Origin of the sequence: Jatrophihabitans endophyticus, from assembly GCF_900129455.1 — a bacterium.
In the GTDB taxonomy this organism is placed as follows: Bacteria; Actinomycetota; Actinomycetes; order Mycobacteriales; family Jatrophihabitantaceae; genus Jatrophihabitans; species Jatrophihabitans endophyticus.
On record NZ_FQVU01000001.1, the window covers coordinates 1029646 to 1086813 of the forward strand.

Sequence of the window (57168 nt, forward strand, 5' to 3'; positions counted from 1 at the left end):
ATCGCCGAGCTGATGGCGCTCGAGCCCCTCACGCCGCAGCCGGACCACCCCGTCGCGCTCGACGACCCGCGTGGCGCGGTCGACGTCGAGCACGTGCGCTTCGCCTACCCGGCCACCGTGATCGCCGCCGGCGACGCACTGCACGACCTCGACCTCGCGGTGGCACCCGGCGAGACGGTCGCGCTCGTCGGCGAGACCGGCGCCGGGAAGTCCACGGTGCTCAAGCTGCTCGCCCGCTTCTACGACCCGGACGCCGGCCGGGTCGCGATCGACGGTCACGACCTGCGCACGCTCGATCTCGACGGCTTCCGCAGCCGGCTCGGCTACGTGCCGCAGGAGGCGTTCCTGTTCACCGGCAGCGTCCGCGACAACATCGCCTACGGCCGGCCCGAGGCCTCCGACGCCGCCGTCGAGGCCGCGGCCCGCGCCGTCGGCGCGCACCACGTGATCGCCGGTCTGCCGGCCGGCTACCTGACCGAGCTGGGCGAGCGGGGCGGCTCGCTGTCCTCCGGGCAGCGGCAGCTCATCGCCCTGGCCAGGGCGCAGCTCGCCGACCCGGCGCTGCTGCTGCTCGACGAGGCGACGTCCAACCTGGACCTCGCCACCGAGGCCCGCGTCACCGAGGCGATGCACTCGGTCGCGGCCGACCGCACCACCATCGTCATCGCCCACCGGCTGCAGACCGCGCGGGGTGCCGACCGCATCGCCATGCTGGTCGCCGGCCGGGTCGCCGAGCTCGGCACGCACGACGAGCTGCTCGCCCGTGACGGCGACTACGCCCGCATGTGGCGTGCGTTCGAGACGGTGGACGCCACTCGCGTTCGTCGGGCAGACGATCGCGATCGAGAGCCGTCCGCGGGTGCGCCGCCGGGGTAACGCCTGACCATGACCGAGGTAGCCGCCCACGGCCCGCCGTCAGGTCGGCACCGCACCACGTTCCGCCCGAGCCCGCTCCCGCCCCGCGGGGGCGGGCTCAGTCCTCGTCGGCCAGCCAGCGGTCGATGAGGAAGCGCGAGATCGAGAAGTGCGGCGGGATGCCGCGCAGCCGCGCCCCGTCGCCCTCGAGCGGGGTGTGCAGGTCGTCGGTCCAGTCGGCGGCGCGGCGGACCTCGTCGCGGGTGAACCAGCCCGCCTCGGCCATCTCGACGGGGTCGAGCGTGAGGTCGGCGGCGCCGACGAGCCGTGCCTCGAAGCCGAGCATGAGCGACGCGGGGAACGGCCACGGCTGGCTCGCGACGTAACGCACGTCGGTGACGCGGACGCCGACCTCCTCGAACACCTCGCGCGCGACGGCCTGCTCCAGCGACTCCCCCGGCTCCACGAAACCGGCGAGGGTGGAGAAGCGACCCGCGCCCCACTGGTGGCCGCGGCCGAGCAGGGCGAGCTCGCGCCCGGGCGAGTCGTCGGTGATCAGCATGATCACGGCCGGGTCGGTGCGGGGGAAGTGGTGGCTGCCGTCGACGGTGCAGATCCGGACCCAGCCCGACTGCTGCTCGTCGGTCGCCGCACCGCAGCGCGGGCAGTGACCGTGCCGCTGGTGCCACTGCTCCAGCCCGATCGCGGTGGCCAGCAGCGCGCCCTCGAGATCCGTGCTCACCGCGCCGATGTCGCGCAGCGTCTGCCAGCCGTCCGCGTCGGCGGGCGCCGGCGCGGTCACCGCGAAGTACGGGACGTCGGCGACGACGCCGAGGAACCGGCGCGGACCGTCGGGCGCCGCGCCCGGATCGCGGAACTCGGCGCGACCGTCGCGTCCCACCGGAGTGGCCGAGCGGGGGCTGACGACGACGACCCGCGACCGCGACCATGCCGCGGCGAGCCAGTCGTCGTCGGTGCGCCGGTGCGCGGCGCGGTCGAAGGCCGAGCGGGCCAGCGGCGGCGCCTCGGGGGTGTCCCCGGGACCGGTCAAGACTCCCGCTCGATGTCGCCGAGCGCGGCGAGCGGTCCCGAGATCGACTCCGCGTCCCCCACCACCACCGACGTGAAGTGCGCCGGGGTGAAGAACTCGGCCGCGGCGGCGCTCACCTCGTCGACGGTGACCCGCTGCAGCCGCGCCGCGTGCTCCTTGATCCAGTCGAGCCCGAGCCCGAACGCCGAGAGCGCCGACAGCGTGGACGCGAGCCCCGCCTGCGTCGCGGTCGACAGGGCGAGCGTGCCGACCGCGTACTGCCGCACCGACTCGACCTCGGCCGCGGTCACCGGCACGGTGGCGATGCGCCCGAGCTCGTACCAGGTCTCGAGCATGGCCGGCGCGGTGACCTCGGTGGCGACCTCGGCCTCGAGGGTCAGCGTGGCGCCGAGCGTGTGCTGCTCCAGGCGGCTGTGCGGGCCGTAGGTGTAGCCCTTGTCCTCACGGATGTTCTCGGTCCAGCGTGACGAGAAGTAGCCACCGAAGACCAGGTTGGCCAGCTGCAGGGCGGCGAAGCGGGGGTCGTCGCGGGTGACCCCGGCGCGTCCCATCCGCAGCGACGTCTGCACCGAGCCGGGCCGGTCGACGACGAGCAGCGGACCGCCGGGCGGCGTCGGGAGCGCCCGGACCCGGGTGGACGGCGCGTCGCCCGTCCAGTCGGCCAGGACCTCCTGCGCGAAACCGACCATTCGGTCGGGTGTGACGTCGCCGACGAGCACGAGCGCGGCGCCGCCCGGACGGACGAACGACCGGTGCAGCGAGCGGAGCTGGGCGGGCGTGACGGCGGCGACGTCGTCGGGCTGCGGCAGGTCGACGGCGTACGGGTGGTCGCCCCACATCCGCCACGACAGCGCCTCGGCGGCCACCACGCCCGCGCGGGCGCGAGCCATGGTCAGGCGTTCGACGAGGCGCGCCCGCTCGGTGTCGACCTCGGCCGTGTCGAACGCGGGCGCCTGCACCACCGACGCGACGACCTCGAGCAGCGGGCGCAGATTGGTGGCGAGCGCGTTGCCGCCCACCACGAGGCGGTCGGCGTCGACCGAGACCGAGACGTCGGCACCGAGGCCCTGCAGCGCCTCGGCCAGGCCGATGCGGTCGAGCTCGCCGGCCCCGGTGAGCAGGGTGTCGGACAGCAGGGTGGCCCGGGCCGGGTGACCGGCGCGCGCCGAGAGGAACGGCAGCCGCAGCCGGAGCTCGACGAGGGGCACGCCCGGCTTGCGGACGGCCACCACCCGCAGCCCGTTGGGCAGCGTTGCCTCGGCACTGCGCAGCGCGCGGGCGGCGCGCGGCTTGGTCAGCGCCGGGACGGTCGTGGGGGCGGTCACTTGGCACCTCCGGCCACGAGTTCCAGTACGGCTCGCCGTTGCGGCGTGAGTTCGCGCGCGGCGGCGCGGACGTCGTCGACGGTCACCGCGCCCAGCCGGCCGGGCAGCTCGGCAATCAGTTCGGCGCGCCCGTGCACGAGCTCGAACTTCGCGAACTCGAGGGTGCGCGAGATGACGGCGTCCATGTCGCGCAGCAGGACGCTCACCAGTCGCGTCCGCACGCGGTCGAGCTCGCCGGGCTCCAGACCGTCGTCGGCGATGCGGGCGAGCTCCTCGTCGAGGCCGCGCAGGATGGCGTCGAGCGCGCCGGCGTCGGCGTAGTGCGCGCTGATCGTCACCGTCGTGGGGTCGCGCTCGTCGAAGGGGTCGCCGAACTCGCCCACGTAGGCCGAGATGTCGGTGACGAGGTGGTCGCGCTGGACGAGGCGGCGGCGCAGCCGCGAGGCGTCGCCGTCGCTGAGCACCTCGCACAGCAGCAGCGTGGCGAGCAGTCCGTCGAGGTCGCCGACGGGGTCGGCGAGGCGGTAGCCGATCGCGACCGCAGGGATCGGCGCGTGCGCGTCGTGGTGGGTCTCGCGCCGCTCGGCCGACAGCGGCGGCTCGGCGAAGCTCGGCCGCGTGGGCGCCGGGCGCGCGGCGATCGCGGCGAAGTGGCGCTCGACCAGGCCGAGCGTGGCGTCGACGTCGAGGTCGCCGGCAACGGCGAGCACCGCGTTGGCCGGCGCGTAGTAGCGGTCGAAGAAGTCGGCGGCGTCGTCGACGGTCGCGCTCTCGAGATCCTCGAAACCGCCGTAGCCGTCGTGCGAGTTGGCGAACGTGTCGAACAGGACCGCAGGCAGGTGGATCCACGGGAAGCCGCCGTAGGGGCGGTTCATCACGTTGACCCGGATCTCGTTCTTGACGACCTCGAGCTGGTTGGCGAGGTTCTCGGCGGTGATGCGCGGGCTGCGCATGCGATCGGCCTCGAGGAACAGGCCGCGTTCGAGCGCGTTGGACGGCAGCGCCTCGAAGTAGTTCGTGTAGTCGAAGTGCGTGCTGCCGTTGAACGTGCCGCCGCTGGACTGCACGTAGCGGAAGTGCTCGAGCTTCTCGAGGTTCGCCGAGCCCTGGAACATCAGGTGCTCGAACAGGTGCGCGAAGCCGGTGCGCCCCTCGGGCTCCGAGCGGATGCCGACGTCGTAGAGGACGGCCACCCCGACCACGGGGGCGCTGCGGTCGGGCGCGACGACGACGCGCAGGCCGTTGTCGAGCGTGTGGTGCGTGAGATCGAACGTCGGCGACGGCAGTTTCCTCGGACGCGGCACGTGGTTCACCCTACGGACCGGCGAGCGCGCTGCGAATGCCGGTGTGGACGAAGTCGTCGCCCTTGTAGAGCAGCCGCTCGCCGGTCTCGACGGCCAGGGCGTAGGAGAAACAGTCGCCGAAGTTCAACTGGGCGCGATGCCCGGAGCCCTTGCCGAATTCGCGATACGCCTGCCGGGCGACGCGCGCCTGGGACGGCGTCACGGTGACGACCCCGGTCTTCGTCCGCTGCAGCAATTCGTCGAGTTGGGCGGACAGGACCGGATCGCGTCGGCTGTCGATGACGATGGCCGCTTCGAGGTAGCCCGCGGCGGACAGCGTGGAGGTCTGCGTACGCAACGCGACGAGCAGTTCCGAGGCGTCGGGTTCGGACGTCAGGACCGCAACGAGCGCGGAGGGGTCGACGATCATGCGGGCAGCCCCGTCTCGGGGTCGTACAGATCCTCGGCCGTGAACGGTGGCTCGGTGGAATCGCGCCACCGTCGCTGCATGTCACGGACCAGGGAGTCGAGTTCGGCGTCGCGCTGCTGCTCGGACTCGTGGTCGGAGAGCTCGTCGAGGTAGCGCCGCAGCGCGACCTCGACGACGCTCGTCTGCGACCGGCCGGTACGTCGCGCGGCCTCGCGAACGAGCTCGTGAACCGTCTCGTTCTTGATGTTCAGGCTCATGGTGGAACGGTACCGCGGTGTTCTACCGTTCCACCCGTCGCTCAGGCGTCCACCCGGATCGAGGAGATCACGCCGTCGACCTTCGACCACAGCTGCTTGGCGAGGTCCGGGATCGAGGCGTACCAGAGCGTGTACCGCGAGCCGACGGCGATGACGAGCAGCCAGCGCTTCTCGGTCCGCACCTTCGTACCCCGGCTCTGCGCGTACGTCCGACTCAGCGTCACCGTGTCGGTGGTCAGGTAGGCACGGTGCCCGTCGACGGTCAGGTACTTCGCGCCGTCGAGGTGCACGCTCGGTGACGTCCCGTACGACCCCGACTCGATCATGTCGGCGCGGACGTCGCTCGAGATGGCCGGCGGCGAGGTCGCGCTGCCGAGGTAGGCCGTCGCGCCGGTGTCGAGCGACCATCCCGTGGCGGCCTCGACGGTCTTGACCATCGTCGTCGGGAACGTCGGGTTGACGCTGAACCGCATGCCGGTCGTGATGCAGCGGAACGACAACGCCGCATTGGGGAACGAGACGTCCGGGCAGGTGAGGTCGACCGACGCCCCGCTCGGGCCGGACGTCGGCGCCGACGTCGGCGGGGCGGATGTCGACGAACCGGGGGTCGACGGCGTCGACGCACCCGACGAGGACGGGAAGTCGGTGGGCGCGGTGCTCCCACCGACCGTCCCCTGCCCGTCGACGACCGCCCCGCAGCCGGCCAGCAGCAGGCCGGTCAGCACCACGGCCCCGACGATCGGGACGAACCGCACGCGCGTCATCGTCGTCCTCCAGCCGGGGTCGCGTCAGCCGCGCAGGGCGTCGCGACCGGTGGCGGCGAGGCCCGACCAGAGCAACGCCGCGGCCTCGGCACCCTTGTGCAGCATCGGCAGCGACACCTTCTCGTTGGGGGCGTGGATCTGGTCGTCGGGCAGGCCCACACCGAGGAAGACCAGCGGTGCGCCGAGCGCCTGCTGCAGCGCCGCCTCGGGGCCGCTGCCGCCCTCGCGGGTCGGCAGCACCTCCGCACCGTCGAAGGCGGCCGAGATCGCGTCCGTGAGCGCGCCGTAGGCCGGGGTGTCGAGCGGGACGAGGCAGGGCCGCACGCCGGCGCCCTCCCACGCGACCCGGGCCTCGATGCCGTCGGCCGTGTGCTCGGCGACGAAGCGCTCGAACCCGGCGGCGACGCGGGCCGGGTCCTGGTCGGCGACGAGGCGGAAGCTGACCTTCGCGAAGGCGTCACTCGGGACGATCGTCTTGTGGCCGTCGCCCTGGTAGCCGCCGCCGATGCCGTTGACCTCCGCGGTGGGGCGCGCGCCGAGCCGTTCGAGGGTGCTGAAGCCGGCCTCGCCGTGCGTGGCACGCGACTGCGCGACCCGCAGGAACGCCTCGTCGCCGCCGGGCACCTTGGCGAACAGGGCCCGCTCGGTGTCGGTCAGCTCGACGACGTCGTCGTAGAACCCGGGCACCTGCACGCGACCCTCGTCGTCGTGCAGGGCGGCGACGAGCCGGCCGATCTCGGTGGCGGGGTTGGGGACGGCGCCGCCGAACTGGCCCGAGTGCAGATCGAGGTCGGGGCCGTGGAGCGTGACGGTGGCGGCGACGAGGCCGCGCATGCCGGTGACCGCGCTGGGGACGTCCGGCGCGATCATGCCGGTGTCGGTGACGACGCACACGTCGCACGCGAGCTTGTCGGCGTGGGAGGCGAGCAGCTCCTCGAAGTGCGGCGAGCCGGACTCCTCCTCCCCCTCGATGATGAACCTCAAGGTGACCTTCGGGCTCGTACGCCCGGTCGCGGCCAGGTGGGCACGGACGCCGAGCAGGTGGAAGAGCAGCTGGCCCTTGTCGTCGGACGCGCCGCGGGCGCGCAGGACGTCGCCGTCGACCGTCGGGTCGAAGGGGTCGGTGTGCCAGAGCTCCAGCGGGTCGACCGGCTGGACGTCGTGGTGGCCGTACACGAGCACGACCGGTGCGTCCGGGTCGTCGCTGCGCCACTCGGCGTAGACGGCCGGCAGCCAGGGGCCGTCGTCGAGCAGCTCGACGGTCGGGAACCCCGTCCGGCGCGCGGCCTCGGCGAACCACTCGGCGCTACGACGGACGTCGGCGTGCCGGTCGGGCTGGGCGCTGATGCCCGGGATGCGCAGCCAGGCGTCGAGGTCGGCGTGGAGTTCGTCACGGTGCGCGAGGACGTACTCGCGCTCGCCGCTTCGCTGGGTGCTCGTCACGGTTCGACCCTAACCGTCCCCACCAGCGGGGCGGCGGTCTAGCACCGGCGACGGCGGGGTACGGCGTACTGGTGAGTTCCGACGATTCCGCGCCCGACCCGAACCGGTGGCGGGCGCTCGCCGTCTGCCTGGTCGGCGGCTTCATGGTGCTGCTCGACGTCTCGATCGTGAACGTCGCGCTGCCCTCCATCCGCACCGGCCTCGGTGCCGACCAGAGCGAGCTGCAGTGGGTGCTGTCCGGGTACGCGCTGACCTTCGGGCTGCTGCTGGTCCCGGCGGGCCGCGTGGGCGACCTGCGCGGTCGACGGACCGTCTTCGTCATCGCGCTGGGCCTGTTCACGCTGGCCAGCGCGGTGTGCGGCGCCGCCCCGAACGCGCTGGTCCTCGTGTTCGCGCGGCTCGCACAGGGGCTCGCCGGCGGCACGCTCACCCCGCAGATCAGCGCGCTCATCCAGGAGCTGTTCCAGGGCAAGGAGCGGGCGAAGGCGTTCGGCCTGTTCGGCAGCGTGGTGGGGATCTCGACGGCGATCGGACCGTTGCTCGGCGGTGCGCTCATCGAGCTGTTCGGCACCGAGCACGGCTGGCGGGCCGTGTTCTTCGTCAACATCCCGGTGGGCCTGGTCGCCATGCCGATCGCCTGGCGCATCCTGCCCCGGCCGTCGGCGGACCGGGAGCGGCGTCGCCACGACCTCGACCTCGTCGGCGTCGTCCTGCTCGGCCTCGGCGCGGTCGTGCTGCTGCTGCCCTTCGTGCAGGAGCAGACCTGGAAGGGGCAGACGAAGTGGCTGCTGGTCCCCGCCGCGGCCCTGCTGCTCGCCGCGTTCGTGCTGTGGGACCTGCGCTACAAGAAGCGCGGCAAGGAGCCGCTCGTCGACCTCGAACTGTTCAAGCTGCGCTCGTACAGCGTGGGCGTGGGGTTGATCTCGCTGTACTTCGCCGGGTTCACGCCGCTGTTCTTCGTCTTCACCCTGTACCTGCAGACGGGGCAGCAGTACTCGGCGCTGCTCGCCGGTCTCGCGATCGTCCCGTTCGCCGCTGGGTCGGGCGTCGCCGCGGCCATCGGCGGCCGCTGGGTGAACCGGCTGGGTCGCAAGGTCGTCGTGCTGGGCCTCGTGCTCGTCGTCGCCGGCTTCGTCGGCGCGTTCTACGCCTCCCGCCTCTACCCCGACGACGGGACCGGCCTCGCGACGCTCGCGCCGTTGCTGGTCGCCGGCTTCGGCAACGGCTTCGTCATCTCCCCGAACCAGACCTTGACGCTGGCCGACGTCCCGGTGCGGTACGCGGGAACGGCGGGTGGCCTGCTGCAGACCGGACAGCGCATCGGCTCGGCGGTGGGCATCGCCGCCGCCGGCTCGACGTTCTTCGCCCACCTGGTGAGCAGCCGGGGCGACTACGCGGCGTCGTTCCGGATCGGGCTGCTGGTGGCGCTGCTGTTCGTCGTCGCCGCGCTGCTGGTGGCGTTGGCCGATCTGGTCACGGGTCGCCGGACGGAGCACACCCAGCACACCCACCACGGCGAGCATCGCCTCGCCGACGCCGACGACGACGCCTACCGGCCCGTCGAGATCGAGGCGCTCGGCAGCTGAGACCGCTCAGTCCGGCGCGGGCTGCCCGTCGTTCCACCGCGGCCCGGTGGCGCGCAGGGCGAAGAACATCTCGAGCCGCGTCTGCGGATCGTCGATACGGTCGCCGAAGATGTCGCGCAGCCGCTTGAGCCGGTAGCGCACCGTCTGGGGATGGACGCCGAGCACCTCGGCCATCGCCGGCGCGGACGGGTTCTGTGTGCTGATCCAGTGCAGCAGGGTCATGCCGAGGATGCGCCGGCTGTTGCGCGGCTCGGCGAACAGCGGCGCGAGGGTGGACCCGACGACGATCTCGGCGAGCAGCGGCTCGGCGTGCACCCACAGCGTGCCGACGTGGTCACGGCAGTCGAGCACCGGCGCGTCGGCGATGAGCCCGGTACGGGCGAGCTCCAACGTCCGACGGGCCCAGCGCAGTGAGCTCGCGGCGTCCAGTAGCGGGACATCACAGCCGATCGCGACGCGGTGGTCGGCGAACAGGATCGCGATCTCGTCGCGCATCGCGTCGGTGAGCGGTGCGGGCAGCAGCACCACGGGGTCGTCGGCGTGCAGCGTGCCGAGCGCGCTCGGGTGCAGCATCCGCACCGACGGCAGCTCCACCCCGGGCGTCGGGCTGATGGCGACGAGCGCCACGCTCTCGGGCACCACCCACCCGCCGGCCGCCGCGTGCGCGGCCAGCTCGCCGTGCGGTGCGGCCCGGCCGGCGAGCACCAGTTCGAGGACCCGGCCGCGCCACTGGTGCGCGGCGTCGGTGAGCTGGGCCTGTGCCTCGAGGTAACCCTGGCTGGACTGCTCGGCGAGCGAGTCGATGAAGGCGAACAGCTCCTCGCCGAGATCGCCGAGGATTCCCGCCGGCAACCCGCGCCGTGCGGCCAGCGCGTGCAGCCGTTTCCACGCCATGCCGGCGCCGATGTGATACGCCGAGCGCAGTGCCTCGGGGCTGCGGCCCTCGTAGGCCATCCCCCGACCGAGCCGGTGCAGCGTCTCGTCGAGCTGGGCGCGCGAGGCGTGGGGGTCGGCGACGTGGTCGACGAAGTAGCGCACGGCCTGCGTGATCACGAGCCGCGTGCTCGTGAGGTTGACCGAGTCGGGGCCGGGGCCGTACTCGGCGATGCGGTGGTGGACCTCGTCGGTGATCTCGGCGGTGAGCTCGTCGAGCACCGGGCGCATGTAGTGCGCGAGTTCGCGCGGAACGGCGCGGCGGCGGGGGGAGCGACGGCGCGGCGGCCACTCGGGTGCCGCCGCGTCCTCCGGCGCCGTCACGGACGGCACGGGGTGGCGCGGTGGTGCATGGCTGACACGCTAACCCGTACTGGCGAGTTCGGCTGGACGAGGCCCGAAATCCGTTTCGCGTAAGGGAAGCAGGTGTCAGCACGGACAATTCGTGCACCTGCTGGGTGACGCGGTGTCGCGGTTATCCGAGGCCACCACGGTGGGCGCGGCAGTGCGCCGACCCGGTGACAGGACCGGGCCGGCGCACTCCCCTCCCTACTCCACGAAACGGCCGTTGCTCAGCTGGAAGGCAACGGTGTTGTTCGGGCCCGGCACCACGGAGTTGATCAGCGCGGTGGTCAGCCCGCAGTTGGCGAACTTGCCGATGGTGTACGTGCCGGCGAGCGTGCCGCCCTCGGTGAGGTCGAAGACCTGGCCGTTCGGCGTCGCGACCGGAATGGAGACCGGCGCCACCGTCTGGCAGCTGTTGCCCTGGAACGTCGGCAACCCCGCGGCCTTCACGTTGGTCAGCCGGATGTAGTACTTCGCGGTCGCGGAGAGCCGGATCGGCGGCTCCTGCGAGATCTGCCCCTGCAGCCGGCCGACCTGGACGAAGTTCACCGTGGCGCTCACCGGCACGAAGCCCAGGATCTTGAAGGTCGACTTCGTCGGCGGCAGCGGCAGGTCGGCGGTGAACGTGCCGTCGCCGGAGTCGCTGATGTAGGTCTTGCTCACCGTCGGGCCGAGCGTGATCGTCGAGTTCGGCTTCTTGATCAGCGACGACCCGTTCGCGTCGTAGTCGATCTCGAACGACCCGGGCGGCGCGTCGGACGCGATCGCCGGCGCGGCCGCGGCGAACACGCCGCCGGTGACGGCGAGGGCGGCGACGCCGCTCAGGGCTACCTTGCGCAGGGTTCGGTTCATGGTCTTCCTCTCGGACGGCGGCGGGACTGATCGAAGGCTGCACCGAAGGCTAGGGACGCAGCCCGCACCGTCGACCGGTCGCGAGACCCTCGCTGGAATGACGGCGAAAACCGGTGCAGCAGGTACGAAACCGCCGTCGCCGGCCCGTCGCCCGGTACGAACGGGGACGGGCCGACGACGTATCGGTCTCGCTACTCCACGAAGCGGCCGTTGCTGAGCTGGAAGGTCAGCGTGTTGTCGGGGCCGGGCACGACCGAGTTGATGAGGCCGGTGGTCAACCCGCAGTTCGCGAACGGCCCGATGGTGTACGTGCCCGACAGCGTGCCGCCGGTCGTGAGGTCGAACTGCTGGCCGTTCGGCGTGGCGACCGGGATGGTGACCGGCGTGACGGTCTGGCAGGTGTTTCCCTGGAAGGTCGGCAGCCCGGCAGCCTTCACGTCGGTGAGGCGGATCGTGTAGCGCGCGGTCGCCGTCAGCCGGATCGGCGGCTCCTGCGAGATCTGCCCCTGCAGCCGGCCGACCTGGATGAAATTCACCGTGGCGCTCACGGGCACGAACCCGAGGAGCTTGAACGTCGACTTGGTCGGCGGCAGCGGCAGGTCGGCGGTGAAGGTCGCGTCGCCGGAGTCGCTGATGTAGGTCTTGCTCACCGTGGGGCCGAGCGTGATCGTCGAGTTCGGCTTCTTGATCAGCGACGACCCGTTCGCGTCGTAGTCGATCTCGAACGACCCGGGCGGCGCGTCGGACGCGACGGCCGGCGCGGCCGCCGCGAGCACGCCCCCCAGCGCGGCGGTGGCGGCGACGAGGCCGGTGGCGATACGGCGGCTGGAACGGGTCATGGTGTCGACCTTCCGGTGGGTTGTGGGATGACGAACGGTCAGGTGATGGCGACGGGGTTGTCGGCGGCGACGTCCGCGGCGAGAGTCCACGTCGCGCTCCACGACATCCGATCACCCTGCTTCCAGACCGATGGCGAGATGCAGTAGGTGGTGGTGCCGCTGCCGTGGACGTTCCACAGCCCGAGCGAGCCGGGATTCGACGCTGGGACCGCAAGTTGCTTGCTGCTGTTGGTGTACGCCCCCTGCAGCGCGCCCGGAGCGGTCGTCGCGGTTCCCGACGAGGTGAACGAACCCGACGGCGCGGCGAAGTCCCACGCGCAGGTCGGGCCGGCGTTAGTCATCAGGTGCGCCCGAACGTTGCCGATCGTGAAGCTGGAGACGCCGCTGGTCGAGTCGGTGACGTCGATGAACCACACACCGAACCCGGTGATCGTGAACTTCAGTCCGGCGGGCCCCGTGCAATTGGTGAAGGCCGAGCGCGGCGCGTCGACGGTGCCGATCCTGCCGGCGTTCGAGCCCACCACGACCGTTCCCCGCAGCGTCACCGAAGTGCACGACACCACTTGATTCGTCGTTGTGTCCCTGAAGACGAAAGTCCCTGACGTCAACGTGACCGGCACGCCCGCCCCCGCGGCGGCATTCCCCGCCGTCACCGTGTACGGCGCGCCGTGCGCGGCCGCCGGCGCGGCGACCGGCACGGCGGTCGATGCCAGCCCGAGCGCCGCCAACACGACCCTGGTGCTCCTCCGCTTCATGTGCGTTCCTCCCGATCGACGGGGCGTCCATCGCCGACGGCGACCCCGCGCGGGTGGCGCGGGGCCGCCGTGACGATCAGCGACCCGTCAGTTGATGGCGACGGGGTTGTTGGCCGCGACGTCGGCCACGATCTTGTAGGTGGCCGAGAACGACGCCGGGTCACCCTGAGCGAGGACCGAGGCCGCCACGCAGTAGGTGGTCGTACCCGAGCCGTGCACGTTCCAGAGCCCGAGGCTGCCGGCGGTCACCGCCGGAACGGCGAGGTTCTGCGACGAGTTGGTGTAGTTGCCTGCCACCGTGCCGGGGTTCACAGTCGACGTGCCCGACGAGACGAAGGACCCGGTGTTGCTGCCGACATCGAAGGCGCAGGTCGGGCCCGCGGTGCTGACCACGTGCGCCCGGATGTTGGTCACCGTGCCGGTCGAGACGCCGCTCGTCGAGTCGGTGATGTTGATGTTCCACGTGCCGTACCCGGTGACCGCGAACTTGAGCCCGGCCGGGCCCGTGCAGTTGCTGAACGACGCACCCGTGCCGTTGACGGTGGCGACCGGCGTGCCGTTCGAGCTGCCGGTGGTGATCGAGCCCTTCAGCGACGACGCCGTGCAGTTCAAGGTCACCCCGGTCTTGGTGTCCTTGAATGCCACGGCGCCCGACGTGCCCGTGACCGCGACCGCGGTGCCCGAACCCGCCGACCCTGCGGTGACGGTGAACGGCGCCGGGTGGGCGAGCGCAGTGGTCGCGGTGAGCAGGCCGGCGGCGGCGACCGTGCCGCCGAGCAGCAGCGTCCGTGTGAGCAGAGACCTCATCGGGGGTCCTTTCCCTCGGGAGAATGGCTGACGCCGACGAACGCTAGGAGCGGTCGGCCGACCTGGGAATGCCTGCGAAGGGCCTATTCGCGACCATCGCCACTTGTTGCGCGTACGGAACGATTCACGCCGACGAGTTCGTGCGCAGCGCACGAGAACCCGCGCTCGACGATCATCGCGTCCCACCCGTCACGAGGCGCGCGAGCGCCGGCGACATCGACTCAACCGCGTTGCGGCGTACGGCTGGCGGCAACCCACGCACCGCCCGCCGCAGCCGATCCCGCTGAGCGGCGGTCAACGGGAGATCGGCTGACGCGGCGTGCCGTAACGAAGTGCGCTGCGCCGGCTGCGTGGCCGGCTGCATCCGCTTGACCGGGTAGGCCGGGCAGTCGAGCGGACGGTAGGGGTTGTCGCACTGGTAGAAAGCGGTCGCCAGCCGCAGCGTCACCGGATTGCGCGAGCCGGAGGCCAACGCGGTCATCAACGGGTCCAGCGATCGCGCGCCGTCGCGACACCCGGTGAACGCGGGGATGGCCAGGTTGGCAGCCAGCCGGCCGGTGCGGTTCGCGCCGTCCTGCGTCGCGTTCAGCGGTTGGAATCCACCCGGACGACCGACCAGCGAGTCCGGGTCCGCGTCGTTGGCGAAGAAACCGGTCGGGTCTGCGCCCGCCAGCCGTGCCGGCGTGGCGGTATGGCAGCGATCTCCTACCCGCAGCGGGACCCCGTCGACGGCCACGTCGCTGATGCGGACGTCCACCACACCGGAGAGCGTGACCGTCTGGACGAAGGCGAGATCGGCCGCGGGCGCAGGCACCGGATAGCCCTCGATCCTCGTGCCTGCGGGCAATAGGGACGACTCCGCCACGAGACGCAACGTCAACGGCGCGACGGTGCCACCCCGACCCTTCGGCTGGGTGAGGTGGACGGTGGCCGTGACGGGCACCGAGCCGAAGGCCAGCAGCCGCACCCGGGTCGGCGGGAATGTGCCGTAACGCAGTGGCGCGCCGCGTGGGGACGAGACCCAGACCTGACCGGTCGCCCCCGTCCAGGTGACGGAACCGAGGTCGTCCGCCGACGTCGCGGGGGGATGTTCGATGTCGTCCTTGGGGCAGGTGGACGTGTCGATGGGATCCGGGCAGCAGGTCTGAATCGTCAGACCACCCCCGAGGGGGAGCACGAGGCACGCCTTGATGTGCGCGAACATCACCGCGTCGCGCACGGCCACGGTCACCTTCGATCGCGCGGTCGTGGCCGCGGCGCTGCCCACCCGCCCCACGTAGGGCTGCTTCACGTCGTTCGGCGCGGCGGACTCGTACACCGGCAACGGCGGGATGCCGTAGCGGGCACCGGCAGCAGGCGCCGCGACCGTGTCGGCCGGCGCGGCGGCCGCGATCCTGCTGGCAGGTGCACCGCCGGCCAAGCCGTCGGGACGGGCGTCCGCGCTGACCGCGACGCCGCACGCCGCGAGCAGGACGACCGCGCCGACGGCGCGGCGGCCGAGGCGGCGCCTCATCGACTCGCCGCCCCGGCCGAGGCATTGCCGCCGCTGTTGCCGGTGCGCGCTGCGCTCGCCGCCTGCCGCTCCCACAGCGGGAGCGCGGCGCGCAGCGCAAGCATCAGTTCGAGGCGCGCGGTGCGCTCGTGCAGGGCGTCGCCGAACATCTTCTCCAGCTGCGTGCACTGGTAGCGCAGGGTCTGACGGTGCTTGTCGAGCACACCGGGCTCCTCGGCGTTGAGTGTTCCGAATTCCAGCCAGGCCGAGAGCAGCCTGCCGTACTTGACCCGCTTCGCCGGCGAGAGCGGCAGCAGCGGCGTGAGACGTGAGGACGCCAGCGCGCGAGCGGCCTCGCGCCCGGAGTCGAGCAGCAGCTCGATCAGCAGGTCGTCGCACGTCACCACGTGATCGCAGGCGCGCTCGCGGGCGTCGTGGCGCAATCGCAGCCGGTGCGCCAGCCGAGCCGCGGAGCCGACCTCGGCGAGCGGCACCGTCGGGCTCACCGCGAAGAGCGGGTCGCCGTGCCCCGCGGCCGCGCGGGCGCGCAGCATCGTGACGTCGAGCGGGCCGGGCACGATCGCCACGTGCCGCTCGGCGAGCGGCGCGGCCAGCGCACCCGCGCCGAACAACGTGGCCACCCGGTCGTCGCCACCGCAGATCTCGATCACCGTCACGGTGGCCGGCAGCGGCCAGGCGGCGCGACCAGCGGCGTCGGCGAGCTGGCGACGGCTGTAGCCGTCACGGTGCACCAGCATGGCCAGCAGCTCGGCCCGCGCCTGCGCGTGGTCGACGAGGGCTTCCCGCTCCTGCGCGTACCCCTCGGCCGAGAGTCGGGCGAGCTCGTCGATGAAGCCGAAGACCGACGACGACAGCGAGGCCATCACGTCACGGGGCACGCCCTGCTCGTGCTCCCACGTCAACAGCCGCTGCATCACGACCTGTGAGGCGATGCGGTACGCACTCTGCAACGTGTCGTGGCTGCGCCCGGCCCGGGCCTCGTGCCGGCCGAGGCGGCGGAAGGTCTCGACCCCCTGCGTCGGCAGCGGCGTGCCCGAGGCGATCGAGCGCATGAACATGCCGAGCGACTGCCGCACCGCCTGTTGGGTCTCGGCGGAGATGACGCCGGTCGGGTCGCTCGCGTACTCGCCGATCTCGGCCCGGACCCGCGCGGCGATGTCGCGCGCGATGTCGGGCAGCGCCTCGGCCGCGGTCTCGAGCCACAGCCGTGGGAGCACCGGCCCGTCGTCGTTGACGGCACAACGAATCGCGGTCGTGGTGACACCTCCCCGTCCGGGTGAGCCGGGATTACTCACCGAGATCACAAGGATTGAGGTTGTATCACGACTGCGGTGCCGCTGACCACCAACTCTTGTGCGATGCGAAATGTCTGGGTAACGTTCCGCCGCGCCCGGCCGGATGCGACCCAGGTCACTTTTCGGTCGGGCGATCGTCGGTGCGCACGGCCGGTTCGCACCCGTTCGCCAGGGGGAGGTGTGCGTGGGCGTCGAGGTCCGGGTCGAGGCGCTGTCCAAGTCGTTCGGGCGCCAGAACATCTGGCACAACGTCAGCCTCACGCTGCCCGCCGGCGAGATCAGCGCGCTGCTGGGGCCGTCGGGCACGGGCAAGTCGGTGTTCCTCAAGAGCCTGATCGGGCTGATCCGGCCCGAGGGCGGCCGCTGCCTGGTCGACGGCGTCGACACCGTCTCGGCCGACGAGAAGACGCTGCTGCGCACCCGCCGCCAGTTCGGGGTGCTCTTCCAGGACGGCGCGCTCTTCGGCTCGCTACCCGTCTACGACAACGTCGCCTTCCCGCTGCGCGAGCACACCCGCAAGACCGAGGCCGAGATCCGCTCCATCGTCATGGAGAAGCTCGCGATGGTCGGGCTCGTCGGCACCGAGCGCAAGCTGCCGGGCGAGATCTCCGGCGGCATGCGCAAGCGTGCCGGCCTCGCCCGCGCGCTCGTCCTCGATCCCGAGATCATCCTGTGCGACGAGCCCGACAGCGGGCTCGACCCCGTGCGCACCGCGCTGCTGGGCCAGCTGCTGATGGATCTCAACGCACAGACCGACGCCACGATCCTCGTCGTCACCCACAACATCAGCCTGGCCCGCACGCTGCCGGACAACCTCGGCATGCTCTTCCGGCGCGAGCTCGTGATGTTCGGCCCCCGCGAGGTGCTGCTGACCAGCGACGAGCCGGTGATCGGGCAGTTCCTCAACGGCCGGCGCACCGGCCCCATCGGCATGGCCGAGGAGAAGGACCAGGCCCTGCTCGACGCCGAGCGTCACCTCGACCCGGGCGAGGACGAGGTGCGTGGACTCGTACCCCAGCTCGAACCCACCCCGGGGCTGCCCGAGCGGCGCGGGCTCGCCCGCCACCGGCACCGGCTCGGCGAGGGCTGGCACACGCTGCCGGAGCATACCCGGGCCGCCGTCACCGCCGCGCACGAGGCCGAACAGGCGCAGCGTCGCACGGCGGCCGCCTCGTGACCGACACGCTGCTCGCCGGGGAACAGCACCGGCCCGACGACCCCGACGCGGTCCCACCCATCCCCTGGCCCGTGCAGCACGGCCGGGTGGCGCGTGGCTTCATCCTCGTCGGCTCGGCGTTCGCGCTCGGCCTCGACGTCCTGCGGTTGACGTTCTCCCGTCGTTTCCAGTGGCGCGAGTTCGTCGAGCAGTTCTGGTTCGTCGCGAGCGTCTCGATCCTCCCGGCCGCCCTCGTCGCCATCCCGTTCGGTGCGGTCATCGCGCTGCAGCTCGGCACGCTCACCGTGCAGATCGGGGCGCAGTCGTTCACCGGCTCGGCCGCGGTGCTCGCCGTCGTCCAGCAGGCGAGCCCGATCGTCACCGCACTGCTCATCTCCGGCGCCGCCGGCACCGCGATCTGCGCCGACCTCGGCGCACGCACCATCCGCGAGGAGATCGACGCCATGGCGGTGCTCGGCATCTCGCCGGTGCAGCGCCTGGTCGTGCCGCGCGTCTGGGCCTCGGTGCTCGTCGCCGTCCTGCTCAACGGCATGGTCTCGGTCGTCGGCATCGTCGGCGGCTACGTCTTCAACGTGCTGGTGCAGGGCGGCACGCCCGGCGCCTACCTGGCGAGCTTCTCGGCCCTCGCGCAGCTGTCCGACCTGCTCGTCGGCGAGCTCAAGGCGGTCATCTTCGGCTTCCTCGCCGCCGTGGTGGCGTCCTACCGCGGGCTGCACCCACGGCCCGGCCCGAAGGGCGTGGGCGACGCGGTGAACGAGTCGGTCGTCATCACCTTCATCCTGCTGTTCCTGGTCAACCTCGTCATCACGACGGTGTACCTGCAGCTCGTCCCGCCGAAGGTCGGGTGACCCGGTGACCGACCAGCTCGCGCCGCCCGCGTCGGCCGCGCCGCCGCCACCACCGCCGACCGACCCCGCTCGGCCGCCCGCGCGAAGCGCCCCGGCCGTCGTCACCCGCCCGGTCGACAGCCTGGCCGGACTCGGCGCGCAGCTGCGGTTCCACGTGCGCGCGCTCGGATACGTGCCGCAGGCCCTCGTGCGCTACCCGCGCGAGGTCGTCCGGCTGCTCGGATCGGTCACCTTCGGCTCCGGCGCCCTCGCGGTCATCGGCGGGACGATCGGCGTGATGGTGACGCTGAGCCTGTTCACCGGCGCCGTCGTCGGCCTGCAGGGCTACACCGCCCTCGACGCGGTCGGCACCGCGCCGCTGACCGGCTTCCTCAGCGCCTACTTCAACACCCGCGAGATCGCGCCGCTGGTGGCCGCGCTGGCCCTCGCCGCCACGGTGGGGTGCGGGTTCACCGCGCAGCTCGGCTCGATGCGCATCTCCGAGGAGATCGACGCCCTCGAGGTCATGGCCGTGCGCAGCGTGCCCTTCCTCGTCACCTGCCGCGTCATCGCCGGCTTCGTCGCGGTCATCCCGCTCTACGTGATCGGCCTGCTGATCTCCTACCTCGGCAGTCGGGTCGTCACGGTGTACTTCTACGGCCAGTCCGCCGGCACGTACGACCACTACTTCTTCCTGTTCCTGCCCCCCGGCGACATCCTGCTGTCCTTCCTCAAGGTGCTCATCTTCTCGGTGCTCGTCGTGCTCGTGCACTGCTACTACGGCTTCACCGCCTCCGGTGGGCCCGCCGGCGTCGGCCAGGCGGTCGGCCGCGCGGTGCGGCTGTCCATCGTCAGCGTGAGCCTGCTCGACTTCTTCCTCTCGCTGGCCATCTGGGGTTCGACGACCACCGTGCGAGTGGCCGGATGAGCGTCCGCGCCCGCGACGCGCTCATCGGGCTCGTCTACCTGCTCGTCATCGTCGCGCTCGTACTGCTGTCGATCGCGTTCTTCCAACATCGCTTCACCGACTCGGTCGACGTGGCGGCGCGCACCAGCAGCATCGGCAGCTCGCTGCAGGACGGGTCGGACGTCAAGGTGCGCGGCGTGCTCGTCGGGCAGGTCAGCGACGTCACCACCGACGGCGACGGCGCGCGGATCGCGATGCAGCTCGACCCCGACAAGGCGCGCTCGCTGCCGGCCAACGTCACCGTGCAGCTGCTGCCGAAGACGCTGTTCGGCGAGCGCTACGTCAACCTGGCGCTGCCCGCCACGCCGCAGGGCCACCTGCGCGGCGGCGACACCGTGCGCCAGGACACCTCCCCCCACACCGTCGAGCTCGAACGGCTCTTCGCCGACCTGCTGCCGGTGCTGCGCGCCGTCCAGCCCGAGAAGCTGGCCGCGACGCTGGGTGAGGTCGCGGCGGCGCTGCGTGGGCGCGGCGCCGAGCTGGGCCAGACGCTGCAGGTGGTGGGCCACTACCTCGACGGCCTCGCGCCGCACGTCCCGCGCCTCGCCGAGGACCTCGACCGGCTCGCGTCCGTGGCCGACACCTACCGCACCGCGGCACCGGACATCCTGCGCGGGCTGGAGGCCATGACCACGACCAGCCGCACCCTCGTCGACCAGCGGCGCCACTACGGCGACCTGCTCGCCTCGCTCACCGCCACCGGACGCACCTACGGCGAGTTCGTCGGCACCAACCAGCAGCAGATCATCGGGCTCTCGCGCAACGGTCGCTCGCCTTTGCGCGTCACCGCGCACTACGCCAGCGAGTTCCCCTGCCTCAGCCGGGCGCTCACCGCCTTCGTGCCGAGGGCCGACAAGGCGTTCGGCGCCGGCAGCTCGCGTCCCGGGGCCAAGGTCACGCTGCGCGTCGTCCCGCCGAGCAAGGCCTACCGCGCCGGCGACGCGCCGCGCTACGGCGCCGACACCGGGCCGCGCTGCCCGTACACGCCGGCCACCTCGCTGGCGAGCACGGCCCTGGCCGACCTGCCCGGCGTGACCGGAGCCGACACCACCGCGCAGCGCGTGGACCCGAAGGTCGCCGGCATGGGCAGCGCGAACTCGCCCCAGGAGAACCGGCTCATCGCCGAGCTCGTGGCCCCGACGGCCGGCCTCGCCCCGGCGCAGTACCCCCGCTGGGCCAGCCTCGCCCTCGGCCCGGCGCTGCGCGGAACGCAGGTGACGCTGCGATGAAGAGCCTGACCGGACCGATCGTCAAGAGCCTGGTGTTCGTCGTCGTCACCGTGCTGGCCACGACGCTGCTCGCGCTCACCATCACCAACGGCGACACCGGGGGCGGCCGTACCTACCGTGCCGTCTTCAGTGACGTCACCTCGCTCAACACCGGCGACGACGTCCGGATGGCGGGGGTGCGCATCGGGCAGGTGCGTTCCATCTCGATCCGGAACCGGCGCGAGGCCGTCGTGTCGTTCTCGCTGCCCGCCGACCGGGCCCTCGCGCCCACCGTCACCGCGTCGATCCGCTACCGCAACCTGATCGGCCAGCGCTACGTCGCACTCGACCAGGGCGCCGGGTCGCTCACGCAACCCCTGACCGACGGCGCCACGATCCCGCTCGCGCGTACCCGCAACGCACTCGACCTCACCGTGCTGTTCAACGGCTTCCAGCCGCTGTTCCGCGCGTTGCAGCCGGCGCAGATCAACAAGCTGTCGGCCGAGATCATCGCGGTCTTTCAGGGCGAGGGGCCGACCATCGACAACCTGCTCGCGCAGGCCGGCGCTCTCACCAACACCATCGCCGACAAGGACGCCGTGATCGGCAAGGTGGTCACCAATCTCAACGCCGTGCTGGCCGCCGTCAACGGGCGGGGCGACCAGCTCAGCACGCTCATCGCGTCGCTGCGGCGCCTGGTGTCCGGGCTCAGCGCCGACCGCCGCTCCCTGGGCTCGGCCGTGACCGGCCTGTCGGGGCTGACGAGCGACGTCGCCGACCTCCTCGACCAGGGTCGCGCCCCGCTCAAGGCCTCGATCCGGTCACTCGGCGCGCTGTCGGCCAACCTCGCCGGGTCGTCGGGGGCGCTGAACTCATTCCTGGAGCGGCTGCCCACCAAGCTCGTCACCATCGGCCGAACGGCGTCCTACGGCTCGTGGCTGAACTTCTATTTGTGCTCGGTGGGCGGCCGCATCCCGGTCCCGGCCGGGTACGGCAACGTCGCCACCACGCAGTACCCGGCGCCGCCGGGCGTCTCCCCCTACCCGACGATCGTCAACACCGCGGTCAACGGTGGAGCGCCGAACCCCGCCGGTCTCGTCGGCGTCAACCCGAAGACCGCACGGTGCGGCGCATGAAGGCCTTCAGCGAGCGCAACCCGATCGCGGTGGCCGTCGTCGGCCTCACCGCGCTCGTCGCGGTCGTCGTCGCGGGCCTGAACGCCGACCACCTGCCCCTCGTCGGCAGCGGCGACACCTATGCCGCCAACTTCCGTGACGCCGGCGGGCTCAAGAGCGGCGACGACGTCCGGGTGGCCGGGGTCAAGGTCGGCGAGGTCGAGGACATCGACCTCGTCCGCCGCCACGTCCGCGTCGAGTTCACGGTCAAGGACGCCTGGCTCGGCGATCGCAGCACCGCGGCCATCCGCATCAAGACCCTGCTGGGCGAGGAGTACGTGGCCCTCGACCCGCAGGGCAGCCACGCGCTGGCCGAGGCCACGCCCATCCCGGTCGCCCGCACCACCACTCCCCTCGACGTCAGTGCCGCGCTGAGCGGGCTCGCCCGCACCACCGGCGGCATCGACACCGCGCAGCTGGCCCGCGGTTTCGACACGCTCTCGTCCGCCTTCCAGAACACGCCCCGCTCGGTGCACACGGCGCTGACCGGGCTGTCGCGGTTGTCGAAGACGATCGCCTCGCGCGACGAGCAGCTGCGCCGCCTCGCCGCCAACGCCAGCGAGGTCACCGGTTCGCTGGCCCGCAGCGACCGCAATATCGCCGCCCTCATCGGCGACGGCAGCCTGCTGCTGCAGGAGCTGCGGCAGCGCAGCCAGGCCATCAGCGGGCTGCTCACCGGCACCCGCGATCTCGCCCGGCAGCTGTCCGGGTTCGTCCGCGACAACCAGGCCGCCCTGGCTCCCGCGCTGGCGCAGCTGTCCAAGGTCACCACGATCCTGACCGGCAACAAGCGCAACCTCGACGCGGCGCTGCGGGCGATCGGCCCGTACTACTCGATGCTCACCGACGCGACGGGCAGCGGCCGATGGGTGGACGTCTACCTGTGCGGGCTGTTCACGAAGTCCGGCGCACCCATCCTGGACGCCAACGCCAAGCGCAACTGCCGGCCCGGGACGGGGAGCTGACATGACCGTCGAACCCGCTCCGCCGGCCACCGGTGCCCGCCGCACGCTCGGGCTCGTGCTCGTCGCCGCCGTCGTGCTCGGCGTGCTCGCCGGCACCTGGTGGTGGCGCACGCACCGCGACGGCCTCGAGTTCCGCGCCCGTTTCACGTCGTCGGTCGGCGTCTACCCCGGTTCGGACGTTCGCGTCCTCGGCGTGCCCGTCGGCACCGTCGAGTCCGTCACCCCGCACGGCCGGTACGTGACCGTCGCGATGGAGCTCGACCCCGACCGCGTCGTACGGGCCGACACCTACGCGGTCATCATCTCGCCCAACCTCGTCAGCGACCGGTACGTGCAGCTCACCGGGGCCTACGACGGCGGCCCACGGCTGCGCGACGGCGCCACCATCCCGCTCGCCCGCACGCGCACCCCGGTGGAGCTCGACGAGCTCGCCCGCAACCTGACGAGCCTGACCGACGCGCTGGGCCCGAAAGGCGCCAACGCCACCGGCTCGCTGGCGCGGCTGCTCGACGTGGGGGCGGCGAACCTGGGCGGCAACGGAGCGACGTTGAACGGCACGATCCGCCGGCTGAGCGAGTCCGGCCGCACCCTCGGCGCCGCCCGCACCGACATCTTCGCCAGCATCGACCGGCTCGCCCGCTTCACCACGACGCTGAAGGATCACGACGCCCAGCTCGGCAGCGCCAACCGCAATCTCGCCGCGGTGAGCCAGACGCTCTCCGACGACCGCGAGACCTTCGGGCAGGCGCTGCGCGAGCTCGGCACCGCGCTCGCGCTCGTCCAGGACTTCGTGCGCGACAACCGGGCGGCCCTGCGCGAGAACGTCGGCCGGCTGCGCACCGTCGCGGGCTCGCTCGCCGCGCAGCGCAGCTCGCTGGCCAAGGCGCTGCGCACCGCGCCGGTGCTGCTGCAGAACTTCCTCAACGCCTACGACCCGAGGACGAACACGCTGCGCGGGCGCGCCGACCTCAACGAGCTGACCGTGTGGGCATCGGGCGGGACGAGCGCGAACACCGCGGCCACGTCGTCGCTGACCGGTTCCGGCGCGGCCGACGCGGGTGGCTCCGGCGGCACGACCCCGCCCGCCGGGCTGCTGCCGCCGAACACGTCGGGGGGATCGCGATGAGCGGCCGGCGCCGGGGAACCGCCGCGCTCGGCGGCGTGGCCCTGCTCGTCACGCTGAGCGGCTGCGGTCTCGGTAACGGTCTCTACGACGCGCCGCTGCCCGGCGGGGCCGACGTCGGCGACCACCCGTACACGGTGACCGTCCAGCTCGCCGACGCCCGCGACCTCGTCCCGCAGGCCGGCGTGCGCGTCAACGACGTGCCGGTCGGACGGGTCAGCTCCATCGACCTCGACCGCACCGGCAAGATCGCCGAGGTGGGCGTCGAGCTCAACGGCTCGGTGCGGTTGCCCGCCAACGCCATCGCCTCGGTGCAGCAGACGAGCCTGCTCGGCGAGAAGTACATCGCGCTGGCCGCTCCGCTCACCGCCGCGGCCACCGGGCGGCTGCGCGACGGCGACACCGTCCCCGTCGCCCGCACCACCAACGGCGTCGAGATCGAGCAGGTCTTCGGCGCGCTGTCGCTGCTGCTCAACGGTGGCGGCATCGGTCAGCTCAACGACATCAGCCGCGAGCTGAACGCCTTCGCCGGTGGGCACGAGCAGCAGATCCGCACGTTCTTCGGCAGCGTGCAACGCGTCGTCGGGCAGCTGGAACAGCGCTCGTCGTCGATCACCCGCGCCCTCGACGCGCTGGCCACGCTCTCGGACTCGCTGCGCTCGCAGGACGCGCGCATCCGCACCGTGCTGCGCTCGCTCGCCCCCGGCATCGACGTCCTCGCCGCGCAGCGCCGGCAGCTGACCACCGCGCTGACCGCGTTGAACCGGTTGTCGCGCGTGACGACGGCGACGCTCGACGCCAGCAAGGACGACATCATCGCCGATCTGAAGGCGCTGGCGCCGATCCTGCGCCACCTCGCCGACGCGGGCGCCGCGCTGCCGAAGTCGCTGCAGGTGCTCGTCACCTACCCGTTCAGCGACGGCGCGCTCGCCGGCATCAAGGGCGACTACCTCAACGGCTACGCCACCGTCTCGCTGCGCACGCCGGGGGGCAGCGTCTACCGGCCCGCGGCGGCCACCCGGCTGCCCGGGTCGGGACCAGCGCAGGTCGCGACCCCGGCGGGGCTGCTGCCGGCCACGAGCTCGGCGGCCTCGGGGCTGCCGGCGACGCTCACGCTCACCCCCGAGCGCACGACGCCGGGCAGTGCCGCGACGTCACGATCCGGTTCGTCGGCGCGGCGATCCACCGGGACGTCGTCGCGATCGGGCTCCGGCGGTTCGTCCGGATCGGGGTCCGGGTCAGGTTCGGCGTCCGGATCGAAATCGGGTTCCGGCTCGGCGTCCGGATCGGGGTCCGGCTCGGCGTCCGGGTCCACCTCGGCCGGTACGACGAGCGACGCCGCGGACGGAGGCGGTGACTGATGCTGGCCCGCACCACCAAGTTCCAGGTGCTCGCGTTCGCGGTGATCGCCGTGATCGGCGTGGCCTACCTCGGCGTGCGCTACGTGGGGGTCGCGCGCTGGGTCGGCGCGGCCGGCTACACGGTGCGCGTCGACCTGCCGGCCGCCGGCGGCATCTTCAGCAACGCCGAGATCACCTACCGCGGCGTGGCCGTGGGGCGCGTCGGCGACATGCGGCTGACCCGCACCGGCATCCAGGTCGACGCCGACATCACCGCCGACGACGACATCCCCGCCGACGTCGAGGCAGTCGTGGCCAACCGGTCCGTCATCGGCGAGCAGTACCTCGACCTGCGGCCCCGCCGCCAGACCGGCCCGTACCTGCGCGACGGCAGCGTCATCCACGCCCGCGACACCGCGCTGCCGCCGCCGGTCGAGGACGTCCTGCTCAGCACCGACCGCTTCGCCCGCTCCGTCCCGCTCGGCTCGCTGCAGACCGTCGTGGACGAGCTCTACCTCGCCACCCAGGGCTCGGGGCAGGACCTGCAGTCGCTCATCACCACCAGCAAGCAGTTCTTCGGCGCCGCCGACCACGCATTGCCGCAGACGATCGACCTGATCACGACGTCGAAGACCGTGCTGGCCTCGCAACAGCGCGAGTCGCAGTCGATCAAGACGTTCGGCGCGAACCTCGCCCGGATCGGCGCGCAGCTGCGCCGTTCCGACGGTGACATCCGTACCGTGCTCGGCCGGGCGCAGTCCTCGCTGGCGCAGGCCAACGCCCTGATCGACGACATCAAGGGCTCGGCCCACGGGTTGCTCAGCAACCTGCTGACCACCTCGCAGGTCTTCCTCGCCAACAAGGACGGGCTGCGCGAGCTGCTGGTCAAGCTCCCGGTCGCGGTCACCGCCGGCGGTTCGGTGATCACCCCGAACGGCATCAACGTCGGTCTCGTCCCGACCTTCTTCGACCCGCTGCCCTGCACCGCCGGCTACGGCGGCACCACCCCGCGCACCGGCCTCGACACCACCGGCAACCCCGCGCTCAACCTGCGGGCCGGCTGCCGCGCCGCCGGATCGGACCAGGTCGTGCGGGGTAGCCGGAACGCCCCCGGAGGCCGATGATGCCCACGACCCGGTCCACGGCCGACGAGGACAGCGAGACGATGACACCCCCGGACGACACCCGCGTCGGCATCGCCGCGAGCACCGCGCGGCTGCTGCGCGCCCACCGCGCCACCCCCGACGACACGAGCGACGACGCGACCGCTGCGGCGACCGACACACCCACGACCGACACACCCACGACCGACACAGCCACGACCGACACTGTCGAGCCCGGCAGCACGGCCACGTCGCCCGCCGTCGCTACCGACACCGCCACCGCCGACACCGACACCGACCCGCCGGTGCTGGCGTCCGGGGCCGATCGACCCGAGCGCGGCGACCGCGCGCCCGCCCGAGCGCGACGGTTGCGTCGGCCGTCCCGGGCGACCGCGGCCTGCGCGGCGCTGCTGGCCACTGCGCTGGTCTTCGCCGTCGTCGCGGCGGTCGTGTGGTGGCGAGCCGGTCACGACGCCGACCGCACCACCGCCCACGCCCGCGACGAGGTGGCCGTCGACGCGCGGCTCGCGATCGCCACCGTCAACACCGCCGACTACCGTCACCCCGACGTCGCGCTGCGCAACTGGCTCGCCGTCTCCGCAGGCGCCCTGCACTCCCAGTTCACCGATTCGCGGAAGTCCGCCACCACGCTGCTCGCCCAGGCCAAGATGGTGACCTCGGCGACCGTGCTCGCCGCCGCCGTCACCAAGCTCGACCCCGGCAGGGGCACGGCCACGGTCATCGCGTCGGTCAACGTCAAGCGCACCCCCGTCTCGGGCAAGGCGACCACGACCCGCAACCGGTTCCGCGCGGAACTGCGCCGCGTCGGCGACGGGTACAAGCTCGCCGACCTCGCCCTGGTGGAGGTGCAGCCGCAGTGACCCGCGACCCCGTCCCCACCGACACCACCGCCGACACCGGGGGCGAGTCGACGACCACCACACCGACCCGGCCGCGTGTCCTCCCCACGGCGCTGCTCGCGCTCGCCGCCGCCCTGGTCGTCGTCGGCGTGGTGTTCCTCGTCCGAGCCCACGGCCTCGACGACGAGCCGGCCGCCCGCAACGCCGCCCTCGTCGACCGCGGCACGACGAGCGCCGTCGTCGCCCAGGTGAGCACCGGTCTGAACGAGGTGCTGAGCTACGACTACCGCCGTCCGCAGGTCGCGCAGGCGGCGGCGAAGCGCTGGCTGACCGGCGACGCCCCCGCGCAGTACCAGCAGCTGTTCACCGCTCTGCGCAAGCTCGCGCCCGGCCAACAGCTCACCTTCGTCGCCCGCGTGTCCACCGCCGGCGTGACCGACCTGCGCGACCGGACCGCCCAGCTGCTCGTCTTCCTCGATCAGCGCAGCACCCGGGCCAGCGACCAGCAGAGCTCGGTCTCCGCGGCCCAGGTGCGCATCACCGCCGTCCGCTCGCACGACCGCTGGCAGATCAGCGAGCTCGTCCCGCTCTGACCCGATCCGGCCACGCCTCGCGTCGCGTCACGCCCCTCGCAGCAGCGCCCGCAAACCGTCGGCGTCCAGCAGCGCGGACGGTTCGACGGTGACGTCGTCGCGCACGTAGTGGAAGGCCGCGCGCACCCGAGCGATCTCGTCGTCGGGAATGCCGCGCAGCCGCGCCCAGGCGAGCCGGTACGCGGCGAGCTGCACGGCGGCCGCCGCGGCAGCCGCTCCGCTCGGACGGTGACCGGTCTTCCAGTCGACCACGATCCACGAGCCGGGCCCGTCGGCCGCCGGGTCGTCCGCCGGGTCGTCGGAGCGGAAGACCGCGTCCATCCGACCGCGCACGACGCAACCGTCGAGCGCCATCTCGAAGGGCACCTCGACGTGCGCGGGCGTGCGGTCGGCCCACCGACTGGCCTCGAAGCGATCGCGCAGCTCGACGAAGTCGGTGTCGTCGCTGCCCTCGTCGGCCGCGCCGGGCAGCTCGTCGATGTCGAGCAGGCTCTGGTGGTCCCAACGCTGCTCCAGCCAGGTGTGGAACGCCGTGCCCCGCCGGGCCAGCGGCGCCGGCGGGCGCGGCAACGGGCGGTGCAGGCGACGGGCGAGGTCGTCGGGATCGGCGCGCAGCTCCACCAGCTGCGACACCGATAACTGCTCGGGCAGCGCGACGTCGACCGTCCCGCCACGGGCGAGCGCGGCCCGTTCGCGCAGTAACCGGTCGACGTCCTCGTGCCACTCGGCCGCGACCCCGTCCGGGTGCGCGGCGACGGCCAGTTCGCCGCGACGCGCCGCGTCGACCAGTCCCGCGCCCGCGGCGACCGACGCCCGGCGCCCCGCGCCGCGGTCACCGGGGTAGGGGCCGAGGGGGTCCAGCGGCCACTGCGAGGTACGCGGCTCGGCGATCAGCGGGTTCACCGCCGCGGGGTCGGCCTCGAACCAGCCGTCGACCTCGGCGAGCGGGCGAAGCTCCTGCACGAACGCCGACGGCACCCGCTCGCCCTGGGTCGCGTCCCAGGCGTAGGTGGCGGCGAGCAGCACGTGCCGCGCCCGCGTGAACGCGACGTAGGCCAGCCGCCGCTCCTCGAGCGCATGCCGTTCACGCAGCCCGTGGTGGTGCTCATCGACGAGATCGCGGACGTCCTTGCGGGTCTCGGCGGTGCGCAGCTCCAGCGGGGGCAGGTCCCGCCGGTCGCCCCGCAACGGGATCGGGAGCTCCTGACGGGTCTTGGTCCAGTCGATGGCGCGTGGCTCGGCCGGGAAGATCGAATCGGCGAGACCGGGGACGGCGACGACGTCCCACTCGAGGCCCTTCGCCCCGTGGACGGTGAGCACCTGCACCCGCTCGGACTCGACCACGACCTCACCGGCCGCCAGCCCGTGCTCCTCCTCCTCGGCCGCGGCGAGATAGGCGAGGAACGCGGTCAGGGTGACCTCGTCGGCCTCGTTCGCGAAGTCGGCCGCCTCGTCGAGCAGCCGGTCGAGGTGCGCACGCAGGACCTGGCGCCGGTCGGGCCGCGCCGCGACCTCGACGTCGACGCCGATGGTGCGTTCGACGTCGGCGACGAGATCGGGCAGCGGGCCGGCGACGCGGGCCCGCAGCCGGCGCAGCTCCTCGGCGAGGGCGGTGAGGCGGCGGTGTCCCTCGGCCGAGTAGGCGTCGGCCGGGCCGAGATCGTCCAGGGCCTCGACGATGCCGACCGGTTCGAGCTGCGGCACCGGGGGCACGTCGTCGTCGGGCACGTCGTCGGACGAATCGTCGGGCACGGCGCCGAACAGGTCGCCCTGCACGGCCGCTGCCCGCGTGCCGGGATCCGGGCGGCTCAACAGCCGCGCCCGACGGTTGAGGGCGGCGAGGTCGCGAGGACCGATGCGCCAGCGCGCACCGGTGAGCAGGCGGGCGAGCGCGGTGCCCGCGTCGTGGTGGACCAGCACCCGCAGCGTGGCGACGACGTCGGCGACCTCGGGTGTGGTGAGCAGCCCGCCGAGACCCACGATCTCGACCGGCAGCCCCGCCGACTGCACCGCGTCGGCCAGCAGCGGGATCTGCGAACGGCGCCGCACCAGCACGGCCGCGGTGCGCCCACCGGCGGGCATCGCGTCCCACGTCTCGCGCAACCGGGTCGCGACCCAGGTCGCCTCGTCCTCGACGGTCTCGGTGCGGGTGACCGCGACGGTGCCCGCACCGGCGTGCCCGGCGGCCCGGAGCTCGACCGACACCGCCGCGCCCAGCGTGCGCAAGGGCCCGGCGACGGCGTTCGCGGCGTCGAGGACGGCCCGGTCGTTGCGAAAGCTCGTGGCGAGGTGGAAGACGTGGGCGGGCTCGCCGTCGCGTTGCGGGAAGGCGGCCGGGAAGGCGTGCATGGTGCCCGAGCTGGCGCCGCGCCAGCCGTAGATCGACTGGAACGGGTCGCCGACCGCAGTGACCGGATGCCCGTCGCCGAACAGCGCACGCAACGTCTCGACCTGCGCGTGACCGGTGTCCTGGTACTCGTCGAGCAGCACGGCACGGTAGCGGCCACGTTCTGACTGCTGTACCTCGGGCAACCGGGCGACCGCGGCGGCGACGGTCATCTGATCGGCGAAGTCGACGGCCGGCAGCGCCGCCTTGGCCGCGGCGAAGGCGCGCAGCAGCGGGACCAGGGCCTGCCGGTGCCGCAGCGCGGACACCAGCCCGGCGGTCGAGCCCGGGTACTGCGAGGTGATGCGCGGGCCGGGCGGCAAGGTGTCGAACCAGGCCACGGTGTCGGCGCAGAACCGCTCCACCTCGTCGGCCGACGTGAGGTGGTCGGCCAACTGGCCGGCGAGCGAGAGCACGTACTGCGGCACGCTGGACGGGGCGCCGATGTCGTCGGGCAGGGATGCGTGCCGCCGCGACACGGTGTCGGCCAGCTGCCAGGCGACGGCCGGCGAGATCAATCGGGCTCCCGGTTCGGCACCGAGGCGCACCGCGTATTCGGTGACCAGCCGGCCGGCGTACGCGGCGTAGGTGAGCACGGTGGGCTCGCCGGCGAGGAGCGCCGCCAGGTGCTCGCGCAGCGCCGGGTCCGCCGACGGTGACGCGCCGACCTCGCGCTCGACCACGCGGCGCCACTGGGCGAGGCGCTGTCGGATGCGCTTGCTCAGCTCGGCGGCGGCCTTGCGGGTGAAGGTGAGGCCCAGCACGGCGTCGGGTGCCACCACTCGGTTGGCGATCAGCCACACCACACGCGCGGCCATGGTCTCGGTCTTGCCCGAACCCGCCCCGGCGACCACGACCGCGGGGTCGAGCCCCGACTCGATCACCGCGGCCTGCTCCGGCGTCGGCGGGTGCGGCAGGCCGAGCAGCCGGCTGAGCTCGACGGCGTCGATCGCGGTGTCGAGCCCGGTGTCGAGCCCGGCCTCCGGCCCGGTGTGTGTCGCCGTCACGTCGTCACCTGCCGGCCGGTGCGCAGCGGGCAGCACTTCTGCAGATCGCAGTTGCCGCAGTAGCTGTTGACCCGCGCGGTGAACTCGGCGCCCCGAAGCCGCGCCGCGACGTGGGCGACCTGCTCCTCGATCCACGCCGGGTCGTCGGCGGCGGCCAGCGGGCCCTGCCACTGCTCGGGGTCCCTGCCGCTCGCCGCCAGCTGCACCAGCAGGGCGCCGCCGGCCGCTTCGTCGGTGCCGAAGCCGCCGCGCTCGACGGCGAGCTGGTAGGCGGCGAGCTGCGGGTGCTGCGGGAGGTCGCCCTTCTTCACCGCGGTCTTGCCGGTCTTGAGGTCGACGACCACCAGCCGGCCCTCGGCGTCGCGTTCGACCCGATCGACCCGCCCCGAGAGCAGCGCGTCGCCGACCTCGACCTGGAACGGCGTCTCGACGCCGACGAGCTGCAGCCGGTCGCGGCTCGCGCGCAGCCAGGTGACGAGCCGGACGAGGATGCGCCCCGCGCGCGCGCGCTCGTTGTCGGCGAACCAGGCGGCGCCGAAGTCGAGCTGGCCCCAGCGCTCGTCGACCATGGCGGCCAGGTGCTCGAGCGAGGCGTCGGGCGGCGCCTCGGCGGCGACCTCGTGGACCAGCGTGCCGAGCGAGGCCGAGACCTGCTGGCCGTCGCTCGCGCCGACGTCCTGCAGCAGGGTGCGCAGCTCGCAGCGCAGGAACGAGTCGATGCGCGAGGGGCTCACCGGCACCGGCGCGGCCGGATCGGCGACCGGACCGTCGTCGGAGAGCGGGAGCAGGCCCCACCAGTCGGCCGGATCGGCACCGCGTACACCGGCGTCGGCGAGCCGGGCGAGCTCGGCGGCGGCCGCAGTCCGCTCGTCGCCCGGCGCGGCGTCGTCGCAGACGACGGCGCGCAGGTAGGCGACGAGCCCCGCCAGGTGCACCGGACGCTGCGCGTGGGCCAGCGGGCGTTCGCCCTCGACCGGGTCGAGCTCGTCGAGGAAGCGGGAGGGCTGCTCGTCCTCGCCGCGGACGGCGGTGACCGACAGCTGCGAGCGGGCCCGGGTCACCGCGACGTAGAACAGCCGACGCTCCTCGGCCAACCGCGCGGCGGTGCCCGGGTCACCGCCGACATCGCGCCCGGCCACCACGTCGACGAGGTGCTCGACCCCGAGCAGCGAGCCACGCACCCGCAGGTCGGGCCAGCGTCCCTCCTGCACGCCGGCGACGCAGACGAGTTCCCACTCCAACCCCTTGGCCGCGTGCGCGGTGAGGATCGACACCGCGTCGTGCTCGGCGGTGCGCCCGCCGAAGCCGTCGCCCGGGAGCTGCTGGGCGCCGACGTGGGCGACGAACTCGCGCACGCCGGCCCGCGGCAACCGGTCGGTGAAGCGGGCGGCGGCGTCGAAGAGGGCCACCACGGTGTCGAGGTCGCGGTCGGCGGCGGCGCCCGCCGCGCCGCCCTCGGCACTGCGGGCGGACCAGCGGCGGGCCAGGCCGGTGGTGTCCCACACCGCCCACAGGACGTCCTCGACGCTCGCTTCCGCACGCAGCGCCGTGATACCGGCGGCGAGCGCGGCGTGCACGCGCTGGACCGGCCAGCGCACCCGGTCGGGCAGCAGCCGCAGCTCGCGCGCGTCGAGCAGGGCCGGCGCGAGCGCCGGCACCTGCCCGGGTGCGCCGAGCTGGGCGAGCGCGCGCCGCAGGCGCTGCAGCACCACCACGTCGGCCCGGCCGACGGGGCCGAGCAGCAACCGCTCGGCGGTGTCGTCGTCGACGCGGGCGGGGTCGAGGGCACATCCCAACAGCTCGAGCAGCACCGCGACGGCGGGCTGCTCGGCGAGCGGCAGGTCGTCGTCGCGCACGGTGACCGGCACGCCCGCGGTGACCATCGCCCGCCGCAGCGTGGCGAGCACCCCCGACGTCGATCGCACGAGGACCGCCATGCGCGACCACGGCAGGCCGTCGAGGTGCGCTCGCCGCAGCACGCCCGCGATGTGGTTGGCCTCGGCGCTGGCGGAGGAGAAGAGCTGCACGTCGATGCGCTCGGGCGCGGCGCCGGCCGGACGCGCCGCCGCCACCAGCGCCCGCTGTTCGCCCCGGCCCGGCAGCCGGGCGGCCACGCGGCGGCTCGCGGCGACCAGCACGGGGCCCGACCGGCGACACATGCGCAGCGCCACGGTCGGCACCGTGCCACCCCGGCCGAAGCGCTCGTCCACGTCGCGGACGGCCGACTCGTCGGCGCCGCGGAACGCGTAGATGGACTGGTCGGGATCACCGACGAGGACGAGCTCGTCGCTGCCGTCGGCGAGCAGGGCGAGCAGCTCGGCCTGCGCGGGGTCGGTGTCCTGGTACTCGTCGACGAAGATCCGGCGCCGCCGCGCCCGCTCGGCGGCGAGCAGGTCGGGATCGGCGCGCAGCGCGTTGGCGGCGGAGCGGATCAGCTCGGCCGGGTCGTAGGCGCCGGGCTTGGCCAGCGAGGTGACGTTCTCGTACTCGGTGAGGAACTCCCCCGCCGCGACCCAGTCGGGCCGGCGTCGGCGCCGCCCCAGCTCGGCGAGATCGACCCCGAGCAGGCCGCGTTCGACGGCCCGCATGAGCAGGTCGCGCACCTCGCCGGCGAACGCCGTCGTCGACAGCGCCGGGCGCAGCGGCTCGGGCCACGACTCGGCCGCGCGGCCGGCCAGGAGCTCGCGCACGATGACGTCCTGCTCGGCGCCGGACAGCAGCCGCGGCGGCGGCAGCGGGTCGTCGCCGCCGCCGGTGCGCCGGTTGGCGATGCGCAGCACGCCGAAGGCGTAGGAGTGCAGGGTGCGGGCGACCGGTTCGCGCACGGTGCGCCCGAGCCGGGCGGCGACGCGGTCGCGCAGCTCGCCGGCGGCCCGACGGCTGAAGGTGAGCATGAGCAGCTGCTCGACGGGCACGCCCGCGGCGGCCCGGGCGGCGACGGTCTCGACCAGGGTCGTGCTCTTGCCGGTGCCGGGGCCGGCGAGAACGAGCAGTGGACCGCCCGGGTGCTCGAGCACCGCGCGCTGGGCGTCGTCGAGCACCGGCGGCACCACGGCCGGCCGGGCCGGGCGCACCAGGCGGTAGGCGGGATCGTCCACGCCGCCCATCAGAGCATGCGGCGCCGACAGTTTCCGGTCAGCCCTCGACCGACCGGACCGCGGCCCGCCCGGGGCATCGTCACCGGGAACGGCCGTCCCACCGGAAGGTCACGAGGTCGACGCGCTCGCCGCGGAAGAGCACGCCCTCGGCGAGCAGCCGCTGCCGCTGCTCGGTGTACAGATGCTCGGCCAGCGAGCCGTCGGCGCGCACCACGCGGTGCCACGGCACGCTGCCGTCGTCGGTCGCCAGCACCCGCCCCACCGAGCGGGGTGAGCGGATGCCCGCGTACTCGGCGACGTCGCCGTAGGTCATGACCCGCCCGGCCGGGACAGCTTCGACGCACGCGAGCACGCGCGCGGCGAAGTCTCCCGGCTCGGGCACGTCGGCGTCAGTAGACCGGCAGCGACTTGTCGACCTGGTTGGCCCACGCGGTCACGCCGCCCTGCACGTGGACGGCGTCGGAGAATCCGGCCGCCTTGACGGCGGCGAGGGTCTCGGCCGAGCGGACACCCGTCTTGCAGTACATGACGATCTGCCGGTCGTGCGGGAGCGAGGAAAGCGCGTTTCCGCGCAAAATCTCGTCCTTCGGGATCAGCGTGGCGCCGGGGATCTTCACGATCTCCCACTCCGCGGGCTCGCGGACGTCGACGAGGTAGGTCGGCTTGTCGGAGTCGAGGAGCTCCTTGAGCTCGGCTGCGGTGATCGTCGCGCCGGACGCCGCCTGCTGTGCGGCCTCGGAGACCACGCCGCAGAACGCCTCGTAGTCGATCAGCTCGGTGATCTCGTAGCCGTTGGGGTCCTTGCGGATCTTGAGCTCGCGCCAGCTCGCCTCGAGCGCGTCGAAGACCAGCAGGCGGCCGAGCAGCGTCTCACCGATGCCGGTGATGAGCTTGATGGCCTCGTTGACCATGGCCGACCCGATGGAGGCGCAGATGACGCCGAGCACGCCGCCCTCGGCGCAGCTCGGCACCATGCCGGGCGGCGGCGGATCCGGGTAGAGGTCGCGGTAGTTCGGGCCGTGCTCGTCCCAGAAGACGCTGACCTGGCCGTCGAAGCGGTAGATCGAGCCCCACACGTAGGGCTTGCCGAGGATGACGCACGCGTCGTTCACCATGTACCGCGTCGCGAAGTTGTCCGTGCCGTCGACGATCAGGTCGTACTGGCCGAAGATCTCGAGCACGTTGTCGTTGTCGAGTCGCTCGTTGTGCACGTTCACGGTGACGTACGGGTTGACCTCGCGCACCGACTCCGCGGCGGACTCCGCCTTCGGGCGGCCGATGTCGCTCTGACCGTGGATGACCTGACGCTGCAGGTTCGACTCGTCGACGACGTCGAACTCGACGATTCCCAGCGTGCCGACACCGGCGGCGGCGAGGTAGAGCAGGGCCGGCGAGCCCAGGCCGCCCGCGCCCACACACAGCACCTTGGCGTTCTTCAGGCGCTTCTGGCCGTCCATCGCGACGTCCGGGATGATCAGGTGACGGCTGTACCGACGGACCTCGTCGACGGTCAGCTCGTCGGCGGGCTCCACGAGCGGCGGCAAAGACACGGCTCTTCCTCACGTCGACTGCAGGGTGTTCGCTCGGGTCAACGACCCGACCCCCTCCAGCATTCCAGAAGGGCCAGGAGGCGAGTCAGTCCCCGCGGCCGTACTCGTTGTTCTCGGCGGTGTCGACCTGCTCGGAGCCCGGGGCACCCTTGGCGCCGGTGGGGTAGGGCCACGGATTGGCCGCGCACAGCTTCCCGGTGGCGGTGCCGCCCTTGGTCGCCCGCAGCCCGAAGGTCTGCTGCATCATCACCGGCGCGAGACCGCCGGGGAGGCACTCGTGGGCGTGGTTGTGGCCGAGCGCGTGCCCGTTCTCGTGGTTGATCATGTACACGCGGTAGGCGTCGAGGTCACCGAGGTAGGCCGGCGCGCCGCGCACCCAGCGCGAGATGTTGAAGAAGACCCGATTTGCGCTCAACCCCGGCACCTTCCCGGCGCCCTGGAAGCACGACGTCTCGACGGGGATGTCGTAACCGCAGTACTTCCGCACCGTCATCGCCGAGGTGAGGGTCACGTGAAAGTCGTTCGCCCCCTGCGCGATGCCCTTCCAGGACGACACCCGCTGGACGGCGACGCCGTGACCGGCCCAGCTGCGCGGATCGGACATCGTCTTGTCGACCAGGCTCTCGAACTGGTCCAGGTCGACGCCGGACACCCCGCCCTCGACGTCGATGCTGTAGCGGTACAGCGTGCCGCGCCCCACCTTGGCCATCGAGCCGGGCAGGACGCGGAACGAGCCGTTGCCCTTCTTGGTGTACGCCGCGCCGGCCGGCAGCTGGGCGGCCTTGAGCACGTCGTTGGAGATCTGTCCCTTGTCGTCGCCCTTGAGCGGGATGTGCGAGGACGCCGTGGGCGGCGTCTGCTGCCGGGGCGTGAACGGCGCCTGCTTCTCGGCCGCCGGCGTCTGCCCGCCGCCCGAGGACGACGTCGATGTGGTGAGCAGCGCGGCGACCGTGAGCAGGAACAGGATCGGCAGGGCGTACGCCCGCCAGCCGTAGCGCCGCACGAACAGCCGCAGCCGGTCACCGAGCGGCACGGCCCGTCCCTGCTGCGGTGCCGCGCCGTAGGACGCCCGCGCGTTGCGGACGTGGGCGCGGGCCACCGCGACGTCGTCGGGGCGGTCGTCGGGACGCCCGGCGGTCATCGTCGCCGTCCGTCCCCGATCGTCGTGCGGTCGTGACACCCGTCCAGGGTGGCACAGGCTCGCCCGAATCCGGGGAGGACAGCCCGCGCTCTCAGGACCCCGCCGCCCGGTCGGCGGGACCGTCGTCGACCGCGGTGTCGTCGAGGAAGGCGAGCACGGCGCGCGCGGTCGGCCCCGGGGCCTCCATCATCGGGGTGTGACCGATGTCGTCCATCTCGAGCAGTCGCGAGTTCGGGACGGCGGCAGCGACGTACGGCGCGAGGTCGGGTGCGACGAGCCGGTCGCGGTCGCCCCACACCACGAGCGTGGGCGCGGCGACGCGGCGCATGGTGCGCCACCCGGCGCGTCCCCCCAGCAGCTGTGACTTGGCGAGGCTGCGCATCGAGCGCAGCACGGCGGCCTCGGCCCACGGCGAGGTGCCGCGCTCGGTGACCTCGTCGACGAGCTCGCGCATGCGCGCCGCCGGGAACCGTGACCGGTCGGCGAAGCACAGCGCGATCGTGCCCTTCGCCCGCACCTCGGGTGCGTAGCGGGAGTTGAACAGCCGGGTGACGAGCTCGCCCAGCACGGGCACGAACACCAGCGCGAAGCGCGGGTTGGCCCGCAGCGGGTAGATGCGCAGCCGGTTGTCCGGGACGGCCGGGGCGAGCAGCGTGAGCGTGCGGACGAGATCGGGCCGCTGCGCGGCGACGAGGATGCTGACGGCGCCGCCCATCGAGTTGCCGACGAGGTGCACCGGCCCGCGGCCAGACTGCTCCAGGTAGCGCACCACCGTGTCGGCGTGCAGCTGCGGCGAGTAGCGGCCACGTGGTGCGGGACCGGACAGCCCGTGGCCGGGAAGGTCGAGCGCCTCGATCGCGAGCCGGCCGCGCAGGGCCCCGGCGAAGTCGGTCCAGTTCAACGCGGAGCCGGCGAGGCCGTGCACGAACAGGGCCGGTTCGGCGTCGGCGGAGGTGGCAGGGGTCGTCCGGAGGTGCACCCGGATGTCCCCGACCTCGACGTGGGTGCCGGGCCAGGGGCCGTCGACGTCCTCGGACGAGATCAGGCCGGCGTCGGCGAAGCGGGCGACGGGGACGGTGCGCGCGGGCGGCTTGGGCACGGGCGCTACCGACGACCCGAGTTGCGGCCGGCCTTGAACGCGCCCCAGCCCAGGGTGGCGACGACCAGCACCACGCCGACCACGAACAGGACGAACAGGCCCTTGATCAGCAGCCCGAGGACGGCGAGGACGAGCCACGCCACCAGCAGCACGAGCACGACGGTGAGCAGCGGGCTTCGCTGCGAGTTACCGGCCACGCCGTTCAGCGTCGCACACCGCACCGTCCGCGCCGAGGCGGCCGGGATTCACGCGGTCTTGCGCGCCGCCTTCTTCGCGGCCTTCTTCGCCGGCTTCGCCGTCTTCGCCGCGGCGGCCTTCTTGGCCGGCGCCTTCTTGGCGGCCTTCTTCGCGGCCTTCTTCGCCGGCGCCTTCGTCGCAGCCCGCGTCGCCGGGGCGTCGTCGGCCGACGAGCCGGAGGCGGACGCCGTCTCGCCGCGGCCCTTCTTCGCCGCGTCGACGGAGGCCCGCAGCGCCGACATCAGATCGACGACATTGCCGCTGGAGGGCTGCTGCTCCTCGGGTTCGACGACCTCACGGCCCTCGGCCTTGGCCTCGATGACGGCCTCGAGGGCGGCGCGGTAGTCGTCGGTGTACTGATCGGGCTGGAAGTCCCCGGCCATGCTCTCGACGAGCGAGCGGGCCATCTGCTGCTCCTGGGGGCGCAGGTCGATGTCCTCGTCGAGGAAGCCGAAGTCGGCGGCGCGCACCTCGTCGGGCCAGATCATGGTGTTGAGCACGATCACGTCGTCGCGGACCCGCAGGGTCGCGAGCTGCTCGCGGTTGCGGATCGCGACCTTCACGATCGCCACCATCTCGCTCTCGTCCAGGGCTTCGCGCAGCAGGACGTAGGGCTTGACCGCGCTGTTCTCGGGCTCGAGGTAGTAGCTCTTGGCGTAGTAGATGGGGTCGATCTGCTCAGCGGGCACGAACTGCAGGACGTCGACGACGCGCGCGCTCGGCAGCGGCAGGTCGGCGAAGTCCTCGTCGGTCAGCACCACGACCTCGCCGCTGGGCAGCTGGTAGCCCTTCGCGATGTCGGAGTACGAGACCTCCTCGCCGTCGGACTCGGCCACGCGCTTGTAGCGGATGCGGGCGCCGTCCTCGCGCCGCACCTGGTTGAAGCTGACCGACTTCTCCTCCGTCGCCGAGTACAGCTTCACGCCGATGCTGACCAGGCCGAAGGAGACGCTGCCCTTCCAGATGGACCTCATTCCTAGAGTCTGGCGGGACGGCCGACACCGCGCCAGCAGGCAGCCGCCGTCACAACCGGGACAAACGCCGCGAGTCGCTCCGACCGCGCAGCGGCTCGCATCCACCCGGGGTTTGACACCATGTCGTGGTGATCCTGGACCGGCGCTTCGACTGGCTGGGCCGGCAGATCGCCTGGACACGGCGGGGTTCGGGCCCACCGCTGGTCTTCTGCCACGGCACTCCCTGGTCCTCGCGGTTGTGGGCGCCGTTCGCGGCGGCCCTGGCGGACGAGTTCACCGTCTACCTCTGGGACATGCCCGGTTACGGGGCGTCGTCGAAGCGCGCCGACCACGACGTCGACCTGAGTGTGCAGGGTGCGGCGTTCACGGCCCTGCTCGAGCACTGTGACCTCGACCGCCCGCACGTGGTCGCTCACGACTACGGCGGTGCGGTGTCGCTACGCACCCATCTGCTCGACGACGTCGCCTACGCATCGCTGTGTCTCGTCGACGTCGTCGCCCTCCGGCCCTGGGGATCACCGTTCTTCACCCTGGTCAAGGACAACGCGAACGTCTTCGCGCAGCTGCCTGCGGCGGTTCATCGTGGGGCGTTGGAGGCGTACATCTCGGGCGCGAGCCATCGTGGCCTCCGACCCGAGGACCTGGCCATGCTCACCGCGCCGTGGTGCGACGACGAGGGCCAGGCGGCGTTCTACCGCCAGATCGCCCAGGCCGACGAACGTCTCACCGCCGAACTCGAACCCCTGCTTCCCGGACTGACCACCCCCACACACATCATCTGGGGCGAGAACGACACGTGGATCCCTGCCGACCGGGCCCACCGGCTGCACGAGGCCATCCCGACGAGCACGCTCGCGCTGGTGGCGGAGGCCGGCCACCTGATACAGCTCGACCAGCCCGTCGCCCTCGCGACACAGCTCCGACACTGGCTCACCCACGCGACCCGCGCGTGACGACCGACGGTCTGGTGGTCAGCCGGGCCGGGTGCGAGCGTTGGTCCGGGGTCGTCGGTGGGGGTCGAGCCAGGGTGGGGGGATCCAGGCGGGTCGGCCGTCTCTCATGACGGATCGCCAGCCTTGTTTCGCGTGACTCCGGTGGTGGTGGCCGCAGACCAGGGCGCCGTTGGCGATGGTGGTCCGGCCGCCGTTCGCATGGTCGACCACGTGGTGGGCTTGGGTCCAGGCGGGCGGGGTGTCGCAGCCGGGGAAGGTGCAGCCGCCGTCGCGGGCGATCATGGCGAGGCGCTGGGTCTCGGTGAACAGTCTCCGGGTGTCGGTGTGGCCGGTGACCGCGCCGTGCTCGTCGAGGTCGACGCTCATCACGCGGGTGTCGCCGCCGGCGATGCGGATGGCTTCGCGGGTGGGGAGGATGGCGCCGTGGCCGGTCACGGCGACGGCGTCACCGCTGGACCAGTTGGCCGCGGTGGTGGTGAGCAGGACGGTGGTGCTGATCCCGGCCACCGACGGGAGTAGTTCGGCGCGTTGGAGTAGGTCGAGGGCGTCGAGCAGGCCGTCGTGGCGACGCTGCCCCGCCGTGCGGAGGTCCCTGGTTCCGTCCGCAGCCGGTCTCGGCGCGGCCAACGCATCGAGGACCGTGAGCAGGCGTTCGGCCAGCTCGGCGGTCGCCTCCCCGCTGATGCTGGCGGACCCGTCCGGGCGTTGCCGGATCGTCAGGTCCCGGTGCCGCTCGCGGTAGGCGACGTCGGCCAGGGCGCCGTCCTGATCCAGCAGCGTCGTCACCCGCAGCGCCAGCGTGCCGAGTTGGTGCGGATCGAACTGCGTCGCGTACTCGACCAGCTCGGCCTCGACGCGGGCGCCGTGCTCGACCTGCACCACGTCGGGCAGCCGCTGCACCGCCGCCACGACCACCGCCGCGTGCCGCGGCGAGATCGACCCCGCCGCCTGCGCCGCCGCGACCCGCGGGAACGGCGCCGGCACCACCTCATTGGTCATCGTGGTCACCGGCGCCGCCGCCGACGCCACAGCCACCCGGGCGACCGCCTCCCGCGGATGCACCCGCAACAGAGCCCGCACGAACCCCGCCGGGTTCCGCGCCCCGTGCGTGAACGGCAACCCCCGCCGCTCCTCCTCCGCGACAAAGCGATGCTCCACCGCCGCCAACCGGTTCCGCAGCCGCTCCACCTCCCGCCAGGCGTCCAACAACGAAGACTCGTCCCACGACGACAGCTCGGCAGTCAGCAGCGCATCCGCCGCGTCGCCGATCATCGTGGTCATGCGTTCGATTATAGACGCTCGGGGCATGTCGGACAAGGCTTCCGACGACACCGCAACGCGTTGTCACCCGTCGAACGCCCACCAGCAGAGGTGATTGCGCAAGCGCTGGTCGTCTAGGACGAGGTCGCGCACCTCGACCGGCAACCGGCGCTGTTGCCAGCGGCACTCCGCTCGCCCGGCGGCGACGGCGTCGGCGGCGGGCGCGGCCGCGCGGACGGCCTTGATGGCGTACGCGGCCGCGCCGAGGTCGTGGTCCGCGACGTGCGTGACCGCGGCAGCCTGGCCGGCGGCGTACGCGGCGAAGCGAGGCGCACCCCGCAGGTCGCGGGCCGCTCCCATCGCGTGACCACCCGCGGCCCGCGCCTGCATCATCGGAATCTCGTCGGCCACCCAGCGGCGGGCGGCGGCAATCGCACCGCGCGGGCGGGGGTCGTCGGGCCGCGCGAGTTCGAAGAGCGCGAGCACGTGTTCCGCGCACGTCGCGGCCCACAGCGCCAGCCGATGGTGGTCGGCGTCGGTGAGCGCCCCACCGCGACGGATCGTGATCAACCGGGGATCGCGGACCTCGGACAGGATCATCGTTCGCCTCCCACGTGCCGACGCGTCAACTGTCGACGATGGCGCTAGTCGTGGTCCTCCGCCGGGTACCGCGCGCCCGCCTCGATGCGCTCGCCCGGCGGCACGGACACGAAGTCGCCCAGCAGCGCGATGCCGTCGTCCCCGCCGACGATCGCGCCCCGGCCGATCTCGACGGAGTCATCGACGACGCTGCGGCGGACATGCGCGCCGGCGCGGACGACGACGCCGGGCAGCAGCACGCTGTCCTCGACGTGCGCGCCCTCCTCGACGACGACGCCGGGCGACAGCACACTGCGCGTGACGGTTCCGGCGACCCGCGCGGACGCCCCGACCAGGCTGCCCGACGCCGTGCCGGAGTCGGCGAACCATGCCGGCGAGCGGTGGCCACCCTGCGTGCGGATCACCCACTGCTCGTCGTCCAGGTCGATGGGCGGCTGTGCGGCGATGAAGTCCATGTTGCTCGCCCAGTAGGCCTCGATCGTCCCTACGTCGCGCCAGTACTCGCGGTGCCGGTGCTGGCGCACGACCCCCTCGTCGACGAGAGCGGGCAGCAGGGCGTCGCCGAGGTCGCCCAACCCCTCCTCGTCCGGGTCCGTCGCCTCGTCGGCCAGCCGCTCGAGCAACGACAGCACGTGATCTGGTTCGAAGACGAACACCTCGTTGGACACGAGGTCGGACTTCGGCTCGTCCGGCTTGTAGGCGTAGTCGCTCACCCGGGCGCCGTCGACCTCGTCGTCTCCCTCGATTTGGACCACGCCGTAACGGCTCGCGTCGCCCCGATCGACCCGCGTCGTCACCATCGTCATCACCGCGTCGGACTCGCGATGCCCGCGCACGACATCGGCGTAGTCCAGGCGGTAGACGGCATCGGCGCTGACGATCACGACCGTGCGGGGTTCGACGTCGCGGATCAGCTGGGCGTTGCGCCACAGCCCGTCCGCCGTCCCCTGCGTGAAGCCACCGCGGCCCGACCCCTGGTACGGCGGCAGGACGAGCAGGCCGCCGGTCGTCCGGTCGAGGTCCCACGGCCGGCCGTTGGCCAGATGGTCGTTGAGCGACGCGGGCTGGTACTGCTGCAGCACCCACACGTCGGCGATGTTGCTGTGCAGGCAGTTGGAGAGCGGGAAGTCGATCAGCCGGTACGAGCCGGCGAACGGGACGGCGGGCTTCGCGCGATTGGCGGTGAGCAGGTCGAGGCGTGACCCCTTCCCGCCGGCGAGCACCAGGACGAGCACGTCGGGTCGAGGCATGATCAGGCTCCTACCCGCCGGGCGAGCACGGCACACCGGCCCGGGGCGGCGCACAGCGTTGTCATCGGCTCGCACGCCGCTACGGTCGAGCAATGGAACCGATGCTCGCCACGACCGTGACGGCACTGCCGTCCGGGCCGGGGTGGGCCTACGAGTTCAAGTGGGACGGCGTGCGGGCGCTGCTCGACGTCACCGACGACCGGATCCGCATCCGCAGCCGGGCCGGCAACGACGTCACCGACGGGTATCCGGAGCTCGTGACCCAGGCCCGGGGCATCGACGACGCGCTGCTCGACGGCGAGATCGTCGCCTTCGACGACGGCCGCCCGTCCTTCGGTCGGCTGCAGCTGCGCATGCACGTGCGCGGCAGCACCGAGCTGCGCCGGCTCGTCGAGCAGGTACCGGTCACCTACGTCGCCTTCGACGTCCTGCGCCGCTTCGGCGTGGACCTCACCGCACGCCCGTACGAGGAGCGGCGCGCGACGCTGGAACGCTTCGCCGAGGAGCACCCGGGCTGGACGGTCAGCCCGTCCTTCGACGACGGCGGCGCGACCGAGCAGGTCGCACGCAGCCACGGCCTCGAGGGCGTCGTCGCCAAGCGGCTCGGCTCGCCCTACCGGGCCGGTCGCCGCCACGACGACTGGCGCAAGCTGCGCTTCCTGCGCAGCGGCGAGTTCGTGGTGCTCGGGTGGGACGCCGCGCGCGAGCACCCGAGGACCCCGTCGGCGCTGGTGCTCGGCATGGCGACCGACACCGGGTGGCGCTACGCCGGTCGTGTCGGCAGCGGGCTGTCCGCTCGGGTGGTCGCCGCGCTGCACGAGCGCCTCGTCGACCGCGCGACGCCCCCGCTGGCGGGCCTCCCGGCACCGCAGCGCGGCCGGGTGCCGCACTGGGTCGAGCCGACGGTGGTGGTCGACGTCGGCTTCAGCATGTGGACGTCCGACGGTGTGCTCCGCCAGCCCGTGTTCCGCGGGATACGCAGCGACAAACGACCCGAGGAGGCGCACGGGGATGCCTGACAAGGGCGAGAAGGTGACCGTCGAGGTCGACGGTCACCGGCTGACGCTGTCGAACCTGGGCAAGGTGCTCTACCCCGAGGCGGGCTTCGCCAAGGGCGAGGTCATCGACTACTACTCGCGCATCGCGCCCGTCCTGCTCCCCCACCTCGCCGACCGCGCGCTGACCGTGAAGCGCTACCCGAACGGTGTCGACGACACGTTCTTCTTCGAGAAGAACGCGTCCCGCTCGACGCCGTCGTGGGTGCGGACAATCAATCTGCCCGCACCCGGTTCCACGAAGAACCGCGAGACGATCGACTACATCGTGGTCGAAGAGCTCCCGACGCTCGTCTTCCTCGCCAACCTCGCCGCGCTCGAGCTCCACGTGCCGCAGTGGCGCATCCCCCGGCGCGCGCGCACACCGCGTACCGATCTCGTCGTCTTCGACCTCGACCCCGGGCCGCCGGCCACGATCGTCGAGTGCTGCGAGGTCGCCCTGCTGCTGCGCGATCTGCTCGTCGAGGACGGCATGACGCCGCTGGCCAAGACGTCCGGGTCGAAGGGCATGCAGGTGAGCGTCCCCGTCGAGGTCGACGACCCGGCCCACACGTCGGACTACGCCCACGCGATCGCGCGCCGACTGGAGCGCGCGCGCCCCGATCTCGTCGTCTCGCGGATGCTGAAGTCGCTGCGTCCCGAGAAGATCCTGGTCGACTGGAGCCAGAACAACCCGGCGAAGACGACGGTCGCGCCGTACTCGTTGCGGGCCCGCCCGCAGCCGACGGTCTCCACGCCGCTCACGTGGGACGAGGTCGAGGCCGGCCAGCACCTGTCGTTCACCGCGCACGAGGTCCTGGCCCGCGTCGACGAGCACGGCGACCTGTTCGCCCCCGTCCTGGCCGACGGCAACCGGGTCCGCATCACCGGGGCCATGCTCGCCGACCGGTAGGCTCGCCGCCATGGCCAGCGTCGCGCAGTCCGAGGTGGGCCGCGGCGCCCGCTTACCGCGGTCGGCGCGCCGCAAGCAGCTGCTCGCTGCCGCACAGGCCGTCTTCGTCGCGAACGGGTACCACGCCGCGGCGATGGACGACATCGCCGAGCGGGCCGGTGTCTCCAAACCGGTGCTCTACCAGCACTTCCCGGGCAAGCGCGAGCTCTACCTCGCCCTGCTCGACACGCAGGCCGCGGCGCTCGCGGACGCCGTCGTCCAGGCCCTCGCGACCACCGACGACAACCAGCAGCGCATCCACGCCGTGCTCTCCGCGTACTTCTCCTTCGTCGACCGTGACGACCACGACGGCGCGTTCCGGCTCATCTTCGAGAGCGACCTGGTGAACGACCCCGAGGTGCGGAACAAGGTCGAGTCGGTCACCGAGCGGACGATGACCGCGGTGGCCGACACGGTCGCCGCCGACACCGGCCTGGGCCGTCCGGAGGCCGAGCTGCTGGCCACCGCGCTCACCGGCTCGGCCCAGGTCGTGGCCCGCTGGTGGCTCGCCAGCGACCGTCCCGTGTCGCAGGACGACGCGATCGCCCTGCTGGAGTCGCTGCTGTGGCGGGGCATCTCGAACTTCCCCCGGCAGGGCTGACCGCCGCACGGGGGCCGTTCGCCGACAGCGCAGCGGGCGGCGCGGCGGACGACGCCGTCCTCGGCTAGCGTTGACGGCACATCGCAAGGACGAGCTGGAGGATCGGCGTGGAGGTCAAGATCGGCGTGCTGCACACGGCCCGCGAGGTCGTCGTGGAGAGCGCGCAGTCGCCCGACGAGGTCGAGCAGGCCGTCGCCGAGGCACTGAAGAGCACCGACGGCCAGCTCGTGCTGACCGAGGAGAAGGGGCGCAAGGTCATCGTGCCGGCGCACCTGATCGCCTACATCGACATCGCGCAGGCCGACACCCGTCGCGTCGGCTTCGTCACGGGGTGACAGCCCTGATTAGCGCTCTCGTGCGCTAATCAGGCGGCCGCGCCCGCTCTGGCGGGTGTCACACCGTGCGGACGGCGACGCCGGCGGCACCGAACTGCGCCAGCACGTCGGGGTCGGCGTCGTCGTCGACGACGAGGGTGTCCAGGGCCGTCGCGGGCGCGACGTGAGCAAGCGCGACCCGGTCGAGCTTCGCCGCCTCGGTCGCGGCGACCACTCGCCGCGACGCGGTGATGGCCGCGCGCTTGACGGCGGCGTCGGCGAGGTCGTACGCGGTGAGGCCGTCCCCCGGCGTGAGGCCGCAGCAGCCGAGCACGGCGGTGTCGAAGCGCAGTGACCCGATCGCGGCCTGCGCCAGCGGACCGGTGAGGGCGAGCTCGCCGCGACGCGGTTGACCGCCCGGCACGAGCAGCGTGACCTCGGCGGCGTCGGCGAGCGCGTTCACCGCGTGCAGGGACAGCGGCATCACCGTCACCCGCCGGCCCACGAGCGCACGCGCGACCTCCAGGCAGGTGGTGCCGCTGTCGAGCAGCACGGACTCGCCGTCGGCGATCAGCGCTGCGATCTCGGCCGCGATGCGTCGCTTGGCCTCGACCCCGTCGTGCCGGCGCAGACCGAAGGGCGGTTCCTCGCCGCGCAGGAGCAGGCTGCGGGCACCCCCGCGGTACCGCGCGAGGACGCCCTGCGCGGCCAGCACGTCGAGGTCGCGACGGACCGTCATCTCCGACGTCCCCGTCAGGGCGGCCAGCTGCGCCACCGACGCCTCACCGGCGCGCAGCACGGCGTCGGCGATCGCGCGGTGCCGGATTGCGTCGCTCACGCGCCACAGTGAAGCCTGCATCTGTTCGGAAGGCAAGTTCTCGCACACGTTTCATGTTCGTTATCGTGTCGATCGTGACCCGATCCGCGGCCCCGACCCGTTCCGTCGCCGCGCCGCTGCGGCGTGCCCGTGCGGCGACGTTCGGCTACTTCGGCCTCAACGGCTTCCTGCTCGGCGTGTGGGTCGTGCACATCCCGACCATCGAGCGCCGCGCCGGCATCTCCCACGCCACCCTCGGCTGGCTGCTGCTGCTGCTCGGACTCGGCGCGTTCGCCGGCATGCACATCGTCGGGCCGCTCGCCGACCGGCTCGGCGCGCGCCGGGTCGTGCCGGTCAGCGCCGTCCTGTGCAGCGTCGCACTCGCCGGTCCCGGCCTGGCCACGAACGGCTGGACGCTCGGCCTCGCGCTGCTCGTGCTCGGCTTCGGCAACGGGTGCCTGGACGTCAGCATGAACACGCACGCCGTCCAGGTCGAGGCCGGGTACGCGCGCCCGGTCATGTCGGCCTTCCACGCGGTCTTCTCCGTCGGCGGGTTCGCGGCGGCGCTGGTCGGCGCGCGCACGCTCGCGTGGGAGCTCTCGCCCCGCGTCACGCTGTCGATCGTCGCGGCCATCGGCGCCGTCCTCGCCCTGCTGGCCGTCGGCGCGCTGCTCCCGGCACGTCCGAGCGCATCGCCCGCCGACGTCACCGCAGCCGGAGCCGACGACGCCGACAGCTCGTCGGCCCCTGCGCACGCAGCGACACGGCGGCGCATCCGGGTGCTGGCCGCCGTCGCGTTCATGCTCATGCTGAGCGAGGGCGTCGCGAACGACTGGAGCACGATCGCCGCACGTGACGGCCTGGGTGTCTCACCCGCGACGGCCGCGTTGGCCTACGGCGCCTTCGCGGGCGCGATGACCGTCGGCCGGTTCGTCGCCGATCGGGTGGCGGCCCGTGCCGGAGCGGTGGCGATCCTGCGATGGGGTGCCGCGGTGGCCGCGGTGGCACTCGCGATCGTCGTCCTCTCCCCCTCGATCGCGGTCACCATCGTCGGCTGGGCGCTGTTCGGCCTGGGGCTGTCCGGCACGGTCCCGCAGCTGTTCAGCGCCGCGGGGCACGCCGACCCGGCCACCGCCGGGGCCAACGTCTCCCGCGTCGCCGGGCTCGGCTACCTCGGCATGCTGGCCGGGCCGGCTGTCATCGGACCCCTGACGCACCTCGTCGAGATCCGCCACGCGTTCGTGCTGCCGCTGCTGCTGTGCGCGATCGCCGCCGCCGCGGCGCCCGCGGTCGACGCCCGGCGCGCCACGGCGGCCGGGGAGCCGCACCCGGTGGCGCCGTGACGCGCGATCAGCTGCTCAGGCCGAGCGCGGTCATCCGTTCCTCGTGGCGGTCGGTCAGTCGCGAGATGAGCGTCGCCACCCCCGCGAGGTCTCCGCTGCCCTCGACGAGCAGCAGCATCAAGGAGTCGCGGTCGGCCAGCACGTGCTGCGCCTGGCTGATCGCCTCGCCGACGAGCCGCCGAGCCCACAGTGCAAGCCGTCCCGACACCGCCGGCCGCTCCGCGACCGCCGCCTTGACCTCACGCACGGCGAACGCGGCGCGCTCCCCCTCGGCGAGCACGTCGCGGATGAGGTCCGCGGTGTCGCGGTCGGCGGCGTCGACGAAGGCGGCGACCTCGCGGTAGAAGTCGGCCGCGATGCCGTCGCCGACGTAGGCCTTGACGACGCCCTCCAGCCACGTCGAGGGCTCGGTCAGCGAGTGGTACGTCTCCAGCGCCGCGGTGAACGGGTCCATGGCCGCGGCCGGGTCCGCCCCGAGTGCGACCAGGCGGTCGGCGAGCAGTCGGTAGTGGCCGAACTCGACGGCGGCCATCGCCGACATCTCCGCCCGACCGGCGAGATCGGGTGCCATCCGGGCGTCGTCGGCGAGCCGGTCGAAGGCGCTGAGCTCGCCGTAGGCGAGCACGCCCAGCAGGTCGACGACGGCGTCGGGAGAAGGCACGTCGGCAGGCTAACGCGCCGTACGCCTAGACTGGGGGCGCAGTACTCATGATTCTGCGCGTTGACCGCAGCACCATCTCGGGCTCGCCTCCCTTCCGGCATCGGCCGAACGGGTCGTAGGCGCACCACGAACCCCCACGGTCGGCGCACCCGAGACAAGGATGCGAATGACCGAAGAACTCTCGGCCGCCGAGGCCGACCACCGTACCGACCTGCCCGCCGAGGCCGTCACCCCCGAGGACGCCGCACCGCTCGCCGCCCGCGCCCCGGTCGACGCCCAGAGCCCGGCGTTCAGCGACTTCGACATCCACCCCGAGATCGTGCGGGCTCTCGCCGACGTCGGCATCACGCGCACCTTCGCGATCCAGGAGCTCACGCTGCCGATCGCGCTGGCCGGCAACGACCTCATCGGGCAGGCCCGCACCGGCTCGGGCAAGACGCTCGGTTTCGGCGTCCCGCTGCTCAACCGCATCGACCTGCCCGGCGGCCCCGGCGCGCTGCCGCAGGCCCTCGTGGTGGCGCCGACCCGCGAGCTCGCCGTCCAGGTGTCCGCCGACCTCGCCGAGGCCGGCAAGCACGTCGGCGCGCGCGTCCTGACCATCTACGGCGGCCGCGCGTACGAACCGCAGATCGAGGCCCTGAAGAAGGGTGTCGACGTCGTCGTCGGCACGCCGGGCCGGCTGCTCGACCTCGCCCAGCAGGGCCACCTGACGCTGTCCAGCGCCCGCATCCTCGTCCTGGACGAGGCCGACGAGATGCTCGACCTCGGCTTCCTGCCCGACATCGAGAAGCTGCTGGCGATGGTGCCCGCCGGCCGGCAGACGATGCTGTTCTCGGCCACCATGCCGGGGCCGATCGTCGCGCTCGCGCGGCAGTTCCTCATCCAGCCGATCCAGATCCGGGCCGAGCAGGACACCCAGACGCCGAGCACCTCGCACGTCGACCAGTTCGTCTACCGCGCCCACGCCATGGACAAGGCCGAGATGCTCGCGCGGGTCCTGCAGGCGCGCGAACGCGGTCTGGCGCTGATCTTCACCCGCACGAAGCGCACCGCGCAGAAGGTGGCCGACGACCTCGAGGACCGCGGCTTCGCCGCCGCGGCCATCCACGGCGACCTCGGCCAGGGCGCCCGCGAGCAGGCGCTGCGCGCGTTCCGCTCCGGCAAGGTCGACACCCTGGTCGCGACCGACGTCGCCGCCCGCGGCCTGGACGTCGACGGCATCTCGCACGTCGTGAACTACCAGGCCCCCGAGGACGCGATGACGTACGTGCACCGCATCGGGCGGACGGCACGCGCGGGCAAGAAGGGCAGCTCGGTCACCTTCGTCGACTGGGACGACATCCCGCGGTGGAAGCTCATCTGCGACACGCTCGAGCTGCCCTTCCACGAGCCGGTCGAGACCTATTCGACGTCGCCGCACCTCTACCTCGAGCTCGACATCCCCGAGGGCGCCTCGGGCACGCTGCCGCGGGCGGCGCGCACCCGGGCGGGCCTGGACGCCGAGGAGATCGAGGATCTCGGCGGCCGCGACGCGTCGCGCCGCAGCGCCGGCGACGGGCGACGGCCGGGCTCGCGCGAGCGGGGCAGCCGTCCCGAGCGCGGTGAGCGGACCGAGCGCGGCGAACGCCCCGCCCGCAACCGCAGCCGGCGCCGCACCCGTGCGGGGCAGCCGGTGGAGGGCGGCGCGGCGGCGCCGGACGCGCAGTCCGCGCCGGACGCGTCCGCGTCGTCCGCACCGTCCGCGTCGTCGAACTCGGCCACCGCGTCGAGCGGGACCGACGCCGGTGGCGGCGAGGCGGGCACCGCGCCGCGGCGACGCCGTCGCCGCGGCGGACGCGGCCGAGGCGGTGCGGCGGGAGCAGCCGGCGCGGCCGAGGGCGCCGGCCCGGCGCCGAGCGGCGACGACAGCGCGTCCACCGACTGACCCGTGACGACCGACGCGTCAGCGCCGGCCGACCGGGACTCGGCCGAGCGGTCCGAGCAGGCCCTCGGCCGGTACCGGGCCGAGCTGCGGCGCCGGCGGGGCTGGTACGCGGCCGTCGTCGGCCTCGTCGTCGTCGTCGCGGTGGTCGTCGTGGCCGTCGCCTGGAGCCACGGCGAGGTCGCGAACACCACGCTGCACACGGCCGACCGGCCGCTGCCGTCGGTCGCCCCCGCACCCACGAACGGCGACCTGCGCGCCCGGTGGCAGACGTCGGACTCCGTCGCCCTGGGCGACCCGCAGGACGGCGGCGTCGTCGTCACCTACGGGCGGCACAGCGCGCGGGGCCGCAACGCCCTCACCGGTGCGGTGGTGTGGTCCTACACCCGCTCCGACCGCACGGTCTGCTCGGTGCTGCAGTCCGGCGGGGTGAGCGTCGTCGCGCTGCGCGGCTCGTCCGGATGCGACCAGGTCACCGCGCTCGAGACGGCCACCGGCACCCGCTCCTGGACCCGCACCCTCGACGAGGACGCCGCACTGTTCCAGGGGCCGGCCTCCCTGCGGATCTACAACGACCAGCTCGTGCTCACGTCCCGCACGTCGATCTACGTCGTGTCCGTCAACACCGGTGTCGACTACTGGGTCTTCGACCGCCCCGGCTGCACGATCGGGTCGGCGGTGCTCGGCGGCTCCGGCGCGCTCATCGCCATGCGGTGCGACGCCCCGTCCTGTACGGGTCAGAAGTTCTGCCGCGCCGGGCCGCAGCTGGTCCTGCGCCCCCTCAACAATCCGGGCGGCGTGAGCGACGCCGACAAGGACAAGAACCCGGACTTCCTCACCTGGTCGGTCCCGAACACCCAGGGCTGGCTGCCGGTCACCGGTGGGCAGGCCGTCACCGTCGTGGAGCCGACCGCGCAACCACGGCTGCGCGTCCTCGATCCGAAGACCGGCGCGGCCACCGGCTCGCTGCCGCTCCGACCGCCGTCGGGTGACGCCGCCGCGGTGGTCGCGCAGGGCAGCGACACCTTCCACCTGCTGTGGTACCGCGGTACCGCCTACGCCCTGCGCAGCGGGTCGGCCTTCGCGTGGACGCGCGTCGCGGCGTCCCGCCCGACGCTGACCCCGTCCGCGTCGGGCGGCGGCGGACGCATCCTGGCGCCGGACGGCGACCGCGGCGTCCTCGAACTCGCCGCCGGTTCCGGGCGCACCACGCACCGCTACGCGTTACCACGCTCGGCGGCGGGCGCGCGGGTGCTGCCCGTCGGCGCCGGCCTGCTCGTCGCGGGCCCGACGAGCGCGACCTACTACCGCTGATGGCCACCCAGCTCGACGCGGGACAGGCCGTGCGGGGCGAGCTCGTCGCCGACGGTGCCCGGCTCGCCACGCTGTGCTCCGGCGACACGACGGCACCCCCGGTCCTGCTCGTGCCCGGCTACACCGGCAGCAAGGAGGACTTCGCGCCGCTGCTCGACCCGCTCGCCGACGCGGGCCTGCGTGCGGTCGCGATCGACCTGCCCGGGCAGTTCGAGTCGCCGGGCCTGCCGCCGGGCTCCGCGTACGGCGTCGCCGACCTCGCCGCGGTCGTGCGCGCGGCCGGCGCCGCCCTCGGTCCGCGCGTGCGGTTGCTCGGCCACTCGTTCGGCGGCCTGGTCTGCCGGGCCGCGACGATCGCCGCACCGCAGCAGGTGGAGTCGCTCGTGCTGCTGTCGTCCGGCCCGGCCGAACTCGGCGGCGCGCGCCGCGCCCTGATCGAACTGCTCGAGCCGGTGCTCGCCGAGGGCGGGCTGCCCGGCGTGTACGCGGCACTGCAGTCGGTGTCGGCCGTCGAGCCGGGCACCCCGCCGGAGCTCCTGACCTTCCTCGAGCGCCGCTTCGTCACCGGCGACCCCGCCATGCTCTCGGGCATGGGTTCGGCGTTGCGCGCCGAGCCCGACCGCGTCGCCGAGCTCGCGGCCACCGGCGTGCCCGTGCTCGTCGTCCACGGGGCGGACGACGACGCCTGGCCGCCGGCTGCGCAGCAGGACATGGCGCGGCGGCTCGGCGCGCGGTACGAGGTCGTGCCCGGTGCCGCCCACTCGGCCGCCGTCGAGAACCCGACCGCGCTGCTGCGGCACCTCACGGACTTCTGGCGCTGACGCGGCGCGTTCAGGCGACCGCGTCGGGCAGCCCCGCCCACGGCACGAGCTCCTCGGACGCCGCACGCCCCGCCGGGCACTGCCGACGGAAGTCGCACCACGCGCACGACGGCGACGGGACGGGCGGGTACGCGACGTCGGCGGCGACGCCGCGCGCGCTGCGGTCGGCCGCGGTCTCGATCCCCTCCGCGGTGCGCTCGGCTCGCGCGAGGGCGGCGGCCAACGTCTCCTCGGTGTGCTCGAAGGCGGCCACGGTGCCCGTGGGCAGGTGGTGCAGCTCGACCCGACGACAGTCGCGGTGCAGGGTCTGCCGCACGCCGAGCGCGTAGAGCGCCAGCGCGGCCGAGGCCGCGACGTCGCTCACGGTGGGCGGCCGGCGGCCGGTCTTGTAGTCGACGACGACGAGCTCGCCCGCCCGATCGTCGATGCGGTCGACCCGTCCCGACAGCGCGAGCCGCGCCGTCCGCGCCGCGACGGTGCGTTCGACACCCACCGGCTCGTCGGCGGGGTCGACGTGCTCGCGCAGGTAGGCCGCCACCCAGTCCGCGACCAGCTCGCAGGTACGCGCCGACTGCCGGTCGTCACGGAACCCCGCGCTGGACCAGTTCCGCTCGACGAGTTCGATCCCCTGCTCGGGGACGCGTTGCGAGCGCGGCAGCAGCCACCAGCGGTGCAGGGCCACGTGGGCGACGGCCCCGACCGTGCTGCGGGCCCACGGCAACCCGCGCGGCGGCGCGGGCCGCTTGAGATAGGTGAAGCGGTACTGCCGCGGGCAGCCGAAGGTCGCGAGCCGGGACGGCGTGCACGCGAACAGCCGCCGGGGCATGGCGTCGAACGCGAGCTGCTCGGGCTCGGTCACGAGACCGGCGTCAGCGCGGCCGGGAGCGCGAGCAGCTGCTCGTACACCGCCGGGTCGGTGAGCCGCGCGCCGAGCGGCGTCGTCTTGTTCGTGCCGTGGTAGTCCGACGACCCGGTGCCGAGCAGGCCGTGCTCGACGGCCAGCCGGGCGGCGTGCGCGGTGTCGCCGGCGTCGTGGTCGGGGTGATGGACCTCGAGGCCCACCAGCCCCGCCGCGGCCATGGCGGCCACGACGTCGTCGCCGACGACCGGGCCGCGACGCCGCGCCAGCGGGTGCGCGAAGACGGGCAGGCCGCGGGCACCGCGCACCAGCCGGATCGCGGTGAAGACGTCGGTGTCGGCCTTGCGGACGTAGTACGGGCGCCGCGAGGTCAACAGGTCCCCGAAGGCCGTGGTGACGTCGGGCACGACACCGGCCTCGACCAGCGCGCGGCCGATGTGCGGCCGGCCGACGGAGCCGCCGGCGGCGAGCCGCTCGACCTGCGCCCAGCTGATCGGGTAGCCGTCGGCGACGAGACGCTCGACCATGGTCCGGCCGCGCGTGACGCGACTGTCGCGCAGCCGCTGCCACTCGGCCCGGATCGCGGCGTCCTCGGCGTCGACGAAGTACGCCAGCAGGTGCAGGCTGATCCGCCGACCGGCGTCGTCCTCGTGGACGCAGGAGAACTCGACGCCGCGCACCACGGTCAGCCCCGCGGGCCGGGCCGCGAGCGCCTCGTCCCAGCCCGCGGTGGTGTCGTGGTCGGTGACGGCGACGACGTCGAGCCCGGCCTCGGCTGCGGCGCGGACCAGCTCGGCCGGGGTATCGGTGCCGTCGGAGGCCGTGCTGTGGGTGTGGAGGTCGATTCGCATGGCGGAGGTCCAGGTTATCGGGCCGCCGGCCCCGGCGGTGCCCATGCCGGTGTGCCCGGGCGCCGGGTCGCGAGTGCCTATCCGCGCCGGCGCAGGCGCGACAGCCGCGACAGGTCGGGCAGCTCGTCGGTGACCTGGTCACTGGTGTGGTGGGTGGGTCCCTCGTCGGGGTCACCGGCGTGCGGCTCGCCGAACACGACGCTGCGCAGCCGCACGTAGAACGGATGGGGTCGGGCGATGCGGAACAGCCGCTTCAGACCGGGATGCTCCCCGGGCGCCTCGAGGTAGATCGTCGCGTAACCCCAGAGCCGTCCCCAGAACGTCTCCTTGATCCGCAGCCCGGAGATGCGGTCGAGTCGCAGCGACGCCTCCTCCCGGGTCGTCTCCAGCACGCCGTACACGTGGACGATGCGCTTGTGCGTGAGCACGATCCGCTCGGCGGCCCACAGCCGGTAGCGCATGAAGCCGAGCAGCGCCGCCACCACCACCGCCGGGATCGCGAAGGTCGCGGGGAACAGGTAGCCGAGCAGGGCGAGCGCGGTCAGCAGGATGACCCAGTGCTTGCGCGGCTTGCGGATCAGCAGGACGATCCGGTGCTGCCGGACCTCGTACTGCGGCCGGCCCTTCTCCGACTCGAGCAGCTCGGGCACGGCGGAGTCACGCAGCGATCAGGACGCGAGCTTGTCGACGAAGTCGCCGATGCCGTGCGCGACCTTGACGACGAAGTTCCAACTGCCGTTGGCGATGTCCGCGGCCTGGTCCGGCGACGTGATGATGTAGAACAGCACGAAGGCGGCGAGGAGCCCGACGACGGCGAGCTTCACGGTGTCGTCCCCCTTTGTCGGCACAGCTGTCGGCACGCATGACGGCCGTGCGAGCTGCCTCGGCCCGCACGGGTTCGTTCATACCGCACGCGAGCGTCGGTGCCGGGACGCCGCGCCGCAGGAACGGAGTTCCGATGACCGACGGCGTGCGTCGGCCCTGCGCGGGTGGTCTCGTCTTCGATCCTCGCCACCGGCTGCTGCTCATCCGGCGCGGCCAGGCCCCCTCGGCGGGTTCGTGGTCGGTGCCCGGCGGCCGGTGCCGGATCGGCGAGCGACCCGATCTCGCCTGCGTGCGCGAGGTCGGCGAGGAGACCGGCGTCGGTGTCGAGGTGGTGCGCTGGATCGGCCGCGTCGAACGGGCCGCGCCGGCCGGCGGCGTGTACGTGATCGACGACTACCTGTGCCGTCCCGACGCCCGCAGCCTGCGCGACGGCCGGCTGCGGGCGGGGGACGACGCGCTCGACGCACGTTGGGTGACGCGTGACGAGCTGGTCGGGCTGCCGCTCGCACCCGGCCTGCTCGACGCGCTCACCACGTGGTCGGTGCTGCCGGGCTGAGCGGTGCCGACCGGCCGTCGGGTGGCACCCGCGGGTCGTCTACTTCTTCTCGCGCGGCGTGGGTTCGGGCCGACCCGGCTGCTCGCCGCCGCGGGCGTCGATGTACTCGCGCGTCGGGACCATGACCTTGCGCCGGAAGATGCACACGATCGTGCCGTCCTGCTTGTAGCCGATCGTCTCGACGTGCACGATGCCGCGGTCGGACTTGGACTTCGACGGTGTCTTGTCCAGCACGGTCGTCTCGCCGTAGATGGTGTCGCCGTGGAACGTGGGCGCGACGTGGCGCAGCGACTCGATCTCGAGGTTGGCGATCGCCTTGCCGCTGACGTCGGGCACGGACATGCCGAGCAGCAGCGAGTAGACGTAGTTGCCGACCACCACGTTCTTGCCGAAGTCGGTCGTGCGCTCGGCGTAGTTGACGTCGAGGTGCAGCGGGTGGTGGTTCATCGTCAGCAGGCAGAACAGATGGTCGTCGTACTCGGTGACCGTCTTCCCGGGCCAGTGCTTGTAGATCGCGCCGACCTCGAACTCCTCGTAGATCCGACCGAACTGCACGTGCGTCGCCTCCTGCGTCGTGGGCTGCTGCGGGACAGTCTGTTGCGCAGGCCAGTCTGCTGGGTGCGCGCCCCGGGGCTCGTCCGGGGCGTGCCGGCGTGGCGTGAGCCTCGATCCGATCGGCTCGGGCGGCCCCGACTCCGCGTCAGTCCAGCGCGACCGACCGGCGGTACAGGTCGAGCAGGTCCACCTCCGGGCCGCGCAGCCGTTCCAGCAGGCCCGCCGACCCTCGCGCCCGCGCCCAGGCGAGCTCGTGGGAGGTCACCGGCAGCACCTGGAAGACGGTCACGCCCGACGACGACACCGGCGACGACAGCGGCAATTCCGCCGGCGGCGGCAGCGACGGCGCCGGCGGCGGCGATTGCGACGGCGGGGATTGCGACGGCGGCGATTGCGACGGCGGCGATTGCGACGGCGGCGATTGCGACGGCGGCGATTGCGACGGCGGCGCTGCGATGACCGGCAGTGGGGACTCGGTGACGACCACGCCCGTGCACGCCGAACCCGGCGTCAACGGC

At 73.1% G+C, this 57168-nt stretch carries 56 protein-coding genes (2 of these 56 cut by a window edge); 23 read left to right on the forward strand and 33 right to left on the reverse strand.

Annotation, left to right across the window (positions count from 1 at the left end):
• Window positions 1–876, forward strand: partial view of an ABC transporter ATP-binding protein gene (locus tag BUE29_RS04825; protein WP_143168006.1) — the 3' end only. It extends 2868 nt beyond the left edge of the window; 876 of the gene's 3744 nt are visible here — the last part of the coding sequence; its start codon lies off the left edge, out of view; its stop codon occupies window positions 874–876.
• Between the two features lie 97 nt (window positions 877–973).
• Here the strand turns inward: BUE29_RS04825 and nudC are convergent, their stop codons facing one another.
• From nudC to BUE29_RS04860, 7 genes are read right to left on the reverse strand one after another with little or no spacing between them, the layout of a single operon-like run.
• A complete protein-coding gene (nudC, locus tag BUE29_RS04830) occupies window positions 974–1906 on the reverse strand; it encodes an NAD(+) diphosphatase (RefSeq protein ID WP_073386473.1) in 933 nt (310 codons plus the stop codon).
• On the reverse strand, window positions 1903–3231 hold the full coding sequence (locus BUE29_RS04835; protein ID WP_073386476.1) for a M16 family metallopeptidase: 1329 nt from the start codon (window positions 3229–3231) through the stop codon (window positions 1903–1905). The genes nudC and BUE29_RS04835 overlap by 4 nt, the downstream gene beginning before the upstream one ends.
• The gene (locus tag BUE29_RS04840) at window positions 3228–4535 is read right to left on the reverse strand and encodes a M16 family metallopeptidase (RefSeq protein ID WP_073387127.1); all 1308 of its coding nucleotides are present in this window, start codon (window positions 4533–4535) and stop codon (window positions 3228–3230) included. The genes BUE29_RS04835 and BUE29_RS04840 overlap by 4 nt, the downstream gene beginning before the upstream one ends.
• A 10-nt stretch (window positions 4536–4545) precedes the next feature.
• A complete protein-coding gene (locus BUE29_RS04845; RefSeq protein WP_073386478.1) occupies window positions 4546–4944 on the reverse strand; it encodes a type II toxin-antitoxin system VapC family toxin in 399 nt (132 codons plus the stop codon).
• Window positions 4941–5201 (reverse strand): type II toxin-antitoxin system VapB family antitoxin, encoded by a 261-nt coding sequence (locus BUE29_RS22335; RefSeq protein WP_073386481.1) that lies wholly within the window; start codon window positions 5199–5201, stop codon window positions 4941–4943. Before BUE29_RS22335 ends, BUE29_RS04845 begins: the two co-directional genes overlap by 4 nt.
• 41 nt (window positions 5202–5242) lie before the next feature.
• Window positions 5243–5965 carry a hypothetical protein gene (locus BUE29_RS22340; protein ID WP_073386483.1) on the reverse strand — a complete coding sequence of 241 codons (723 nt, stop codon included), beginning with the start codon at window positions 5963–5965 and terminating at the stop codon, window positions 5243–5245.
• A 24-nt stretch (window positions 5966–5989) separates the two neighbouring features.
• A complete protein-coding gene (locus BUE29_RS04860; RefSeq protein ID WP_073386485.1) occupies window positions 5990–7408 on the reverse strand; it encodes a M20/M25/M40 family metallo-hydrolase in 1419 nt (472 codons plus the stop codon).
• Between the two features lie 71 nt (window positions 7409–7479).
• Here BUE29_RS04860 and BUE29_RS04865 point away from each other — a divergent pair, with 71 nt between their 5' ends.
• On the forward strand, window positions 7480–8994 hold the full coding sequence (locus tag BUE29_RS04865; protein WP_073386488.1) for an MFS transporter: 1515 nt from the start codon (window positions 7480–7482) through the stop codon (window positions 8992–8994).
• Window positions 8995–9000: 6 nt separating this feature from the next.
• Here the strand turns inward: BUE29_RS04865 and BUE29_RS04870 are convergent, their stop codons facing one another.
• From BUE29_RS04870 to BUE29_RS04905, 7 genes are all read right to left on the reverse strand, one after another.
• Window positions 9001–10251, reverse strand: a complete 1251-nt coding sequence (locus BUE29_RS04870; RefSeq protein WP_143167975.1) for a PucR family transcriptional regulator — start codon at window positions 10249–10251, stop codon at window positions 9001–9003.
• Window positions 10252–10476: 225 nt separating this feature from the next.
• Window positions 10477–11124: a hypothetical protein gene (locus tag BUE29_RS04875; protein ID WP_084180688.1), complete on the reverse strand. Its 648-nt coding sequence runs from the start codon at window positions 11122–11124 to the stop codon at window positions 10477–10479.
• A gap of 191 nt (window positions 11125–11315) precedes the next feature.
• A complete protein-coding gene (locus BUE29_RS04880; RefSeq protein WP_084180689.1) occupies window positions 11316–11963 on the reverse strand; it encodes a hypothetical protein in 648 nt (215 codons plus the stop codon).
• A gap of 38 nt (window positions 11964–12001) precedes the next feature.
• Window positions 12002–12691 carry a hypothetical protein gene (locus BUE29_RS04885; protein ID WP_143167976.1) on the reverse strand — a complete coding sequence of 230 codons (690 nt, stop codon included), beginning with the start codon at window positions 12689–12691 and terminating at the stop codon, window positions 12002–12004.
• Window positions 12692–12805: 114 nt separating this feature from the next.
• A complete protein-coding gene (locus BUE29_RS04895; RefSeq protein WP_073386493.1) occupies window positions 12806–13525 on the reverse strand; it encodes a hypothetical protein in 720 nt (239 codons plus the stop codon).
• Window positions 13526–13697: 172 nt separating this feature from the next.
• Window positions 13698–15038, reverse strand: coding sequence for a hypothetical protein (locus tag BUE29_RS04900; protein WP_143167977.1), 1341 nt, complete (start codon window positions 15036–15038; stop codon window positions 13698–13700).
• The gene (locus BUE29_RS04905; protein ID WP_073386495.1) at window positions 15035–16255 is read right to left on the reverse strand and encodes an RsbRD N-terminal domain-containing protein; all 1221 of its coding nucleotides are present in this window, start codon (window positions 16253–16255) and stop codon (window positions 15035–15037) included. Before BUE29_RS04905 ends, BUE29_RS04900 begins: the two co-directional genes overlap by 4 nt.
• Window positions 16256–16517: 262 nt before the next feature.
• Here BUE29_RS04905 and BUE29_RS21825 point away from each other — a divergent pair, with 262 nt between their 5' ends.
• The 11 genes from BUE29_RS21825 (at window position 16518) to BUE29_RS04960 (ending at window position 27671) form a co-directional block, all read left to right on the forward strand.
• Window positions 16518–17510 (forward strand): ABC transporter ATP-binding protein, encoded by a 993-nt coding sequence (locus BUE29_RS21825; RefSeq protein ID WP_143167978.1) that lies wholly within the window; start codon window positions 16518–16520, stop codon window positions 17508–17510.
• Window positions 17511–17569: 59 nt separating this feature from the next.
• Entirely contained in the window at window positions 17570–18358 is a 789-nt protein-coding gene (locus BUE29_RS21830) for an MlaE family ABC transporter permease (RefSeq protein WP_073387136.1), read from the forward strand.
• A gap of 121 nt (window positions 18359–18479) precedes the next feature.
• Window positions 18480–19265, forward strand: coding sequence for an MlaE family ABC transporter permease (locus BUE29_RS04920; protein ID WP_073387139.1), 786 nt, complete (start codon window positions 18480–18482; stop codon window positions 19263–19265).
• Complete coding sequence (locus tag BUE29_RS04925; protein ID WP_073386497.1) at window positions 19262–20533, forward strand: MCE family protein; 1272 nt, start codon at window positions 19262–19264, stop codon at window positions 20531–20533. The genes BUE29_RS04920 and BUE29_RS04925 overlap by 4 nt, the downstream gene beginning before the upstream one ends.
• Window positions 20530–21648, forward strand: coding sequence for an MCE family protein (locus BUE29_RS04930; RefSeq protein WP_073386500.1), 1119 nt, complete (start codon window positions 20530–20532; stop codon window positions 21646–21648). Before BUE29_RS04925 ends, BUE29_RS04930 begins: the two co-directional genes overlap by 4 nt.
• Window positions 21645–22652, forward strand: a complete 1008-nt coding sequence (locus tag BUE29_RS04935; RefSeq protein ID WP_073387142.1) for an MCE family protein — start codon at window positions 21645–21647, stop codon at window positions 22650–22652. Before BUE29_RS04930 ends, BUE29_RS04935 begins: the two co-directional genes overlap by 4 nt.
• A gap of 1 nt (window position 22653) precedes the next feature.
• Window positions 22654–23778 carry an MCE family protein gene (locus BUE29_RS04940; protein ID WP_073386502.1) on the forward strand — a complete coding sequence of 375 codons (1125 nt, stop codon included), beginning with the start codon at window positions 22654–22656 and terminating at the stop codon, window positions 23776–23778.
• A complete protein-coding gene (locus BUE29_RS04945) occupies window positions 23775–25136 on the forward strand; it encodes an MCE family protein (RefSeq protein WP_084180755.1) in 1362 nt (453 codons plus the stop codon). Before BUE29_RS04940 ends, BUE29_RS04945 begins: the two co-directional genes overlap by 4 nt.
• Window positions 25136–26239, forward strand: a complete 1104-nt coding sequence (locus BUE29_RS04950; protein WP_073386508.1) for an MCE family protein — start codon at window positions 25136–25138, stop codon at window positions 26237–26239. Before BUE29_RS04945 ends, BUE29_RS04950 begins: the two co-directional genes overlap by 1 nt.
• Window positions 26239–27099, forward strand: coding sequence for a hypothetical protein (locus BUE29_RS21310; RefSeq protein ID WP_084180691.1), 861 nt, complete (start codon window positions 26239–26241; stop codon window positions 27097–27099). Before BUE29_RS04950 ends, BUE29_RS21310 begins: the two co-directional genes overlap by 1 nt.
• Window positions 27096–27671, forward strand: coding sequence for a hypothetical protein (locus BUE29_RS04960; RefSeq protein ID WP_073386509.1), 576 nt, complete (start codon window positions 27096–27098; stop codon window positions 27669–27671). Before BUE29_RS21310 ends, BUE29_RS04960 begins: the two co-directional genes overlap by 4 nt.
• Before the next feature lie 27 nt (window positions 27672–27698).
• Here BUE29_RS04960 and BUE29_RS04965 read toward each other — a convergent pair whose 3' ends face one another.
• The 8 genes from BUE29_RS04965 to ku form a co-directional block, all read right to left on the reverse strand.
• Window positions 27699–31064, reverse strand: coding sequence for an ATP-dependent helicase (locus BUE29_RS04965; protein WP_234971353.1), 3366 nt, complete (start codon window positions 31062–31064; stop codon window positions 27699–27701).
• Window positions 31061–34162, reverse strand: coding sequence for an ATP-dependent helicase (locus BUE29_RS04970; RefSeq protein WP_073387148.1), 3102 nt, complete (start codon window positions 34160–34162; stop codon window positions 31061–31063). Before BUE29_RS04970 ends, BUE29_RS04965 begins: the two co-directional genes overlap by 4 nt.
• 79 nt (window positions 34163–34241) lie before the next feature.
• Window positions 34242–34544, reverse strand: a complete 303-nt coding sequence (locus BUE29_RS04975; RefSeq protein ID WP_073386510.1) for an MGMT family protein — start codon at window positions 34542–34544, stop codon at window positions 34242–34244.
• A gap of 7 nt (window positions 34545–34551) precedes the next feature.
• The gene (gene moeZ / locus BUE29_RS04980; RefSeq protein ID WP_073386511.1) at window positions 34552–35712 is read right to left on the reverse strand and encodes an adenylyltransferase/sulfurtransferase MoeZ; all 1161 of its coding nucleotides are present in this window, start codon (window positions 35710–35712) and stop codon (window positions 34552–34554) included.
• Between the two features lie 85 nt (window positions 35713–35797).
• The gene (locus BUE29_RS04985) at window positions 35798–36853 is read right to left on the reverse strand and encodes a DUF3152 domain-containing protein (protein ID WP_073386512.1); all 1056 of its coding nucleotides are present in this window, start codon (window positions 36851–36853) and stop codon (window positions 35798–35800) included.
• Between the two features lie 91 nt (window positions 36854–36944).
• A complete protein-coding gene (locus tag BUE29_RS04990; RefSeq protein WP_084180692.1) occupies window positions 36945–37952 on the reverse strand; it encodes an alpha/beta fold hydrolase in 1008 nt (335 codons plus the stop codon).
• Window positions 37953–37957: 5 nt separating this feature from the next.
• On the reverse strand, window positions 37958–38149 hold the full coding sequence (locus tag BUE29_RS22345; protein ID WP_073386513.1) for a hypothetical protein: 192 nt from the start codon (window positions 38147–38149) through the stop codon (window positions 37958–37960).
• A gap of 48 nt (window positions 38150–38197) precedes the next feature.
• Window positions 38198–39163, reverse strand: coding sequence for a non-homologous end joining protein Ku (ku, locus tag BUE29_RS05000; protein WP_073386514.1), 966 nt, complete (start codon window positions 39161–39163; stop codon window positions 38198–38200).
• A 128-nt stretch (window positions 39164–39291) separates the two neighbouring features.
• Between ku and BUE29_RS05005 the strand changes: the two genes are divergently transcribed.
• Window positions 39292–40116: an alpha/beta fold hydrolase gene (locus BUE29_RS05005; RefSeq protein WP_073386515.1), complete on the forward strand. Its 825-nt coding sequence runs from the start codon at window positions 39292–39294 to the stop codon at window positions 40114–40116.
• A gap of 18 nt (window positions 40117–40134) precedes the next feature.
• On the opposite strand, the gene BUE29_RS05010 is transcribed toward BUE29_RS05005, so the two are convergent.
• The 3 genes from BUE29_RS05010 to BUE29_RS05020 all read right to left on the reverse strand — a co-directional run bounded on the left by BUE29_RS05010 (window position 40135) and on the right by BUE29_RS05020 (window position 43226).
• The gene (locus tag BUE29_RS05010) at window positions 40135–41397 is read right to left on the reverse strand and encodes an HNH endonuclease signature motif containing protein (RefSeq protein ID WP_073386516.1); all 1263 of its coding nucleotides are present in this window, start codon (window positions 41395–41397) and stop codon (window positions 40135–40137) included.
• Window positions 41398–41460: 63 nt separating this feature from the next.
• Complete coding sequence (locus tag BUE29_RS05015) at window positions 41461–41976, reverse strand: putative immunity protein (RefSeq protein ID WP_073386540.1); 516 nt, start codon at window positions 41974–41976, stop codon at window positions 41461–41463.
• Between the two features lie 44 nt (window positions 41977–42020).
• Window positions 42021–43226, reverse strand: a complete 1206-nt coding sequence (locus BUE29_RS05020) for a glucose-1-phosphate adenylyltransferase family protein (RefSeq protein WP_073386543.1) — start codon at window positions 43224–43226, stop codon at window positions 42021–42023.
• A gap of 92 nt (window positions 43227–43318) precedes the next feature.
• Between BUE29_RS05020 and ligD (BUE29_RS05025) the strand changes: the two genes are divergently transcribed.
• The 4 genes from ligD (BUE29_RS05025) to BUE29_RS05040 all read left to right on the forward strand — a co-directional run bounded on the left by ligD (BUE29_RS05025) (window position 43319) and on the right by BUE29_RS05040 (window position 46148).
• Window positions 43319–44245 (forward strand): non-homologous end-joining DNA ligase, encoded by a 927-nt coding sequence (gene ligD, locus BUE29_RS05025; RefSeq protein ID WP_084180694.1) that lies wholly within the window; start codon window positions 43319–43321, stop codon window positions 44243–44245.
• A complete protein-coding gene (gene ligD, locus BUE29_RS05030; RefSeq protein ID WP_073386546.1) occupies window positions 44238–45173 on the forward strand; it encodes a non-homologous end-joining DNA ligase in 936 nt (311 codons plus the stop codon). The genes ligD (BUE29_RS05025) and ligD (BUE29_RS05030) overlap by 8 nt, the downstream gene beginning before the upstream one ends.
• A gap of 10 nt (window positions 45174–45183) precedes the next feature.
• Entirely contained in the window at window positions 45184–45813 is a 630-nt protein-coding gene (locus tag BUE29_RS05035) for a TetR/AcrR family transcriptional regulator (protein WP_073386548.1), read from the forward strand.
• A 107-nt stretch (window positions 45814–45920) separates the two neighbouring features.
• Window positions 45921–46148 (forward strand): DUF3107 domain-containing protein, encoded by a 228-nt coding sequence (locus BUE29_RS05040; protein ID WP_073386551.1) that lies wholly within the window; start codon window positions 45921–45923, stop codon window positions 46146–46148.
• Between the two features lie 58 nt (window positions 46149–46206).
• Here the strand turns inward: BUE29_RS05040 and BUE29_RS05045 are convergent, their stop codons facing one another.
• Complete coding sequence (locus BUE29_RS05045) at window positions 46207–46965, reverse strand: DeoR/GlpR family DNA-binding transcription regulator (protein WP_073386554.1); 759 nt, start codon at window positions 46963–46965, stop codon at window positions 46207–46209.
• Window positions 46966–47039: 74 nt separating this feature from the next.
• Between BUE29_RS05045 and BUE29_RS05050 the strand changes: the two genes are divergently transcribed.
• Window positions 47040–48287, forward strand: a complete 1248-nt coding sequence (locus BUE29_RS05050; protein ID WP_234971354.1) for an MFS transporter — start codon at window positions 47040–47042, stop codon at window positions 48285–48287.
• Between the two features lie 7 nt (window positions 48288–48294).
• On the opposite strand, the gene BUE29_RS05055 is transcribed toward BUE29_RS05050, so the two are convergent.
• The gene (locus BUE29_RS05055) at window positions 48295–48948 is read right to left on the reverse strand and encodes a ferritin-like fold-containing protein (RefSeq protein WP_073386556.1); all 654 of its coding nucleotides are present in this window, start codon (window positions 48946–48948) and stop codon (window positions 48295–48297) included.
• Between the two features lie 166 nt (window positions 48949–49114).
• Here BUE29_RS05055 and BUE29_RS05060 point away from each other — a divergent pair, with 166 nt between their 5' ends.
• Genes BUE29_RS05060 through BUE29_RS05070 form a run of 3 tightly spaced genes read left to right on the forward strand, consistent with a single transcriptional unit; the run spans window position 49115 to window position 53004 of the window.
• Entirely contained in the window at window positions 49115–50872 is a 1758-nt protein-coding gene (locus BUE29_RS05060; RefSeq protein ID WP_073386559.1) for a DEAD/DEAH box helicase, read from the forward strand.
• A gap of 3 nt (window positions 50873–50875) precedes the next feature.
• Window positions 50876–52183 carry an outer membrane protein assembly factor BamB family protein gene (locus BUE29_RS05065; RefSeq protein ID WP_073386562.1) on the forward strand — a complete coding sequence of 436 codons (1308 nt, stop codon included), beginning with the start codon at window positions 50876–50878 and terminating at the stop codon, window positions 52181–52183.
• Window positions 52183–53004 (forward strand): alpha/beta fold hydrolase, encoded by an 822-nt coding sequence (locus tag BUE29_RS05070; protein WP_084180696.1) that lies wholly within the window; start codon window positions 52183–52185, stop codon window positions 53002–53004. The genes BUE29_RS05065 and BUE29_RS05070 overlap by 1 nt, the downstream gene beginning before the upstream one ends.
• 10 nt (window positions 53005–53014) lie before the next feature.
• On the opposite strand, the gene BUE29_RS05075 is transcribed toward BUE29_RS05070, so the two are convergent.
• The 4 genes from BUE29_RS05075 to BUE29_RS22350 form a co-directional block, all read right to left on the reverse strand.
• On the reverse strand, window positions 53015–53863 hold the full coding sequence (locus BUE29_RS05075; protein WP_234971355.1) for a RecB family exonuclease: 849 nt from the start codon (window positions 53861–53863) through the stop codon (window positions 53015–53017).
• Window positions 53860–54714 (reverse strand): PHP domain-containing protein, encoded by an 855-nt coding sequence (locus BUE29_RS05080; protein WP_073387165.1) that lies wholly within the window; start codon window positions 54712–54714, stop codon window positions 53860–53862. Before BUE29_RS05080 ends, BUE29_RS05075 begins: the two co-directional genes overlap by 4 nt.
• Before the next feature lie 77 nt (window positions 54715–54791).
• Window positions 54792–55364, reverse strand: a complete 573-nt coding sequence (locus BUE29_RS05085; protein WP_073386566.1) for a PH domain-containing protein — start codon at window positions 55362–55364, stop codon at window positions 54792–54794.
• An 18-nt stretch (window positions 55365–55382) separates the two neighbouring features.
• Window positions 55383–55538 (reverse strand): hypothetical protein, encoded by a 156-nt coding sequence (locus BUE29_RS22350; protein ID WP_159440825.1) that lies wholly within the window; start codon window positions 55536–55538, stop codon window positions 55383–55385.
• A gap of 134 nt (window positions 55539–55672) precedes the next feature.
• On the opposite strand from BUE29_RS22350, the gene BUE29_RS05090 reads away from it, so the two are divergent.
• Window positions 55673–56095 (forward strand): NUDIX domain-containing protein, encoded by a 423-nt coding sequence (locus BUE29_RS05090; protein WP_073386569.1) that lies wholly within the window; start codon window positions 55673–55675, stop codon window positions 56093–56095.
• Between the two features lie 39 nt (window positions 56096–56134).
• Here BUE29_RS05090 and BUE29_RS05095 read toward each other — a convergent pair whose 3' ends face one another.
• Both BUE29_RS05095 and BUE29_RS05100 read right to left on the reverse strand, forming a co-directional pair.
• The gene (locus tag BUE29_RS05095; protein ID WP_073386571.1) at window positions 56135–56650 is read right to left on the reverse strand and encodes a MaoC family dehydratase; all 516 of its coding nucleotides are present in this window, start codon (window positions 56648–56650) and stop codon (window positions 56135–56137) included.
• 145 nt (window positions 56651–56795) lie between these two features.
• Window positions 56796–57168: the 3' portion of a suppressor of fused domain protein gene (locus BUE29_RS05100; protein ID WP_073386573.1), read on the reverse strand. 350 nt of this gene lie beyond the right edge of the window; only the last 373 of its 723 coding nucleotides appear in the window; its start codon lies off the right edge, out of view; the stop codon is at window positions 56796–56798.

What these genes read in the sequence shown, in the direction of transcription:
- BUE29_RS05070 (WP_084180696.1), top strand. Translation starts at nt 52,183, where the DNA reads ATGGCCACCCAGCTCGACGCGGGACAGGCCGTGCGGGGCGAGCTCGTC.
- BUE29_RS04930 (WP_073386500.1), top strand. Translation starts at nt 20,530, where the DNA reads ATGAAGAGCCTGACCGGACCGATCGTCAAGAGCCTGGTGTTCGTCGTC.
- ligD (WP_084180694.1), top strand. Translation starts at nt 43,319, where the DNA reads ATGGAACCGATGCTCGCCACGACCGTGACGGCACTGCCGTCCGGGCCG.
- BUE29_RS04895 (WP_073386493.1), bottom strand. Translation starts at nt 13,525, where the DNA reads ATGAGGTCTCTGCTCACACGGACGCTGCTGCTCGGCGGCACGGTCGCC.
- BUE29_RS05035 (WP_073386548.1), top strand. Translation starts at nt 45,184, where the DNA reads ATGGCCAGCGTCGCGCAGTCCGAGGTGGGCCGCGGCGCCCGCTTACCG.
- BUE29_RS04935 (WP_073387142.1), top strand. Translation starts at nt 21,645, where the DNA reads ATGAAGGCCTTCAGCGAGCGCAACCCGATCGCGGTGGCCGTCGTCGGC.
- BUE29_RS21310 (WP_084180691.1), top strand. Translation starts at nt 26,239, where the DNA reads ATGCCCACGACCCGGTCCACGGCCGACGAGGACAGCGAGACGATGACA.
- BUE29_RS05080 (WP_073387165.1), bottom strand. Translation starts at nt 54,714, where the DNA reads ATGCGAATCGACCTCCACACCCACAGCACGGCCTCCGACGGCACCGAT.
- BUE29_RS05090 (WP_073386569.1), top strand. Translation starts at nt 55,673, where the DNA reads ATGACCGACGGCGTGCGTCGGCCCTGCGCGGGTGGTCTCGTCTTCGAT.
- BUE29_RS04940 (WP_073386502.1), top strand. Translation starts at nt 22,654, where the DNA reads ATGACCGTCGAACCCGCTCCGCCGGCCACCGGTGCCCGCCGCACGCTC.
- BUE29_RS22335 (WP_073386481.1), bottom strand. Translation starts at nt 5,201, where the DNA reads ATGAGCCTGAACATCAAGAACGAGACGGTTCACGAGCTCGTTCGCGAG.
- BUE29_RS04925 (WP_073386497.1), top strand. Translation starts at nt 19,262, where the DNA reads ATGAGCGTCCGCGCCCGCGACGCGCTCATCGGGCTCGTCTACCTGCTC.
- BUE29_RS04945 (WP_084180755.1), top strand. Translation starts at nt 23,775, where the DNA reads ATGAGCGGCCGGCGCCGGGGAACCGCCGCGCTCGGCGGCGTGGCCCTG.
- BUE29_RS22340 (WP_073386483.1), bottom strand. Translation starts at nt 5,965, where the DNA reads ATGACGCGCGTGCGGTTCGTCCCGATCGTCGGGGCCGTGGTGCTGACC.
- BUE29_RS04985 (WP_073386512.1), bottom strand. Translation starts at nt 36,853, where the DNA reads ATGACCGCCGGGCGTCCCGACGACCGCCCCGACGACGTCGCGGTGGCC.
- BUE29_RS04880 (WP_084180689.1), bottom strand. Translation starts at nt 11,963, where the DNA reads ATGACCCGTTCCAGCCGCCGTATCGCCACCGGCCTCGTCGCCGCCACC.
- BUE29_RS05020 (WP_073386543.1), bottom strand. Translation starts at nt 43,226, where the DNA reads ATGCCTCGACCCGACGTGCTCGTCCTGGTGCTCGCCGGCGGGAAGGGG.
- ku (WP_073386514.1), bottom strand. Translation starts at nt 39,163, where the DNA reads ATGAGGTCCATCTGGAAGGGCAGCGTCTCCTTCGGCCTGGTCAGCATC.
- BUE29_RS04950 (WP_073386508.1), top strand. Translation starts at nt 25,136, where the DNA reads ATGCTGGCCCGCACCACCAAGTTCCAGGTGCTCGCGTTCGCGGTGATC.
- BUE29_RS05060 (WP_073386559.1), top strand. Translation starts at nt 49,115, where the DNA reads ATGACCGAAGAACTCTCGGCCGCCGAGGCCGACCACCGTACCGACCTG.
- ligD (WP_073386546.1), top strand. Translation starts at nt 44,238, where the DNA reads ATGCCTGACAAGGGCGAGAAGGTGACCGTCGAGGTCGACGGTCACCGG.
- BUE29_RS04900 (WP_143167977.1), bottom strand. Translation starts at nt 15,038, where the DNA reads ATGAGGCGCCGCCTCGGCCGCCGCGCCGTCGGCGCGGTCGTCCTGCTC.
- BUE29_RS05010 (WP_073386516.1), bottom strand. Translation starts at nt 41,397, where the DNA reads ATGACCACGATGATCGGCGACGCGGCGGATGCGCTGCTGACTGCCGAG.
- BUE29_RS04875 (WP_084180688.1), bottom strand. Translation starts at nt 11,124, where the DNA reads ATGAACCGAACCCTGCGCAAGGTAGCCCTGAGCGGCGTCGCCGCCCTC.
- BUE29_RS05015 (WP_073386540.1), bottom strand. Translation starts at nt 41,976, where the DNA reads ATGATCCTGTCCGAGGTCCGCGATCCCCGGTTGATCACGATCCGTCGC.
- BUE29_RS04845 (WP_073386478.1), bottom strand. Translation starts at nt 4,944, where the DNA reads ATGATCGTCGACCCCTCCGCGCTCGTTGCGGTCCTGACGTCCGAACCC.